Source organism: Candidatus Hydrogenedentota bacterium (assembly GCA_012730045.1).
Lineage (GTDB): Bacteria > Hydrogenedentota > Hydrogenedentia > Hydrogenedentales > CAITNO01 > JAAYBR01.
The window spans coordinates 1-57,671 of record JAAYBR010000143.1 but is presented as its reverse complement, the minus strand read 5'-3'; the positions used below and the strand labels follow the sequence as shown (position 1 = coordinate 57,671).

The 57,671-nt window shown below is 67.6% G+C and carries 50 protein-coding genes, 2 tRNA genes and 1 pseudogene (1 of these 53 running past the window's edge); 26 read left to right on the top strand and 27 right to left on the bottom strand.

The features are described from left to right. Positions 1-2, bottom strand: partial view of a hypothetical protein gene (locus GXY15_15530; protein ID NLV42621.1) — a 2-nt sliver only. It extends 565 nt beyond the left edge of the window; just 2 of its 567 coding nucleotides fall inside the window; its start codon straddles the left edge of the window (only 2 of its three bases are visible, at positions 1-2); the stop codon falls past the left edge of the window. Positions 3-106: 104 nt separating this feature from the next. Further along, positions 107-1,117 (bottom strand): ferrochelatase, encoded by a 1,011-nt coding sequence (gene hemH, locus GXY15_15525; protein NLV42620.1) that lies wholly within the window; start codon positions 1,115-1,117, stop codon positions 107-109. Positions 1,118-1,406: 289 nt separating this feature from the next. Here hemH and GXY15_15520 point away from each other — a divergent pair, with 289 nt between their 5' ends. Both GXY15_15520 and GXY15_15515 read left to right on the top strand, forming a co-directional pair. Then, positions 1,407-2,093, top strand: coding sequence for a hypothetical protein (locus GXY15_15520; GenBank protein NLV42619.1), 687 nt, complete (start codon positions 1,407-1,409; stop codon positions 2,091-2,093). Between the two features lie 43 nt (positions 2,094-2,136). Continuing rightward, positions 2,137-3,117 carry a glycosyltransferase gene (locus GXY15_15515; protein NLV42618.1) on the top strand — a complete coding sequence of 327 codons (981 nt, stop codon included), beginning with the start codon at positions 2,137-2,139 and terminating at the stop codon, positions 3,115-3,117. On the opposite strand, the gene GXY15_15510 is transcribed toward GXY15_15515, so the two are convergent. Beyond that, a complete protein-coding gene (locus GXY15_15510) occupies positions 3,114-4,484 on the bottom strand; it encodes a sodium:alanine symporter family protein (GenBank protein ID NLV42617.1) in 1,371 nt (456 codons plus the stop codon). The two genes, GXY15_15515 and GXY15_15510, sit on opposite strands and share 4 nt — an antisense overlap. A 240-nt stretch (positions 4,485-4,724) precedes the next feature. On the opposite strand from GXY15_15510, the gene GXY15_15505 reads away from it, so the two are divergent. The 8 genes from GXY15_15505 (at position 4,725) to GXY15_15470 (ending at position 13,223) form a co-directional block, all read left to right on the top strand. Further along, on the top strand, positions 4,725-5,354 hold the full coding sequence (locus tag GXY15_15505; protein ID NLV42616.1) for a sigma-70 family RNA polymerase sigma factor: 630 nt from the start codon (positions 4,725-4,727) through the stop codon (positions 5,352-5,354). Next, positions 5,354-6,394, top strand: coding sequence for a hypothetical protein (locus GXY15_15500; GenBank protein NLV42615.1), 1,041 nt, complete (start codon positions 5,354-5,356; stop codon positions 6,392-6,394). The genes GXY15_15505 and GXY15_15500 overlap by 1 nt, the downstream gene beginning before the upstream one ends. Before the next feature lie 71 nt (positions 6,395-6,465). Next, positions 6,466-8,220 carry a type II/IV secretion system protein gene (locus GXY15_15495; GenBank protein NLV42614.1) on the top strand — a complete coding sequence of 585 codons (1,755 nt, stop codon included), beginning with the start codon at positions 6,466-6,468 and terminating at the stop codon, positions 8,218-8,220. After that, positions 8,201-9,415 carry a type II secretion system F family protein gene (locus tag GXY15_15490; GenBank protein NLV42613.1) on the top strand — a complete coding sequence of 405 codons (1,215 nt, stop codon included), beginning with the start codon at positions 8,201-8,203 and terminating at the stop codon, positions 9,413-9,415. The genes GXY15_15495 and GXY15_15490 overlap by 20 nt, the downstream gene beginning before the upstream one ends. An 881-nt stretch (positions 9,416-10,296) precedes the next feature. Continuing rightward, positions 10,297-11,580, top strand: coding sequence for a pectate lyase (locus tag GXY15_15485; protein NLV42612.1), 1,284 nt, complete (start codon positions 10,297-10,299; stop codon positions 11,578-11,580). A 136-nt stretch (positions 11,581-11,716) separates the two neighbouring features. Continuing rightward, positions 11,717-12,550: an SPFH domain-containing protein gene (locus GXY15_15480; protein NLV42611.1), complete on the top strand. Its 834-nt coding sequence runs from the start codon at positions 11,717-11,719 to the stop codon at positions 12,548-12,550. 15 nt (positions 12,551-12,565) lie between these two features. After that, entirely contained in the window at positions 12,566-12,766 is a 201-nt protein-coding gene (locus tag GXY15_15475) for an Arc family DNA-binding protein (GenBank protein ID NLV42610.1), read from the top strand. After that, positions 12,750-13,223, top strand: a complete 474-nt coding sequence (locus tag GXY15_15470; GenBank protein NLV42609.1) for a hypothetical protein — start codon at positions 12,750-12,752, stop codon at positions 13,221-13,223. The genes GXY15_15475 and GXY15_15470 overlap by 17 nt, the downstream gene beginning before the upstream one ends. 25 nt (positions 13,224-13,248) lie before the next feature. Here the strand turns inward: GXY15_15470 and GXY15_15465 are convergent, their stop codons facing one another. The 3 genes from GXY15_15465 to GXY15_15455 form a co-directional block, all read right to left on the bottom strand. Continuing rightward, entirely contained in the window at positions 13,249-14,958 is a 1,710-nt protein-coding gene (locus GXY15_15465; GenBank protein NLV42608.1) for a CehA/McbA family metallohydrolase, read from the bottom strand. Positions 14,959-15,110: 152 nt separating this feature from the next. Further along, positions 15,111-15,689, bottom strand: a complete 579-nt coding sequence (locus tag GXY15_15460; protein ID NLV42607.1) for an HD domain-containing protein — start codon at positions 15,687-15,689, stop codon at positions 15,111-15,113. Continuing rightward, positions 15,686-16,477 (bottom strand): aldolase, encoded by a 792-nt coding sequence (locus GXY15_15455; protein ID NLV42606.1) that lies wholly within the window; start codon positions 16,475-16,477, stop codon positions 15,686-15,688. The genes GXY15_15460 and GXY15_15455 overlap by 4 nt, the downstream gene beginning before the upstream one ends. 898 nt (positions 16,478-17,375) lie before the next feature. Here GXY15_15455 and GXY15_15450 point away from each other — a divergent pair. Then, positions 17,376-18,530 carry a hypothetical protein gene (locus GXY15_15450; GenBank protein ID NLV42605.1) on the top strand — a complete coding sequence of 385 codons (1,155 nt, stop codon included), beginning with the start codon at positions 17,376-17,378 and terminating at the stop codon, positions 18,528-18,530. A gap of 41 nt (positions 18,531-18,571) precedes the next feature. On the opposite strand, the gene GXY15_15445 is transcribed toward GXY15_15450, so the two are convergent. Both GXY15_15445 and GXY15_15440 read right to left on the bottom strand, forming a co-directional pair. Beyond that, positions 18,572-18,648 (bottom strand) — tRNA-Arg (locus tag GXY15_15445). Between the two features lie 571 nt (positions 18,649-19,219). Continuing rightward, on the bottom strand, positions 19,220-20,227 hold the full coding sequence (locus GXY15_15440) for an ROK family protein (GenBank protein NLV42604.1): 1,008 nt from the start codon (positions 20,225-20,227) through the stop codon (positions 19,220-19,222). A 142-nt stretch (positions 20,228-20,369) separates the two neighbouring features. Between GXY15_15440 and GXY15_15435 the strand changes: the two genes are divergently transcribed. After that, positions 20,370-20,445: transfer RNA gene (locus GXY15_15435), tRNA-Ala, on the top strand. 57 nt (positions 20,446-20,502) lie between these two features. Here the strand turns inward: GXY15_15435 and GXY15_15430 are convergent. The 6 genes from GXY15_15430 to GXY15_15405 form a co-directional block, all read right to left on the bottom strand. Continuing rightward, a complete protein-coding gene (locus tag GXY15_15430; protein NLV42603.1) occupies positions 20,503-21,666 on the bottom strand; it encodes a VCBS repeat-containing protein in 1,164 nt (387 codons plus the stop codon). A gap of 26 nt (positions 21,667-21,692) precedes the next feature. Then, positions 21,693-23,798: a hypothetical protein gene (locus GXY15_15425; protein ID NLV42602.1), complete on the bottom strand. Its 2,106-nt coding sequence runs from the start codon at positions 23,796-23,798 to the stop codon at positions 21,693-21,695. 14 nt (positions 23,799-23,812) lie between these two features. Then, entirely contained in the window at positions 23,813-25,105 is a 1,293-nt protein-coding gene (locus GXY15_15420) for a Gfo/Idh/MocA family oxidoreductase (protein NLV42601.1), read from the bottom strand. Positions 25,106-25,162: 57 nt separating this feature from the next. Further along, positions 25,163-26,590 carry an alpha-galactosidase gene (gene melA / locus GXY15_15415; protein NLV42600.1) on the bottom strand — a complete coding sequence of 476 codons (1,428 nt, stop codon included), beginning with the start codon at positions 26,588-26,590 and terminating at the stop codon, positions 25,163-25,165. 116 nt (positions 26,591-26,706) lie between these two features. After that, positions 26,707-27,645 carry an alpha/beta hydrolase gene (locus GXY15_15410; protein NLV42599.1) on the bottom strand — a complete coding sequence of 313 codons (939 nt, stop codon included), beginning with the start codon at positions 27,643-27,645 and terminating at the stop codon, positions 26,707-26,709. Between the two features lie 14 nt (positions 27,646-27,659). Continuing rightward, entirely contained in the window at positions 27,660-29,024 is a 1,365-nt protein-coding gene (locus GXY15_15405; protein ID NLV42598.1) for an alpha/beta hydrolase, read from the bottom strand. A gap of 139 nt (positions 29,025-29,163) precedes the next feature. Here GXY15_15405 and GXY15_15400 point away from each other — a divergent pair, with 139 nt between their 5' ends. The 9 genes from GXY15_15400 to pheA all read left to right on the top strand — a co-directional run bounded on the left by GXY15_15400 (position 29,164) and on the right by pheA (position 38,356). After that, positions 29,164-29,832: a hypothetical protein gene (locus GXY15_15400; GenBank protein NLV42597.1), complete on the top strand. Its 669-nt coding sequence runs from the start codon at positions 29,164-29,166 to the stop codon at positions 29,830-29,832. Positions 29,833-29,872: 40 nt separating this feature from the next. Next, positions 29,873-30,670, top strand: a complete 798-nt coding sequence (locus GXY15_15395) for a hypothetical protein (protein ID NLV42596.1) — start codon at positions 29,873-29,875, stop codon at positions 30,668-30,670. Between the two features lie 254 nt (positions 30,671-30,924). Further along, positions 30,925-32,001, top strand: coding sequence for a DNA integrity scanning protein DisA (disA, locus tag GXY15_15390; GenBank protein ID NLV42595.1), 1,077 nt, complete (start codon positions 30,925-30,927; stop codon positions 31,999-32,001). Positions 32,002-32,004: 3 nt separating this feature from the next. Next, entirely contained in the window at positions 32,005-32,793 is a 789-nt protein-coding gene (locus GXY15_15385) for a dihydroorotate dehydrogenase electron transfer subunit (protein NLV42594.1), read from the top strand. Positions 32,794-32,806: 13 nt separating this feature from the next. Further along, complete coding sequence (locus GXY15_15380; protein ID NLV42593.1) at positions 32,807-33,745, top strand: dihydroorotate dehydrogenase; 939 nt, start codon at positions 32,807-32,809, stop codon at positions 33,743-33,745. A gap of 63 nt (positions 33,746-33,808) precedes the next feature. Next, positions 33,809-34,495: an orotidine-5'-phosphate decarboxylase gene (pyrF, locus tag GXY15_15375; GenBank protein NLV42592.1), complete on the top strand. Its 687-nt coding sequence runs from the start codon at positions 33,809-33,811 to the stop codon at positions 34,493-34,495. Next, entirely contained in the window at positions 34,492-35,073 is a 582-nt protein-coding gene (locus tag GXY15_15370; protein NLV42591.1) for an orotate phosphoribosyltransferase, read from the top strand. Before pyrF ends, GXY15_15370 begins: the two co-directional genes overlap by 4 nt. Positions 35,074-35,112: 39 nt before the next feature. Further along, positions 35,113-37,299, top strand: a complete 2,187-nt coding sequence (locus tag GXY15_15365; protein ID NLV42590.1) for a UvrD-helicase domain-containing protein — start codon at positions 35,113-35,115, stop codon at positions 37,297-37,299. After that, a complete protein-coding gene (pheA, locus tag GXY15_15360) occupies positions 37,286-38,356 on the top strand; it encodes a prephenate dehydratase (GenBank protein NLV42589.1) in 1,071 nt (356 codons plus the stop codon). The genes GXY15_15365 and pheA overlap by 14 nt, the downstream gene beginning before the upstream one ends. A 5-nt stretch (positions 38,357-38,361) precedes the next feature. Here pheA and GXY15_15355 read toward each other — a convergent pair whose 3' ends face one another. The 8 genes and pseudogenes from GXY15_15355 to ffh form a co-directional block, all read right to left on the bottom strand. Then, the gene (locus tag GXY15_15355) at positions 38,362-38,889 is read right to left on the bottom strand and encodes a hypothetical protein (protein NLV42588.1); all 528 of its coding nucleotides are present in this window, start codon (positions 38,887-38,889) and stop codon (positions 38,362-38,364) included. Between the two features lie 149 nt (positions 38,890-39,038). After that, complete coding sequence (gene ispE, locus GXY15_15350; protein ID NLV42587.1) at positions 39,039-39,950, bottom strand: 4-(cytidine 5'-diphospho)-2-C-methyl-D-erythritol kinase; 912 nt, start codon at positions 39,948-39,950, stop codon at positions 39,039-39,041. Positions 39,951-40,008: 58 nt separating this feature from the next. Beyond that, positions 40,009-40,554, bottom strand: a complete 546-nt coding sequence (locus GXY15_15345; protein ID NLV42586.1) for a hypothetical protein — start codon at positions 40,552-40,554, stop codon at positions 40,009-40,011. Positions 40,555-40,660: 106 nt separating this feature from the next. Next, on the bottom strand, positions 40,661-41,020 hold the full coding sequence (gene rplS / locus GXY15_15340) for a 50S ribosomal protein L19 (protein NLV42585.1): 360 nt from the start codon (positions 41,018-41,020) through the stop codon (positions 40,661-40,663). Further along, a complete protein-coding gene (trmD, locus tag GXY15_15335) occupies positions 41,017-41,775 on the bottom strand; it encodes a tRNA (guanosine(37)-N1)-methyltransferase TrmD (GenBank protein NLV42584.1) in 759 nt (252 codons plus the stop codon). The genes rplS and trmD overlap by 4 nt, the downstream gene beginning before the upstream one ends. 26 nt (positions 41,776-41,801) lie before the next feature. Continuing rightward, positions 41,802-42,041: a KH domain-containing protein gene (locus GXY15_15330; GenBank protein NLV42583.1), complete on the bottom strand. Its 240-nt coding sequence runs from the start codon at positions 42,039-42,041 to the stop codon at positions 41,802-41,804. Between the two features lie 221 nt (positions 42,042-42,262). Continuing rightward, positions 42,263-42,514 (bottom strand): annotated as a pseudogene (rpsP, locus tag GXY15_15325) (30S ribosomal protein S16). Between the two features lie 19 nt (positions 42,515-42,533). Beyond that, positions 42,534-43,886 carry a signal recognition particle protein gene (gene ffh / locus GXY15_15320; GenBank protein NLV42582.1) on the bottom strand — a complete coding sequence of 451 codons (1,353 nt, stop codon included), beginning with the start codon at positions 43,884-43,886 and terminating at the stop codon, positions 42,534-42,536. A 328-nt stretch (positions 43,887-44,214) separates the two neighbouring features. On the opposite strand from ffh, the gene aceE reads away from it, so the two are divergent. Both aceE and GXY15_15310 read left to right on the top strand, forming a co-directional pair. Then, on the top strand, positions 44,215-46,881 hold the full coding sequence (gene aceE / locus GXY15_15315; protein ID NLV42581.1) for a pyruvate dehydrogenase (acetyl-transferring), homodimeric type: 2,667 nt from the start codon (positions 44,215-44,217) through the stop codon (positions 46,879-46,881). Between the two features lie 51 nt (positions 46,882-46,932). Next, positions 46,933-48,237, top strand: coding sequence for a branched-chain alpha-keto acid dehydrogenase subunit E2 (locus GXY15_15310; protein ID NLV42580.1), 1,305 nt, complete (start codon positions 46,933-46,935; stop codon positions 48,235-48,237). A gap of 185 nt (positions 48,238-48,422) precedes the next feature. Here GXY15_15310 and GXY15_15305 read toward each other — a convergent pair whose 3' ends face one another. Continuing rightward, positions 48,423-48,719 (bottom strand): hypothetical protein, encoded by a 297-nt coding sequence (locus GXY15_15305; GenBank protein ID NLV42579.1) that lies wholly within the window; start codon positions 48,717-48,719, stop codon positions 48,423-48,425. Between the two features lie 140 nt (positions 48,720-48,859). Continuing rightward, positions 48,860-49,969: a DUF1080 domain-containing protein gene (locus GXY15_15300; GenBank protein NLV42578.1), complete on the bottom strand. Its 1,110-nt coding sequence runs from the start codon at positions 49,967-49,969 to the stop codon at positions 48,860-48,862. Positions 49,970-50,647: 678 nt separating this feature from the next. Here GXY15_15300 and GXY15_15295 point away from each other — a divergent pair. Both GXY15_15295 and GXY15_15290 read left to right on the top strand, forming a co-directional pair. Then, complete coding sequence (locus tag GXY15_15295; protein NLV42577.1) at positions 50,648-51,661, top strand: DUF1573 domain-containing protein; 1,014 nt, start codon at positions 50,648-50,650, stop codon at positions 51,659-51,661. 150 nt (positions 51,662-51,811) lie between these two features. Further along, positions 51,812-53,263 carry a PhoPQ-activated pathogenicity gene (locus tag GXY15_15290; protein NLV42576.1) on the top strand — a complete coding sequence of 484 codons (1,452 nt, stop codon included), beginning with the start codon at positions 51,812-51,814 and terminating at the stop codon, positions 53,261-53,263. A gap of 110 nt (positions 53,264-53,373) precedes the next feature. Here the strand turns inward: GXY15_15290 and GXY15_15285 are convergent, their stop codons facing one another. After that, entirely contained in the window at positions 53,374-53,853 is a 480-nt protein-coding gene (locus tag GXY15_15285; GenBank protein NLV42575.1) for a GntR family transcriptional regulator, read from the bottom strand. A gap of 235 nt (positions 53,854-54,088) precedes the next feature. Here GXY15_15285 and GXY15_15280 point away from each other — a divergent pair, with 235 nt between their 5' ends. Beyond that, positions 54,089-55,822, top strand: a complete 1,734-nt coding sequence (locus GXY15_15280) for a CehA/McbA family metallohydrolase (GenBank protein NLV42574.1) — start codon at positions 54,089-54,091, stop codon at positions 55,820-55,822. A 10-nt stretch (positions 55,823-55,832) separates the two neighbouring features. On the opposite strand, the gene GXY15_15275 is transcribed toward GXY15_15280, so the two are convergent. Then, positions 55,833-56,576, bottom strand: a complete 744-nt coding sequence (locus GXY15_15275; GenBank protein ID NLV42573.1) for an ABC transporter ATP-binding protein — start codon at positions 56,574-56,576, stop codon at positions 55,833-55,835. Continuing rightward, entirely contained in the window at positions 56,573-57,349 is a 777-nt protein-coding gene (locus GXY15_15270) for an ABC transporter permease (GenBank protein ID NLV42572.1), read from the bottom strand. The genes GXY15_15275 and GXY15_15270 overlap by 4 nt, the downstream gene beginning before the upstream one ends. Between the last annotated feature and the right edge of the window lie 322 nt (positions 57,350-57,671).

The following is a 57,671-nucleotide window of genomic DNA, read 5'->3' as shown; positions in this document are numbered from 1 at the left end:
ATAACTGCCTCCGTAAAACGCCGACTAATCCGGGCGCCTTTTCCCGCCAAATTGTAGCACATATCCCCAAAATTAACAACCCGTCTTCGCACAGACCGCTTTTTTTTCAGTTTTTGGCTTTCGGCGGGGGAAGGGCCCGCCGGCATACCGCCTCCACCCAGTCGTCCGAAACGTTCAGGCAGGGCAGCAGCAGCAGTTCCCGGCCCCCGGCCGCCATAAAACACGCCCGTCCCCGCAGCCCCAGTTCCTCCAGCGTTTCCAGGCAGTCGGCGACAAAACAGGGCGCGCAGAGGGCGACCCGCGCGGCTCCCCCGGCCGGGGCGGCGGCAAGCAGGCTCTCCGTGTCCGGGGCCAGCCAGCCGCGCCCAAACCGGGACTGCCACCCCAGACGGCATCGGTCCGTATCCAGCCCAAGCACCCCGACCAGGGCGTCCATGGTGGCCTTGCACTGTCCCACGTAGTCACATTCCGGCCCCGCCGCCGCGTCCCGTGCGGCCTGGGCGAGGGGGAGTCCGTGAAAACTGAAGATCACCCGGTCCGGCGCAAAGTCCCGCAACAGGGGACCATACAGGCGGGCGAGGGGCTCGATGAACCACGGGGCGTCATAAAAGGGGGGGAGCTCCCGGAGAGCGGGCGCATGCGGCGCCCGCGCGGCCGCCGCCCGAACCGCCGCCAGGGCGGCGCCCCGGCTCGCCGTGGCGTGCTGGGGAAAGAGGGGAAGCACAAGCACCTCCCCGACGCCCTCCTGGACAAAGTCCCGCAGGGCGTCGCCGGGGGTCGGGCTGGCGTAGACCGCGGCGTGCCGCACGCACAGGTCCGGACGGCGCGCCGCGATGGCCGCCGCCAGGTTTCGGGTGTGCGCCGTCAGCGGGGCCCCCTGGCCGGTCCAGATGTGCCGGTACAGTTCCAGGCTCTTCCGCGCCCGCAACGGGGCGATGATCCCGTGGACCAGCAGGGCGCGCAGGGGAAAAGGGAGGGAGATCACATGGGGGTCCATGAGAAACCGGCGCAGGTAGCGACGCACCCCCGCGAGGTCGCAGGTGTCCGGGGAGCCCGTCTGCAGCAGCAGCAGCCCCATGCGCCCGCCGGAGCCCGCCTCTCGGTTGTCCGTCTCCATGCCGTATACGGTAGCGGGAACCCGCGCAGAATGCAAAGCGGCGGGGGGGGACCGCAACGGCCTTGGGGAAGCGCCGGCCACCATCGTTTCTCGTGTGCCCCCGCGTGGGCAAGCCCGCGCGGAGAAAGGCGGCAGCAAGCCACCGCACTCCAAGGCGCTGCGCGCTGCGCGGACCCGGGACTGCGGTGATGGGCGGCGTCCTGGTTCGATTTCCTTGGCGGGCCGTTGAAGCCCCCGCCCCGGCAACGCTATACTCCCATCGCAAACCGCAACCCCGGACGGGCGCATCATGCAGGCTGAAGACAGAGTCATCCATTTCTGCGTAGAGTTGATCCACCCCGGCCAGCCCTTCAACCGGGGCGCCCTCCAGAAGCTTTACTTTGAGCTCTCCCAGACCGGCGCCGGATATGACAGCATTGAGGTGAGCGACACGGCCCAGGCGCGCTTCTACTCGCGGCGGGGCCGCGCCCAGTCCGTCCTGCTGTTCCTGCCCGACCGCGCCCTCATCATCGAGGAGTGGGCCGACATTCCCATGGCCGACTTCGAGGAGCGGGTCCGCACCGTCATGCCGCGGCTGGGCGAGGCGCGCGGGATTCCCGGGTTCATGGTGCACGCGGCCACGGTGCGCTCCACCTTCGCCCTCACAGGGGAGGGGGACTGCCGGCGCTTTCTCATTGAGCGTGTGTGCCGCCAGGAGCCCCGCGCCATGGCGGTGTTCAACCGCCCCATCGCCACCGCCGGGCTGCGCTATGTGCTGCCGGAGACGGCGGAGTGCCCGGGAACGCTCTATGTGAACATTGAGACCTTCCGGCACAGCAACAACGAGATTTTCGTCGAGGTGAAGGGGATTTTCGGGAAGCAGCAGGTGGCGCCGGACGCGCCGGAGACCGTCATCGCCAACCTCCGGGTGGTGCGATCCTTCATCACGGGGCACATCTACCCCTACCTGGAGCAGTACGACAGCGCCGGCGAATAGGGCGGGGGAGGGACGGCCCGCGGCTGATTCGCCGGCCATTTCCGTGCTCCTGCCCGTGTGGAACGCGGCGGCCACCCTGCCGGCAGCCGTGGACTCCGTCCGAAACCAGACCTTTCAGGACTGGGAACTGCTCGTTGTGGATGACGGGTCCACGGACGAAAGCCCCGAAATCGCCGGCAAGCTGGCCCGGGAGGACGCCCGAATCCGCACGCTGCACACCCCGCACCGGGGCATTGTGGCGGCGCTGAACACGGCGGCCGAAGCGGCACGCGGCCGCCTGCTGGCCCGGATGGACGCGGACGACCTTTCCCTGCCCCACCGGCTGGAGGCGCAGCGCGCCCTGCTGGAGGCCGACCCCGGCATCGGCCTCTGCGGCGGCGTGGTGCGCATCACGGGGGAACCGGTGGGATCCGGCGCCCGGCGCTACGAGGCCTGGGTGAACGGCCTGCTCACCCACCGGGAAATCGTCCGGGAAATCCTCGTGGAATGCCCCGTGCCGCACCCGACCTTCCTGATGCCCAAAGCCCTCTTCGAGGAGCTGGGCGGATACCGGGACTGCGGCTGGCCCGAGGACTATGACCTGGTCCTCCGCGTCTGGCGGGCCGGACGGCGCTTCGCCAAGCCGTCCGTCCCGGTGCTCGAATGGCGCGACCACGGCCGCCGCCTTTCGAGGACCGACCCCCGCTACGCCGAGGCGGCCTTCCGGCGGTGCAAGCGGCATTATCTGGCGGAAAGCGGGCTTTGGGACGGGCGGCGCTTCTTCCAGTGGGGGGCGGGGGAGGTGGGGAAGCGCTGGCTCCGCGAGTGGGAAACCCTCCGGCCGGAGGCGGTGGTGGACATCAACCCCCGCAAGATCGGCCGCACCATCCACGGCACCCCCGTCATCGCGCCACCAGACCTCCCCCCGCCGGACGGGGTGTTCGTTGTGGCCGCCGTCGGCACCCCCGGCGCCCGGGACGACATCCGGACAAGACTGCTTCCCCGGGGCTATGCCGAGGGGGAGGATTTCCTGTTTCTGGCCTAGGGCTTTTCCTGCGGCGCCTCGTCCGCGCTTTCCATGTCCAGGTTGCCGTCCCAGAGGTACTTCCGCGTCTCCGCCACCACCACGCCGCTGAGCAGCAGCAGGGCGACCAGATTGGGAAGGGCCATGAGGGCGTTGGCGAAATCGGCGAAGGACCAGACCAGCGGCAGATTGACCAGGGCCCCCGCCAGCACCGCCACGGTCCACAGGGCGCGGTAGACAAGCACCGAGCGGGCCCCCGCGAGGTACTCGCAGGCCTTTTCACCGTAGTAGGACCACCCGAGGATGGTGGAGAAGACGAAGGTGGCCATGCCCACCGTCAGAATGACCGGCCCCAGCACCGGCAGGCTGGCAAAGGTCTCGTGGCTCAGTTTCGCCCCCTGAAGGCCCTCCTGCCATTTTCCGGAGTTGACGATGACCAGGCCGGTCATAAGGCAGATGACCACGGTGTCCCAGAAGGTGCCCGAGGCGGAGACCAGGGCCTGCCGGACGGGGTTGCGCGTCTGCGCCGCGGCGGCCACGATGGGCGCGCTGCCCATGCCGGACTCGTTGGAGAACAGCCCGCGCGCGATGCCGAAACGCACCGCCTCCCGCATCCCCGCCCCGAGGAAGCCCCCGGCCGCGGCCTGTCCCGTGAACGCGCTCTTCACAATCAGCGCCACCGTCTCCGGAAGGGTGTCCGCAAACATGACAAGCAGCACGAGGCAGCCGACGATGTAAAACAGGGCCATGAACGGCACCAGGGCCTGGCAGACACGGGCGATGGACTTGATGCCGCCCAGCACCACCACCCCCGTCAGGAGGCTCATGACCAGCCCGCTGGCCCACAGCGGGGCCCCCGTGTTCTCCAGCAGCAGGTGCGACAGGGCGTTGGCCTGCACCATGTTGCCTATGCCGAAGGAGGCGACCACGGTGAACACCGCGAAGAGCACGCCGAGCCACTTCCAGCCCAGCCCCCGCTCCAGGACATACATGGGCCCGCCGGCCATGGCGCCCGAGGGCCCCTTTATCCGGTACTTCACCGACAACAGTGCCTCGGCGTACTTGGTGGAAATGCCGAAAACCCCGGTCAGCCACATCCACAGCACCGCCCCGGGGCCGCCCAGGGAAACCGCCGTGGCCACGCCGACAATGTTGCCGGTGCCCACCGTGGCCGCCAGCGCCGTGGTCAGCGCGCCGAAGGGGCTGATGTCCCCGCCGCCGGCCTCGTCCCGCTTGAGGGACAGACGGACCGCCGTGCCCAGATGGCGCTGGATGAACCGCAGCCGCACGGTAAGAAACAGGTGCGTGCCGAAAAGCAATATCAGCATGGGGGGGCCCCACAAAATGCCGTTCGCCGCATTCAGCGCGTTTTCAATCCACAGCAGCATGGGGGCCCTTTCGATGGGGGGACAGGGGGGGGCGCGTCCCCGGCCGCCCGCACAGGATGTTGTGGCCGCCGGGTTGACCACCCCAAGGGGGCAACAATACCCCGGCGGGCACGGCGCGGTCAACTGGGGCGCGCCCTGCGGAACCGTGTACAATGGCCCCTTGGGCGCGGGAGCCGGGAACCCTTTCGGCCGCCCCGGCCATCTTTCCTGTAAACCTTTTTCGGAGCGCGCTCGTTTAGCATGCAGATGTCCCGCCACAACACGAAGGACTGGTCCGCCACGGACGACACCGCGCTGGCTCTGGCGGCGCGGGCGGGCGACGCGGCCGCCTTCGAGGAGATCGTGCGGCGGTATCAGGGCCGGGTGTACGCGGCGGCCTACCGCGTCACGGGCAACCGCGAGGACGCCCTGGACGCGGCGCAGGACGCGCTGATCAAGGCCCACCGGAAGTTGTCGTCGTGGGAGCCGACGGGCAGTTTTTTGTCGTGGCTCCTGCGGCTCACGACGAACCAGGCGATAGACCATGTCCGCAAGCGGATCCGGCGGCCCCAGGAGGCGCTGGACGAGGCCTTCGTGGGCGACACGGAGCACGCGCCCGTGGAGCCGCATGTGGCCGCGACGGACGAGGCGGTGGCGGCGCGGGAGATTGACGAGCGCGTGCGCGGCGCGTTGCGGGTGCTGTCGCCGATGCAGCGCGACGTGTTTGTCCTCAGACACTTCGAGGGGTTTTCCCTCGTGGAGATAGCGGGGCAGCTGGGCTGCACCGTGGGCAGTGTGAAAGTACACCTGTTTAGGGCGTTGAAGAAATTGCGCACCGAACTCAAAGACATGGCGCCGGACGCTCCGGACGCGCGGGAAGGGGACGAGTGATGCCTCTTTGGACCCGTTTCCCCTGGTCACGCGCGCGCCGCGCGGAGGGCGCCCTGGCCGCGTCCCTGTACGAGACCCTGAGTGGGGAGGACGAGCGCCTCCTGGAAGAAATGCTCCGCGAGGATCCGTCGTTCCGACGGGAGGCTGCGGAGCTCCGCGCCCTGCGCGCCATGAACCTCCTCGAAACCCCGGAGTTCACCGGGGATCTGCTCCCCGCGGTCCGCGCGGGACTGGCGGAAGCCCCCGCCGCGCACCATTCACGGGCGTTCCCGCGCGCGCTGGCCGCGGCGGCGGTGGCCGTGCTGGCCGCCGGGGTGTATTTCGCCGCGGGACCGCTTCCGACCGGACCCGCCCCCACACGGGAGGCGGCGGAGAGCGCCGCCCCGTCCCCGCTGGCAGGCGTGCTGGAACAGGCCCGCGCCTCGCTTCAGCGGCGGGATTTCGCCGGGGCCCGGACCTCGTTGACCGGCGCGCTGGCCGCAGCCCCCGACGATCCCGGGGCGGGCGCCGCCCAGGCCCTCCTGGCCGACATGGAATACGCCCACCTGCAGCGGTACCCGCAGGCCCACGCGGCCTACACCCGTCTGCGCGAGCGCTATCCGGACACCTTCACCACCGACCCCCGCAGCATTGAGCGGTTTAACCTCCTTGACGAGGCGCGGGCGTATGACTACGCGCCGCTGCGCGCCCTGGACTTCGCCCGGGAGCACCGGGAGGAGGCCCTGCCACAGCTGGAGCGCGTCATCGCCCGGTATCCGGGGACCATGCTCGCCGCCGCCGCTGTCAGCCAGATCATCCACCCCTCCGGCGCCGCCGCCGGACAGGACCCCGCCGCCGCCGTCCTGGCCCTGGAGGACGCCCGCAGCCGCTGTGTCGAGCCTGCGGCCGTCGCCCAGCTCAACCTGGCGCTTGGCGGCCTCTACTGCGACGCCTTCCACGACGAGGCGCAGGCGCGCGACCTGTTTCTCCAGGCGGCCTCGGGCGGCAGCCCCGCGGTCAGCACCCAGGCCCAGGCGGCCCTGGCGCGCCTGGAACCCTGAGAGGCCGGCGGGAGGCCGCCGGGGGCTGTGGTATAATCCGCGCCTGAACGACAACCCACGGAGGACGGCCGGTGGCCGCGAGCGGTTTTGAGCAGTTTCTGCTGAGGCAGGAGGTCCTGGACGCGGCGCGTCTGGAGCGCGCCCGGGCCGAGGCCGCGAAAAACGGCCTGAGTCTCCTGGCCGCCGTCGTGCAGATGGGCTACCTCCCCCCCGAAAAGGCCTACGAGGCCCTCGCCCAGTTCTGCGAAATGCGCTTCGTCCTCCCGTCGAAGATCACCATCCCCCCGGAACTGATCAGCAAGGTTCCCGCCCGCTTCGCCACGCACTACGGCTTCGTCCCCGTGCAGGAGCGGGACGGCCTGCTGGTGGTCGCCGTAAGTGACCCGCTGAACGCCCAGCTTCTGGACGACATCCGCCTGGTGCTCAAGCGGCGCATCGAGGCCGTGGTGACCACCCCGCAGGAGATCGCCCGGGTCACCCGCGACCTCTACGGCGTGGGCGCGGACACGATGGAGAAGATGCTCATCAGCGCGGCCGAGGGCGCCGAGGGCGTGGTGAACCTGGAGTCCTCGCAGTCCAGCTCGGACCTCGGCGACGACAGCATAGACGCCTCCATCATCAAGTTCGTGAACGAGCTGATCCTCGAGGCGATCCAGTCGGACACGACGGACATCCACATCGAGCCCTTCGAGGAGGCCCTGCGCGTCCGGTACCGCATTGACGGCATCCTGCACCAGGCCCCGACGCCCCCGAGCATCCGGGGCTTCCACTCGGCCATCGTCTCGCGCATCAAAATCATGGCCAACCTTAACATCGCGGAGAAGCGCCTGCCGCAGGACGGCAAAATCCTCGCCTCCTTCGGCGACAACCACTACGACCTGCGCGTCTCGATCCTGCCCACGCCGCACGGCGAGACGGTGAACATCCGCATCCTGAGCCGCTCGTCCATGGCGATGACGCTGGACCAGCTCGGCTTCCTCGCCGAGGACCTGGAGGTGTTCAACCGGTTCATCACCAAGCCCCACGGCATCATCCTCGTGACGGGCCCCACGGGCAGCGGCAAGACCACGACGCTCTACGCCGCCCTGGCGAAGCTCAACCAGCTCGACCGGAAGATCATCACCATCGAGGACCCCATCGAGTACCAGCTCGCCGGGGTTTCCCAGATGCAGGTGCAGCCGAAAATCGGGTTCGACTTCGCCCTGGGCCTGCGGGCCATGCTCCGCCACGACCCCGACATCATGCTCGTGGGCGAGATCCGCGACTACGAGACCGCCGAAATGGCGATCCGGTCCAGCCTCACGGGCCACCTGGTCCTGAGCACCCTGCACACCAACGACTCCGCCGGGGCCGTCACCCGCCTCGTGGACATGGGCATCGAGCCCTTCCTCATCTCCAGCACCATGATCGCCTCCATCGCCCAGCGCCTGGTCCGCCGCGTCTGCCGCGAGTGCGGCGAGCCCCACGAGCCGGACACGGAGCTGCTCCTCCGCGAGTTCGGGCTGCGGCCCGACCAGCTGGAGGGCGCCGCCTTCCGGCACGGCCGCGGCTGCGACGCCTGCCGCCACACGGGCTTCAGGGGCCGCCTCGCCATCTATGAGATGCTCGCCTTCACCGAGGAGATCAAGCGCATGACCGTGGAGCGGCTCAACGCGCTGGACATCAAGCGGGTCGCCATGCGCAACGGCATGAAGACCCTGCGTTATTCCGGGTGGCAGCGTGTGAAATCGGGGGGCACCACCTTCGAGGAGGTCCTCCGGCTGACCGCAGACACCGAGGACTTCGGACTCGGCACGGACCGAAGCAATGCCCCAGTTCCAGTATGAGGCGAAAAAGGGCCCCGGCGCGCCGGTCACGGGCATGGTCGAGGCCGAGAACCAGCGCGCCGCCATCTCCCGCCTGCGGGACATGGGCTTCTTCCCCCTCCGCGTGGAGGAGTTCCGCGAGAAGCAGGCGAAGGACTCCCTCCGCGACGCCCTGTCCCGCATCCGCCTGAAGGACCGCAACCTCTTCCTGCGCCAGCTCGCCAACCTGTGCGAGTCCGGCATGATGATCACCCGCGCCCTGCGCACCCTGGTCGAGCAGACCGAAAACCCCAAACTGGCCAAGGTCATTGACCAGCTCCGCGACGACGTCCAGAAGGGCAACAGCCTCGCCGACGCCATGGACCGGCACCCCGACCTCTTCCCCGCCATGTACAGCAACCTGGTCCGCGCGGGGGAAACCGGCGGCATGCTGGAGGAGGTGCTCTGGCGCATCTGCGCCTTCGGCGAGCAGGAGGAGGAGCTGCGCGGCAAGGCCACCTCCGCCATGATCTACCCGGCCTTCCTGCTGTCCATCGGCTCCATCGCCATCTTCATCCTCGTCTCCTTCGTGTTCCCCAAGTTTGTCACCATTTTCGAGGAGTTCAACGCCGAACTTCCCCTGCCCACCCGCATGGTCATGGGCTTCTGCGACTTCATGGGCACCTGGTGGTGGGCCGTCCTGATCGTCCTCTTCGTCCTGGGCACCGCCGTGGTGCGCCATGTCCGCACCGACACCGGCCGGCGGCAGATGGACACCTTCCTTCTGCGCGTTCCCGTCATCCGAACCGTCATCGTCAAGTACGAGATGGCCAAGTTCGCCCGCACCCTCGGCACCCTCATGGACAACGGCGTCCCCATCCTCACGTCCATCAAGATCACCGCCGACACCATGACCAACCGCCTCATCCGCGACGAGGTCAGCCAGATCCACATCGGCATCACCGAGGGCGAAAGCCTCAGCGAGTGCCTCCGCAAGCGCCTGTTCTTCACCCCCATGGTCGTGAGCATGTTCGCCGTCGGCGAGGAGAGCGGCCGCGTGGGCGCCGTCGCCAAGCGCGTCGCCGACGCCTACGACATCGAGGTGGACCGCGCCGTCAAGGCCATGGCCGCCCTCTTCGAGCCCCTCCTCATCGTGGTCATGGGCGTCGTCGTCGGCTTCCTCGTCATCGCCATGCTCCTGCCCATGCTCACCCTCAGCTCCACCATTGGGGCCTAGGCCAAAACCCGGAACTCGCGGCGCCGGGGGTTGGCGGCCAACCGAATCCCATGGAGACGGCACGGGCAGGGAAGCGCGCGGGGGGTGTCTTGCCTGTCCATGACGTCCAGCCCCCCGCGGCCCCGGATCCGCACAGCGCGCAGCGCCTTGGAGTGCGGTGGCTTGCTGCCGCCTTTCTTCGCGTGGGCCTGCCCGCGCGGGAGCCCGCGAAGAACGACCGTGGCCGCGCGTTTCCCCAAGGCCGGCGGGCACTCCCCGCCGCAATTTCGGCCGCCCCGTTGGGGCATGCCTGTTCTGCGCGGGCTGTTCTGACACCGTCCTCCGTCCTCCGGAAAACACGCGCGGACAAAAAAAGAGGAACGTGGACGGGAGGGGGAGGACAGGCAGGAACTTCGTCCACGTTCCATAGACAGGAAAGGGCTTTGGGCTATCTTGCTTTCGCGTCTGCTGGAACAACGCCGCCCGCGCCCCGGGGGTTGACACGCGCCGGGAAGGCGGTTCAGACTGGCGGAAAATGCGGCCGGCGCAAGGACAGGCCGGCGCAAGGAGCGCGCCCCATGCACCGGTTTTCCTCTTGTTTCCCGGCGGTTTTCTCCCTTCTGCTGGCCGCCGGAACCTGCGCGGCCCAGGAGCCCCTTCCGGCGGACGGAAGAACCTTCGTGATCACCGACGGAACGGCGGGGGAGACCGTCACCTCGGGACGATGGGCCCTTTCTGGAACGCTCGCGGTTTCCTTTTCCGGACGCATTGAGCCGCACGAGAACACCTCCGTTGCCGTGTTCGGAGAGGGCGTGGAATCCGTGACCGGACGCTTTGACCGCATCGTGCTGCCCGGGGGATGGCTCTGCGACACGGCCTACCAGGACCACGCGCCGTTTCTCGTGCTGTCCCGTTTCCGTCCGGACCGCGTCCCGGCGTTTCCGGGGGCCGAGGGTTTCGGCAAGTACACGATCGGCGGGCGCGGCGGAAGGGTATTTGAGGTGACCCATCTGGGCGACAGCGGCCCCGGCAGTTTCCGGGAGGCCTGCGAGGCGGAGGGGCCGCGGACCGTCGTCTTCCGTGTCTCGGGAAACATCGCCCTGGCGTCCCAGATCAAGATCAGGAACCCCTTTCTGACCATTGCGGGCCAGACCGCCCCGGGCGACGGCATCTGCGTGAAGGACTACCAGGTCAGTTTCAACACCCAGCATCTGATTGTGCGGTATATGCGGTTCCGTCCGGGCGACGAGACCAAGAAGGAGCAGGACGCTTTCGGCGGGGAGGGGGACCATCTCCTGGTGGACCACTGCTCCGTGAGCTGGGGGGTGGACGAGACGCTCTCCATCAACAAGGGGGCCAACGCCACGGTGCAGTGGTGCATGGTGACCGAAAGCCTCACCGACTCGATACACAAGAAGGGGAAGCACGGCTACGGCGGCCTGTGGGGCGGCCCGGGCGGCTCGTGGCACCACAACCTCCTCGCGCACCACTCCAGCCGGAACCCCCGCGCCTCGGGCAACGAGGCGTCCGGGCTCATGGACATGCGCAACAACGTCATCTACAACTGGGGGTTCAACAGCGCCTACGGCGGCGAGATGTGGCCGCGCAACTGGATCAACAACTACTACAAACACGGCCCCGCCACGGACAGGGAGGTGCGCGGACGCATCTTCCTCCAGAAGGACCCGCGCGGAAAGATGTACTGCGACGGCAACTTCGTCTGGGGCTTCCCGAAGATCACCCGCGACAACTGGAACGGCGGCGTCCATTTCGCCCCCGACGGCGAAGCCACCGAGGCAACCCTCCGCGTCACCACCCCCTACGTCGTGGCCCCCGTGGAAACACAGTCTGCGGAGGACGCCTTCGAGGCGGTGCTGCGGCAGGCGGGGTGCTCCCTGCGGCGGGACGCCGTGGACACCCGCATCGTCCACGAGGTGCGCACCGGCACCGCGAAATTCGGGGAGACCTACGAGGGCGGGGGAAAGGGAATCATAGACTCCCAGGCCGCTGTCGGCGGCTGGCCCGAACTGAACAGCCTTCCCGCGCCCCCGGACACCGACCACGACGGCATGCCGGACGACTGGGAGCGCACCCACGGCCTCGACCCCGCCAACCCCGCCGACGGCGCGGAGACCGGCCCGGACGGATACACCCGTCTGGAGGAGTATCTGAACTCGCTGGCCTGAGGGGGGATCCGGCAACCCGCGGTGAAAAACAGGGGTTGACTTCTGTCTCCGGAGATGATATCATAATGATATGGTTTTGAAAGGAGACCAGGACATGGTTACCAGGGATGTGCCGCGGACTGTCGCCAACGGGTGGATGATGCTCTTTCTCCTCTTCACAACAGGCGTCCTGATCGCCTCGGGAATCGTCTGGGGGGCCGCCAACGAGGCCGTGCCGGTCGTTGTCGTGCTCGCCCTTCTCGGCACGGTATGGGTGGTCTGTGCGGGGGGCTTCTTCACCCTCCAGCCGAACGAGGCCGCCGCGCTCATCCTGTTCGGGAAATACATGGGCACGGTGCGCGAGAGCGGGTTCCACTGGGCGAACCCGTTTTACCTCAAGCGCAAGGTGTCCCTGCGCCGCCGCAACCTGAACGGGGCGACGATCAAGGTGAACGACCTGCGCGGGAACCCGATCGAGATCGCGGCGGTCATGGTGTGGCGGGTGGCAGACGCGGCCAAGGCCATTTTCGACGTGGACCATTTTGAGAACTACGTCGCCGTCCAGAGCGAGGCGGCGCTGCGGCACATGGCGATGGCCTACCCCTACGACGACTTCCACGCCACGGAGGAGATTTCGCTGCGCGGCAGCACGGACGAGGTCTCGAAAGCGCTCCAGCAGGAGGTGCAGGAGCGGGTGGCCCCGGCGGGGGTGGTGGTGGAGGAGAGCCGGCTCGCCCATCTGGCCTACGCGCCGGAGATCGCGGGGGCCATGCTCCAGCGCCAGCAGGCGGAGGCCGTGGTGGCGGCGCGCGCCCGCATCGTGGAGGGCGCCGTGGGCATGGTGGAGATGGCGCTGGACAAACTGGAGGAGTCAAAGCGTTTTCCGCTGGACGACGAGCGGAAGGCAGCGATGGTCAGCAACCTTCTGGTGGTGCTGTGCAGCCACGAGTCCACCCGGCCCGTGGTGAACGCGGGCACGCTGTACCAGTAGGACGGGGGCGTCAACGTGGCCGAGAAAAAGTCCTTCCTGCTGCGGCTGCCGCCGGAGCTGCTCGAAGACCTGAACCGCTGGGCCGCGGACGAACTCCGCAGCCTCAACGGCCAGATCGAGTATCTGCTCCGCGACGCCGTGCGAAAGCGCGGGAGGGAGCGGAAGAGGACCGAACCGGAGGCAAAGGAGCCTGAGGAAGATGGCGGACGATTATGAAGGCCGGGCGGCGTTCACGGGGGACCGGGACGCGGCACTGGCGCGCGCGGGGCGGCTGCTGGCCGACGCGGGGTATCAGGCGCTCCCGCCGACGGGAAACCAGGTGTTCTTTGAGAATCCCGTGTCCTTCTGGAAGACCAACAAGCAGCCCCTGCTCATGGTCTCGCGGGGAAGTGTCACGGTCATCGGCCAGGAGCTCGTTCTGAACGCCGAGTTCGGGAACCTGCGCTCCGTCCTGAAGTTCCTGCTTGTCGTCATCGGCGTGATCGCCGTGGTGCAAACGGTCGCGCTTTCGGTGGTCTTCATCACAGTCAACAAACGGCCAGAGCTGCTGTGGGTCTGCGCGCTCACCATTCTCCCGCTGCCGGTGGTTTTTCCCGTTGTGCGCAAAACCCAGGCCTGGGCGACCTCGCGGGCGCTGGAGGCGCTGCTCGCCAAAATGGCCGGGGCGGACTGAACGGGCCCGGCGATGCGCAACCGAACTACCTCATGAATCCCGGAAGGGGACGGCGGCGCAGCCAGACCAGCAGCACAAGGGCCGTCACGCAGACGGCAAGGCTTCCCCAGCCGCCCCGGGCGGCGGCGTTTGCGGACAGGGTGCCGCAGGCGGGGGTGCGGGGTTCGTCCTCCGGGCCGTCCTCAAACCAGATCGGCGCGGAAACGGCCTCATCGTTGCGGCCGTTGCGGTCGCCGTCGTCGGTCTGCGTCACGATCACATAGTAGTAGTCGTTCCCCGCGCCGTCGGGGTCCTCAAACACCACGTCCACCGCGTTCCCGGACACGGCCGCGTCCTGCGCCAATTCGCCGTTGCGGAAGAGACGGACCCGCTCGAACCCGTCGCCGCCGCGGTCGCCGAGGCTCACGGTGAAAACCCGGGGCAGCCCTTTCAGCCGGGACCCCATCGGATGCCCGGAGGACCGGAAATCCAGCAGCAGGTTCTTGTCCTCCGTGCTGTAGAAGCGCCGCGCCAGACAGGCCTCCGCAATGCCGTCCCGGGTCAGCTCCCGCGCCTGCACGCCCATCCGGAAGTCGTTGCGCAGCCCCCAGGCCCGGCTGTGGTTGTCCTGACCGCCCCCCGGGGAAATCCGCCAGCCTTTCTGAAGGGCGAGGTCAAAGAAGGGCGTGTCGCTTTCCCAGCTTCCCGCGTAATAGTACTGGTCAAATCCATAGCTCCTGTTCCAGAGCTCCATGCCGACAAGGTTGGGCACGCCGGCGGGAGACAGCCGGAAACGGCGGAACTCCCGGCCTGTGTGGTCAAAGTCGCCCGGATGGTTGAAGAGGGCAAACGAATCCGCCTGCCTGGAGATCCACCGGTAGAAGCTTCCCAGCCCGTATGTGCTCACCGCGTTGATGAAGCCGTCGCTGTTCACCACGGTGATGTGGCCAAGCAGGGGATTGGACCACTCGAAGCCCCACAGGGCCGCAAACTGATGGGGCTGGTAGGCCGCATTCGCGGCATCGCGAAGGGTGTCCCACTTGTCGTCCCAGGGCCAGAGAATCAGGTACTCGGCATGGTCGGCCAGGGAGTAGAAATCCAATTCCGCCAGGTCGCGCGCCGTCCGGTACGCCTGGTACGGATCCCCCTCGGCGTCCAGGGACAGCTCGCTGTGGTCGTGGAAGTACCCGAAATAGGTGGGATAGTCCGCCGGATCGGCGGGGGTGGTCTGGGGAGCCACAGGAACGGCGGGAGCAGCGCCGCTTTTGGCCCCGTCCAGCGCATCCATTTCCGCAAACAACTCCTCCAGCGGAGTGGCGGCGAGCGCCGCCGCCACGGCGGCCGCGTCCGAAGAAGGCTGGAACTCTTTCTCCCCGGAACGTTGCAGAAACCGGCGGCACTGGTCCCACGTCGGACCGGGCTGGTCTTCCCGCAGCACCAGCGAAAGCACCTCCTCCGGCGTGGCGGAAAACGCCTCGGCGGTCTCCCGGATCATGAAGAACTCGACAGGGGAGGGCGCGCGGCCATGCGCCCGGAGGAACAGCGCGACGGTCAATTCCCTGTAGTCGAGACGCTTGGCGGGGGAGGACGTCTCCACGACGGCCACAAACCCGGCAATGCCGCTTTGGATGGCTGCCGCGTCCTGGGGAGGGGCCGCCGCGGCCTCTGCGCCCCCCCCTCCGGCCGCAACAACCGCCGCAACCGCAAGGAAACACCGAAGCCCCCGCGAGAATATCCGGGAATCCGCGTAAGTCATGGAATCCTTTCCCAGGTCCGCGTTCAACAACGCCCCCTGTGCCCGCGCCAACCTGTTTGGCGGTCGCTCTTTAGGACTGTTGGGAACCCGTCTCAGTTTCCGCATGGGTACAGGTACACCTCAGCCGGATCGCCCTATTCCCGTCCCTGCGCTCAGGAAACGGCCCCGTGCCGGGCGAGCAGTTCCTCCACCGGTTCCCCGATTTCCCCCTCCACCCAGCGCATGAACCCCCGGGCGCGCTCCTGAGCCCGGTCGAGCCGCCCGGAGAAGAAAGGATTCTCCGCGTTCCGCTGCTTGAGGGATTCAAACCGTTGACGCAGCGTGGTGGGCCGGGTGTGTTCGACCAGGAAATCCACCAGGGTGACAATCCTCTCCTCCAGTCCCTCGGGAAGGTGGGCCCGTTCCGACAGGCCGAATTGCGCGGCTTCGGCGGCTTCCAGGCCAAAAAGGATGTGGGAAGCGCACAGCGCGGCCTCCCGGGCGTGCCCCAGTCCGGACAGCAGCTTGTGGCCCTCGACACCGTGCCCCACCGGGTCGTGCGTGACCGAGCGGCCAATGTCATGGAGCAGCGCGGCGCGCCACAGAAAATCATGGTCCACGGGATGGCGGCGCGCCAGCGCGCGCCCCAGCACGGCCGCGTGCTCCGCCACGGCGCGGCAGTGGCACACCCACGCGCCGCCGCGCCCGTGCGCCTCCAGCAGTGCCAGCGCCGTGTCCCGCGTCAGGGTCACCGGTCAATCTCCAGGGCCGCCTTGAGCGTGGCAATGGCCTCCGCGATGTCGGGGAAGCCCCAGACATTGCGCCCGACGGTGCTGCCCGCCGCGCCGCTGCGCACCACGTCCCGCATCATGGCGGCGGCGTCCTCCAACGTCTCGCACTTCGGCCCGCCGGCGGTCACCACCGGGATCGGCGTGACCGAAACGATGTCGGCGAACGATGCGGCGTCGCCGGTGTAGGGAATCTTCACCACGTCCGCGCCCATCTCCAGCCCCACGCGCGCCGCATAGGCGATGTCCTCGGCCCGGTCGCTGATGACCGAAGCGCCGTCCCTCACAACAATGGGGTAGATGTGCGGGATGACCGGCAGGCCGAAGCGCTCCGCCTCGCGGACCGTCTGCGCCAGCCGCTTGAGAAACGCAAACTCGCCGGGGTCCTTGACAAACAGGGCGACCGCGATGGCGTCCGCGCCCAGGGCCGCCGCCTCCTCCACCTCCGCATGGTCGGCGAACCCGTCCTGGCCGGCCCGGGGGGCCATCTGCTGGATGATCAGCGGAATCCGGCCCGCCAGCTCCTTCGTGACGCAGCGCATGGCCACGCCCTTGTTCAGCGTGATGGCGCTCGGCCGCGCCTCGATGATCCGGCGCACCGTGTCCCCGATGCGGCGCAGCCCCTCCGGCATGCCGATGGAATAGTTGATCAGGTGGTCCGCCGCCACCGACAGGATGCGCCCCGACGGATGGCTGAAAATGCGGTTCAGGCGGATCTGCTTGCCCAGTGCGGCCATGGGAACTCCGTTCATGTGTCTGGTTGCGGTCCTGACAGCGGACCGGGAGCGCCCATTCTTGCAGGAAGTACGCCGTGAGTCAAGCCGGGGAGCAGGGCAATCCCGCACTAAAATGCCTCTCGAGAAGCGCCTGCGAGCGGCATGGACGTCCCTTGGTTATGTGATTCTGTCTTTGTTGTCCCAACGGGGCATCCGCACATAGCCCAGGCAGGCCGCCGCCCATCACCGTAGCCCCGGGTCCGTACAGCGCGCAGCGCCTTGGAGTGCGGTAGCTTGCTGCCGCCTTCCTTCGCGCGGGCTTGCCCGCGCGGGGGCACACGAAAGACGGCGATGGCCGCGCGTTTTCCCAAGGCCTGCGCGGCGCTCCCCGCCTTAATTTCGGCTGCCCCGTTGGGGCATGATTCCTTCTGTCCGGGCACCCCAGGGCAGGCCGGGCCCTTCGGGCGGCGGCCTGGCCTGGGCTAAATTCGGCAACGCTTTCAGCGTTGAAGAGGTCGCACAACGGACAATGGCCGGACTCCATCCAGAAAGAGCCTGCGGATTTTAGTGCGATTGCCCTGAGCCGGGGAGGGAGAGCCCGAATCGCCGGATGAGAAACGGTCGTGAACGTGTTCGAGGGAACGCACACCTTGGGGATCCGCGCTGAAAGTGTCGGCGGTGCGAAGGGAGCGTGTTCATCCATGAGGTGTGGAGACCCTGAGGTCTTCCGACAAGAGATTGCCGCGGCGGCCCGGGGCGGCCGCCTCGCAACGACGCACGTTTTCCTGTCGTTGCGAGCGAAGCGCGGCAATCTCGTTCCCGCCACGGATTCGGTTCCCGCGATGTCTTATCCGGCGATCGGGAGGGGCCGGCGCGTTGCGTGCCTTTGCCGCATCGGGTATGCTCTCCCCGGGTTCCGGAAAGGAGCAAAGGCATGAACCACGGCAGGCTGGGGAGGCGCGGTTTTCTCCGGGGAATGGCGACTGCCGCCGCGTTGGGCGCGGCGGGAGGCATGGCCGCGGCCGCGGAGCCGTCCGCGCCGCGGCCCATGAAGGTCATCCTGTGGTGCTGGGACGCGCGGATGACCTGGGACGACGAGCCGGAGGCGGTCAGCCGGAAGATGGCGGCCTCGGAGCAGGCCTTCCCCTACGGCAAGCGCCCCGAATCGTTTCTGACAGGCTTCAAACGCCTCGTGGACTACGCCGCGCGGATTGGCGTCCACGCGGTTATTGTCTGGGGGTTTCTCCGCGACGCCCACGGCGGGGTGAAGGCGGCCAAGGAGCTGGCGGCCTACGCCCGGGACCATGGCGTGGCGATTCTTCCAGGGGTGGGCCTGTGCGCCTACGGCGGCTACTACTATGAGGGGGACCACCCGTTCAACCTCGCCACCTATCTCCGGAAACACCCCGAGCGGGCCAGCACCGCCTTCGAGGACGGCGGCGGCCGCGAGGTGGCCCCCGTGCTCGACCCGTCCCTCGCGGAGAACCAGGCGTGGTGGCGGGACGGGCTGGAGTGGATGCTGGAAACCTTCGCCATTGGCGGCGTGAACTACGAGATGGGCGACTTCATTGTCAACCCGTCAGAAAGCGCGGTCCGCGCGCGGGCGGGGCTGGGCTTCGAGACCAACGGAAACCTGATGGACTGCGTGGTGGCCACGCGCGGCCTGCTGCGCCACGCCCTCGCCGCCAAGCCGGACGGCCTCTTCATCAACAGCACCTACCGCGGATACCACCGGATCGCGTCCTTCCCCGCCATGCCCTACGTGGACGCCGTGCCCCCGGGGACCGTCTGGCAGTACACCCTCGACGAGATGGTGCGGAAACCCGGATTCCCCGAAGAGTTCGCCGGGGCGCCGGAACACCGCCGCTACGGCTACCTCCACTGGTTCAACACCTCCACCCGAACAGTGGACCGGGATTACGCGGCGGACATTGCGCGGGTATACCCCGGGGCGGCGCGCCTGGGCTTCGAGTTCATCGGCACCTACGGCGAGCTGGGGATCAACGGGAACCCCGCCGCCGACCGCAACTACCGCGCCCAGACCGCCTGGGCGCAAAATCCGGCCCTGGCGCTGGAGGATTTCGCGTAGGGGAGGGGAGGACGCGGGGAGAACCGCCCGGTTAAAAGAAATGGCGCGCCCAACAGGACTCGAACCTGTGGCCTCTTGCTCCGGAGGCAAGCGCTCTATCCAACTGAGCTATGGGCGCGAACGCGAAAAGTGTAGCACAGGCCGTTTGGCAGTGTCCATTCTCCCGCCAGGGCAATCGCACCAAAAGGCCTCTCGAGAAACGCCTGCGACCGGCATGAACGCTCCCCGGGCCCGTGATGTGGTGTTTGTTGTCCCAACGGGATACCCGCATATTGTCCAAGCAGGCCGCCGCCCATTACCGCAGCCCCGGGTCCGCGCGGCGCGCGGCGCCTTGGAGTGCGGCAGTCTGGTGCCGACTTTCGTCGCGCGGGCTTGCCCGCGCGGGGGCACACGAAAAGCGACTGGGACCGCGCGTTTCCCCAAGGCCGGCGCGGTCCCCCCGCCGCGATTTTCGACCGTGCAACGGTGGGAGAGCACGCCGGGCACCCTGAAACTGCACGCGCGCCCCCCGGCCGCGCTCTCAAAAACGCGGGAGGAGCTTGCCGCAGAATAGGGCATGTTCACAGTTGACATGCCGTGCCCGGCATCTTCCCGACAACGCCCCATCCCACCCCTGATGCGCTCTGGCCACAGCACGCCCGTCATTGTCCATGACGAGGTGCCTGCCTTCTCCACCGAAACACCCCCCCCTACCGCGCGCGGGCCTTCCGCTTTGCCGGGGCGGCCTTGAGCCGCGTGGCGGCCATGTGGGCCGCGCCCATGACCGTGGCGTTGTCGCCCAGGGCGGCGGGGAGGATGCGGACGTTCTTGCGGAGGAAGGGCATGGCATGGTCGGCCACGCCGCGCCTGATCTCCTTGATGAAAAGGTCGGGCATGGCGGTGACGAGCCCGCCGCCGACCACCACCACCTCGGGGCTGAGGATGTTGATCAGGTTCCCGGCGGCGATGCCGATGTGGTAGGCGGCGCGCCGCACGACGTCCTCCACCTTTTTCTCGCCGGCGGCGACGGCCTCGGCGATGACGCCGCTGCGGATGGCCGCCAGGTCGGCGCCGCACTTTTCAAGGATGAAGGGGGCGTCCTCGCGGATCGCCAGCGCCGCGATCTCCTTGGAGATGGCGATGCGGGAGGCGACGGCCTCCAGGCATCCGCGCTTGCCGCAGCCGCAGAAGGGGCCGCCGACCTCGACGGTCATGTGGCCGATTTCGCCCGCCGCGCCGGAGAACCCGTGGAGCATCTTCCCGTCCACGATGATGCCCCCGCCGATGCCCGTTCCGGGGAAGATGCCGACCACGTGGCGGCACCCGCTGATCTCGCCGAAACACCACTCGCCGTAGGTGCCCACGTTGACGTCGTTGTCCACCGCGACCGGCACCCCGAACTTCTTCTTCAGCACGTCGGCCAGGGGAAAATCCTTCCAGCCGAGGTTCGGCGTGTCTATGATCACCCCCGTGTCCGGATCAAGCGGGCCGGGGGAGCCGACGCCGATGCCGCTGATTTTGGGGCCGCCCGCCGCCTCGATGGCCGTCTCAATGATCTTGATAATCCGGTCCTCGGCGCGCTCGCGGGACTTCGCCTTGCTCTTCTTGCGGCACACGCCCAGGATGTTGAAATCGCTGTCGAACACGGCGGCCATCATCTTCGTGCCGCCGATGTCCATGCCCACCACATGCTGGCCGGGCTTGAGAATCTTTTTCATGCCGTCGTCTCCCGGAGTTTCGCCGGCGAAACGTAACTGATGAACGGGGGTTTCGTCAAGTCCCAGGCCCCGCTTTTCCGGTTTTTCCGCGGAGCGAAACTTGCGCGCCCGCGCCGGAAGTTGCTAAGATACGCGGACCGCTGGGGCAGTAGCTCAGTTGGGAGAGCGCCGCGTTCGCAATGCGGAGGTCTGGGGTTCGATCCCCCACTGCTCCACCAGTGGAAAAACACAAGCCGCGCGTTCCGTTTGGGAACGCGCGGCTTTTTTCGTTGGGGTTACTTGGCGGGCGGGACGGGGGCGGGACCCTGGTTTAGGAAGAGGTGGAGGCCTTCCTTGCCGGGGGCGAGGATGTCCTTCCAGCCGTTCTTGTCCACGTCCTCGACCCAGAAGTAGATGCCCGCGCCGCTGTGCTTGTCGGGGGTGCCGTAGTCCACCGTGACCCGCTCAAAGGCGCCGCCGTTGATGCGGTAGTAGTAGAGGCCGACGGGGTCGTTCGCCCCCGGATCGTGGCCGTTGTGGGCGTGGTAGCGCTTTCCGGTCACGAGGTCGGGCTTGCCGTCGTTGTCCATGTCATGGAGCTGGAGGTCGTGGAACTGCGAACGGCGCGTCTCAATGTCGTGCTTGGTCCAGGTCCGCTTGCCGTCGGCCTTGCCCTGCTCCAGCCAGTAGAGACCGTAGTTGTGCGACTCGCCGATGATGAGGTCGGCCAGCCCGTCGCCGTTCACATCGTGCACGAGCATGGGAATGCTGGCCATGGGGGCCTCGAACTCCGGATGCCACACCCAGGCGTTCATGTCGTAGGTGTTTTCCGGGTTCTCGAACCAGCCGCCGGCGAAGACCAGGTCGGGCCGGCCGTCGCCGTTGATGTCGCCCGCGCCCGCGCCGTGGCCGCCGCCGCCCTTCACCGCGATGGTGAACTGCTCAAAGCCGCCGGCACCCTTGCCCTGGGCGTCTTTCTTGAGCTTGAAGATGTGCACGGGATTCGTCACGGGCATGACCTCGGGCACGCCGTCGCCGTCGAGGTCGCAGAAGAGGGCGCGCTCGACATTCCCCACCTCGGCCACGAGGTGGGTGGTCCACTCGGTCTCCTGGCCCTTGGGATTCTCCCGCCAGGACAGGTTCAAGCCCCACCAGCCGCCAGTGACGATGTCCAGGTAGCCGTCGCCGTTAACGTCCATGGGATAGTTCGAGAAGTCGTCGTAATAGGTGTCCTGGTACATGGGCTCGCAGGCCTTGACGGCGCGGTCGAACCCGGGGCCGGGATACCAGAACCCGCCGGAGAAGAGGTCGAGGACGCCGTCGTTGTCCACGTCGAAGATGGCGGCGGACTCATAGGTGCCGGTGCCGATCCGGCGGCCCTCAAAAACCGGGGGTTCCGCCCCGAAGGACAGGCCGGACACCAGCAGGGCCCCGGCAAAGAGCGGTGAAAATGCGCGCATGATGTTTTCTCCAGATGCGTTTGGGTTCATTCCACGGTGAAGGCGGGCACGGTGCCGTCGGGACGGGTCAGGCGCAGGCCGAAGTTCCAGCCGCCCATGCGCTGGGAGATCATGACCAGCACGGCGTTCTTCCCGGCCTTGAGCTTGACGGGGGCCACGTCGCTGTCGGGGGCATAGCCGCGGTCCACGTCGTTCTCGTGCACCACCTCGCCGTTGACCCATATCTTGAGGCCGTCATCCGAGCCGCCGCGGAGGGTGGCGTCCATGTCCGCGTCCACCACGACAACACAGTGGGCGAAGGCGACGGCGCTGTCCCGCATTTCCAGGGGTGCGGTGAGGTCCATCTGCCCGGCGAGATGTCCGGTTTCGAGGGGCTTCCACTGCTGCCCCTTGTCGTAGGCGGCGGAAAGGTCCACGTTCGGCTCGTTGATGAAGGTCTTGGCGAAGCCCTCGGCGGGGGTCCAGTCGAAGGGGCCGACAACCCTCCATTTCCCGATGGCGCCGAGCTGTCCGGCGTAGCGCCCGGGATCGGGCATGCGCCCGAGGGCGTCAATCACCTGGCCGGCCGTGGCGGGGTCGCCCATCTTGGTCATGAGGGTGTCCAGAATCTTCTGCCCCTCCTCCTTCTTCCCCGCGTCCATGGCCGCCATGGCCACACCGATCATGCCCGCGACGGGCATGGATTCGGCGTCGCCGGAGGCGAGCATGTCCATGACAATGTCAAAGGCCTCGGGCACGGGATACCGGCGGACGCCCTCCAGGGCGGCGGCCTTGAGGTCCGGGTCGGCGGTGGTGCGGTAGAGGGCAAGGTAGGCACGGCCCGCCGCCTCGGGCTGGTTGTGGTCGCGCAGGTCGTTGGCCAGCCGGCGCACCTGGTCCTCCAGGGGCGGGCGCTCCGCCTCGGGGGCGTCCAGCAGCGCCTTCGCCAACACGGGGGCGGCCTCCGGCGCGCCGGAGCGCACCAGCCCCTCCAGCGCGGCGGCGCGCATCGCCGGGTCGGCATTCTGCGCCTGCTCCACCAGCAGGGGGGTGAGCACCGGGTCGCGGCGGGCGCCGAAGTTCAGCAGCAGGGCGGCCCCGGCGTCCGGCGGGAGCGAGGCCCACACATCCAGCAGGCCCAGGTTCGCGGCGCGGCCCTGCAGACTGCACAGGGCGCCCAGGGCGGGAGAGGCGGTCTGGGAGGCGTTCGGGTCGTTCAGGACCGCGGCCAGTTCGGGGATGACCGAATCATCGCCGAAGCGGCCCAGCCCCGCGATGGCGCCGCCCTTAAGGACCGTGTCGGGCGCCTCCGCCAGCACGGTGCGGTAGCGGGCCATGGCCTCCTCCCAGCGGCCCCCCGCGCGGGCCGCCGTGTCGGCATAGCGGAGGCAGGCGTCCCACGCCTCAAACTGCGCGGTCGCGTCGGTCGCGCGCGCGGAGGCGAGCACCATCGGCCAGAATTCCGGCCGGCCGGTTTCCGCGAGGATGCGGGCGGCGGCGGCGCGGACCTTCGGCCAGGGGCTTTCCAGCAGTTTGGCGGCGAACCACGCGTCCGACCCGAGTTTCGGCTGCCGGTTGAACAGCGAGCACAGCAGGGCGTACTGGAAATCGGCGTTGGCGGTCTCCGCGGCGGCCAGGGCCATCGCCTGGAGGGCCTTCATCGTGCCCGCCTCGTGCAGGGCGGCCTTGGCGCGGTCACGCAGGTCGGCATTCTCCAGCAGCGCGGCAACGGGGGCGACGTCCGTCTCCTCGTCCAGCACCAGCGGAAGGATGGCCAGGGCGCGCTCGATCAGCGGCCTGGGCCGGTCCGGGGCGATGCAGGGCAGCAGGGCGTCCAGCACGGCCCTGCGCGGGGGCTGGGGCGTCTCGCCGCCCATCAGCACGGCGGGCGGCTGCTGGGCCACGTCCTTGATGACCATGGCGGCGGTCCGCCAGACGTGGTCGCGCTCGTCGCCCAGCAGGGCGACCAGTCCCGGCAGCGCCGCCGTGCCGTGCCGGGGGAGCAGCTGCCGGGCCAGGGACTGCGCCGGGCCATTGTCCCCGGCGATGTCCTTCAGCAGCGCGTCCAGCGTGGGCGCGGGCTGGCCGGGCTCCGCGGCGAAAACGGCGGCGCAGGCCGCCAGCAGAAGCAGAAGAAGGGGAAGGTGTTTCATGGGGGTGTCTCCGCTCACAGGTGCCACGGCGCGCGGTAGTCCCGCGTGAGGTGCCTGTTGGCCTGCTCGTCGTTGAGGAAGGTTTCCGTTTCGCCGTCCCAGTGCAGTTTCTTTCCCACCTTGAGGGATATGCCCGCGAGCAGGACGGCGGTGGTGGTGCGGAAGGCCTGCTCGATGTCCGCGGCGGGCCGCTGGCGCGTCTTGATGCACTCGAAGAAGTTGTCGTGATGCGGGGGGTAGGCCCAGCTCTTCTCGGGCTCGCCCACCCACTCCTTGATTCCGACGCCCTCGGGCTCCACCACGAAACTGCCCCGGTCCACGAACAGCCTGCCCTGCGTGCCGGAGAACGTGATGCCGTACCCCTTGTTCGCGTTGGCGTTGCTGTGGCGCTGCTCCCAGGTCACCGTGCACCCGGGATACTCCAGGATCGCCTCAATGGTGTTGTAGTTGTCCTGCCCGGCGTTCCCGAGATAGCTGCCGCCCAGGGCCTGCACGCTCAGCGGCCGGTCCTGGCGGATGCCCCACTGGACGATGTCCATCAGGTGGACGCCCCAGTTGGTGAGCTGGCCGCCGCGCGCGTAGTCGTGCCAGCCCATCCAGCTCATGCGCTCGGGGGACCAGGGCACCCAGGGTGCGGGCCCCAGCCACCTGTCCCAGTCAAACCCCTTGGGCGGCTCGGCGGGCGTGTCCCCCGTCTGCCACTCGTTCACGCCGACCCAGGCGCCCGCGTGGGTGATCGTGCCCAGGCGGCCGCTCTGGACGATGTCAATGGCCTTCTGGAACACGGGCATGGAGCGCTGCTGCGTGCCCACCTGCACCACGCGCCCGTAGCGGCGGGCGGCCTCCACCATGGCGCGCCCCTCCCGCACGGTCGGACAGACGGGTTTCTCGACGTAAACGTCCTTGCCCGCCTGGCACGCCAGAATCGTGAGCAGGGGGTGCCAGTGGTCCGGCGTGACGACAAAGACGGCGTCTATGTCCTGCCGGTCCAGCACCTGCTGGAAGTCCTGATAACCGTCCGGCCGCCGGCCGGACAGCTTCTCGACGTTGTCCAGCACGGGCATGTAGCGGCCCTTGGCCGCGTCGCACAGGGCCACCAGGTCGCAGTTCGGGTTGCTGATCAGCGCCTCGATGTGGCGCGACCCCATGCCGCCCGTGCCGATGACGGCGACGCGGACCTTCTCACTCGGCGGGACCCTGCGGGCCGCCTGTGTGGCGCGGGCGGTCCGGGGAAGGAGGCTTCCCGCCGCCGCGCCCGCCGCCCCGGCCAGAAAGGCGCGGCGGCTCACGCTGCTTTTTTTCACCATGTTCCTGACTCCCAAACGTTGGCCCCGGGGCCTTTGGCGGCCGCCGGGAAAGTGGTTTTACGAGGACGCCTTCCGGGCCAGCTCCCCGAAGCGGTGCACCACGGCGAGGGCCGGGTCCAGCGGCACAGAGGCGTGGGCCGTTCCGGGGGGCGTGTCAATGTGCGGCGTGGGCCGGAGGGCCTTGCCCGCGAACTGCGGCAGCCACTGCTTTTCGGCCTCCAGCATGTCGGCGACCATGTCGCGCACCTGCTTGAGGGTGAGGCAGGCCGAGGTGAGCGGGTCGAGGGCGCAGGCCGCCACGACCAGTTCCGGGTCGCCGGAGACGGCCGCCTCGACCGACAGCCCCTGCACGTTCACGTTCGTGAGGTTGAGGGCCGCGCACTGGGAGGGCAGCGCCCCCACGAAGGTGGGGTGCAGGCCCATCTTGTCGGCGAACACCGGCACCTCCACGCAGCAGCCCATCGGCAGGTTCGTGATGTATCCCTCGTTGCGGACGTTGCCCTGGAACTTGAAGGGGATGCCCGTCGTGAGCGCCTCCAGAATGTACGAGCAGTACTCCACGCTGCGCCCGTCGAGGACGGCGGACTCGTCCGCCAACATGTCCACGCTCTCCAACTGGTCTGCGATGAGGCGGCACCACTTGAAATACGCGCCCGTCTCGCCGCCAAAAGACGGCTCATCGCAGTAGCGGCCCATGCCCTCCGCGCTGGTGCGGAACCACGGCACGTATTCCGACAGGTGCCCCGTGCTCTCCGTCATGAAATAGCCGAAATGCCGCATCACCTCGATGCGCACCTTTTCGTTGATGTAGTACTCCGGTTTCTCGCACAGCTCCTTGAAGCGCGGGTAGAGGTCCCGCCCCTTGTGCGACATCTTCAGGAACCAGCCCATGTGGTTGATGCCCGCCGAGAGGTAGTCTATCTCCTGCTTCGGCACGCCCAGATAGCCCGCGATGAGGTCCAGCGTGGTCTGCACGCCGTGGCACAGCCCGACATACTGGAGGCCCGGAACGGTCCCCAGCCCCCAGCACACCGCCGCCATGGGGTTCACATAGTTGAGCATCACCGCGTTCGGGCAGAGTTCCTTCATGTCCGCCGCGATGGAGAGCATCTCGGGAATGGTGCGCAGGGCGCGGAAGATGCCGCCCGGCCCCAGCGTGTCGCCGATGCACTGGTCCACCCCGTGCTTCAGGGGGACTGTGTAGTCCGCCTCAAAGGCCTCCACGCCGCCGATCTGGAGCATGGCGATGACGAAGTCCGCGTCCTTCAGCGCCTCGCGGCGGTCCGTGGTGATCATCGCCGTGGCCTTCAGGCTGTTCTCCGCGATGACCCGGTCCGCGTACGCCTTGAGCCGCTCCAGCTTGGTCGTCGTGCGGCTCATGAAGCGGAACTCGCTGTCCCGCAGCGCGGGGGTGGCGCAGATGTCCTTGAAGAGGGTTTTGGCGAAGACAATGCTTCCGGCTCCGATCATGGCAATCTTCGGCATGGTGGGTCTCCTGGGGTTCTGCGGCCGCGATTCCGGCGGCCGGGGGTTTCCCGGCATTATAGAGCATGGAGGCGGAAAACGGGAACCAACCGCGAAGGGCTTGTTGCCCGCTGAAATTACCCGGCCCGCTGACGCAGCAGAAACCCGCGCAGGGTCTCCTTGAACTGCCGGTCCACCGGGGTGGTCAGATGGTTCGGGCCTTTCAACTCCACATACTCCACGGCGCCCATGATCTCGCCCAGCTCCTTGCCGAGATAGTACAGGCCGTCGTTGTCGCCGATGACGCACAGGGTGGGGACCTGGTTGCGCTCGATCTCCTCCCGCGCCACCGTCAGGTCGGGAAAGCTCTTTTTCATGGCCTTGATGGGCGTCTTGTCGCCGACCACGAAATCCCCGATGGCGCTGCGCAGCCGGTGGACGAGGGGCTTGGGCGGTTTGGGCGCGGGCCGGGCGGAGTCCCCGGAGGCGCCGTCCGCCGGGGGGGCGGCGGGTGCGGAACGTTTTTCGCGCACCGGCACAGGCTTCTCATAGGGCGCAGGAATGTCATCCAGCTCCTTGACCAGCGAGGACCAGCCCGCGGCGCAAACCGCCGCGCTGCGCACCCGCTCGGGGTGCGTCGTGACCAGTTTCAGGACCAGAAACCCGCCGAGGGAATACCCGGCCACATGCGCGTTCTCCAGCCCCAGATGGTCCATCAGCCGGGTGATGTCCCCGATCATCTCCATGCCGTACCGGGCGGGGTCCGTCGGTTTTCCCGACAGCCCGTGTCCCCGCAGGTCCATGGTGATCACCCGGAAATCCCGGGACAGCGCCCGAACCACCCCCGGCTTGCGCCAGTTGAGGTCGGCGTTCGCCGCCACCCCGTGGATCAGGATCACCGGCTCGCCGGCCCCCTCGTCGGTGTAGTAAATCGGCACGCCGTTCGAGTCGAACACGTTTCCGGGGGTCCGGTGGAGGAACCACCCCAGCGCGCCGGCCGTGCCGGCGGCCAACAGGACAACCAGCGCGACAAGCGCCCCCAGGACCCGCTTCACCACGCGCCATTTCTTTGCCATTGTCTCGCTCCTTGTCAGGTGACGGGAAACCAGTACGCGAACACATAGGCTGCGAGCATCCCGGCCGCCAGCGCCCCGGCGCGCGGATCGCCGGTCATCCGCACCACCGCCGCCTGGGCCAGGGAGACCATCCCCAGGATGAAGGCCAGGATGAAGAGCATCATGCCGCCAAACGCCGCCCCCGGCACAAGGAGATACAAGACAAGCCCCCCAAGCACCCAGGGGAACATGCGCGTGAGGGCGGCCACGAGAAAAAGCCTCACCCCCCGGTTGGGCGTGGCACGGTTAAGCAGCCACAGGTCCGGCAGGGCCAAACCGGAGAACACGCATCCCAATCCCAGCCACTTCACCGTGCGGCTGGGATGAAAGGGGAGGGAGGTGAAGAAATGCCGGTCGAAAACCAGCGAGAGGACCAGCACAAAGACGGCGCAGAAGGCGGCCGCGCGCAGCAGCGCGGTCAGGGGAGGGGAGACGCGCACCAGCCCCGACGGGTTCCCGCATCCGAACAGGCGTGCAGCGGGGCGGTAGGGCGAGAACCGCATCCCGAAGCCGAAGGGCGCGCGCGTCTCGGCGGCCTTCGCGCGCGCGGCGCAGCCTGCGGCAACGGCGGCCAGCAGGAAGGCCGCCAGCAGGCCCAGGGGCGCCGCGAGCAACCCGGCGAAATGCCGGACGGCGGAGAAGGAGAGGGGGCGCTCCACGGCGAGGGCCGCGGTCATCCACTCCACCATGCCCCACCCCAGGGTAAAATCCCACGGTTCCAGGGCATGGTTGCTCCGGGGGGAAATCAGCACATCGGCCTGTGTGCCCGCCTTCTGCCGCGCCTGCTCGGCGGAGAACAGCTCCTCGAACCTTCCGGCGGCGATCAGGGTCTTGGGCTTGGGGATCCGCCGGGGCAGGGCGCCCAGGGCAACAAAGGCGCCCACGCCGTGCGCGTCCTCCGCAAAGGCGTCCGTCCCCGCGAACCCGCCCATGGAATGGCCGACATACCCCAGCGGCAGGCCGGGAAAACGCTCCTGTGCCCAGGCGCACCACGCGTGAATCTGTTCCGGATTGGCCCCCCAGTCGAAGGGCTCCCGCGAGCGGCCGTGTCCCCAGAAATCCACCGCCGCCACCGCGTACCCGTTCGCCGAGAAGAGTCTCGCCAGCGCCGCCATGCAGCCCCGGTTCTCCGTCACGCCATGCCCGAGAATGACGACCGCGGCGGGTTCCCGGGGCAGCCACAGGGTGCCGCCGCAGACGCGGCCGCCCGGTCCGGCGATGGTGACCGTCTCGCGCGCCACGCCCTCCGGAAGCGTGAGGCGCAGAAGCGCGAGGGCCCCTGCAAGGCAAAGTGCGCCGACGGCGAGCGCCGCGATCCGCCCCCTGGGGGTTTGACTCATGGGCATCGGTCTCCTGTGGCCGGGGAACGCCCCATTATGCCCAAGCAGGGGGGACGCCTTGCATTTTTTCCGCCAGATTGTCAGAATGGGGGTGCGTCGGGCCGGATTCCGGTCCGCCCCCACCAAGGAGGAAACTGCCATGCGCGCCTGCGCCGTTGCCCTGGCCGTCGGATGCGTCCTGCTAACGGCGGGATGCAAGAACCAGCGGTCCACTTTCTATGACGTCAGCGAGATTTCGGTGTTTTTCGAGGTGGTCACCACCCCGGAGAAGACGGTCGCCAAGGCCACCTTCAGCGTGAGCGGCGGCGATGTCTTCCTCTTCCTGGGCGGGCGGGACGAGATTCTGGTGAACGAGGTCCCCCTGGTCCGCCAGGAGGAGGAGTCGTATGACTACTACTCCGCGGAGATCCCCGCGGCGGAGGGGTACACCTTTGTCTTCAAGCGGCGGGACGCCTCCTATGAGGCAAACGTCTTCGCGCCGCTGGCCCTGGAGGTGACCGAGCCCGCCCCGGACGCACGGCTTTCCCGCGCGGCGGGGTTCAATGTCTCCTGGACCGGACATCAGAACGACAAGGTCACGGTTGAGGTGAACGGCGAGGGAATCGTCCCCTTCAGCCGCGCGGAACTGGACACCGGCCTCTGCGTGATCGGGCCGGGCGCGGTGGAGGCGGCGGATCCTGCGGCCGGCGAGCTGCCGGCCGTGCTCGCCGTCACCCGGAGCAACTGGAGCGAGGCTCTCCCCCCGGAAATGGCCGGGCAGGTGGTCGCGCGGATGCGGGCTGAAGTCCCCGTCGTCTCGGTGCCCTGATCCCGTTGCGCCGCGCGCGGCGCGTTCAAAGGGGTGGTGTGTGAAACGGTTTTTGCCGCCGCTGGTCCTGCTGTTGCTGGTCCCGGGCACCCTCTGGACGCCGGGGGATGTGGTTCCAGTCTCCCCGTCAGGCGTGGTGCGGGTGGTAAACAGGGGCTCCAGCAAGGGCGTCCGGTACCTCATAGTACAAGTGCCGCTGGACACGGCGGACCTGGCGCTCCACTGGAAACGGGAGGACGGCACGCCGTTGTGCCATTTCCACGCGTTGCGGGACTACCTGTCCGGACAGGGCCGTTTTTTGATCTTCGCCGCGAACGCGGGCATCTATGCGCGGGACTACACGCCCCTCGGTCTGCATGTCGAGAACGGCAGGGAGATGGAGCCCCTCAACCGGAAACAGGGCGGGGGCAATTTCTTCCTGAAGCCCAACGGCGTCTTCTTCATGAAGGACCGCAAGGGGCGGGTCATGGAGACGGAGGCCTACGCCGCCCTCAAAATAAAGCCCGACCTGGCGGTGCAGTCGGGGCCGCTGCTCCTGTCCAACGGCGAGATTCACCCGCGGTTCCTCCCGGACTCCGACAGCCTGTACGTCCGCAGCGGCGTGGGCATGCGCTCGGAGACGGAGGCGGTGTTCGTGCTGTCTCTCAGCCCGGTCAACTTCAACGACTTCGCGCTCTTCTTCCGCGATGAGCTGAAATGCCGCGACGCGCTGTATCTGGACGGCGCGCTCTCGGCCTTCTACACGCCCGAGATGGACCGCACGGGCCCCGGCGGCCTGTATGTCGGCATGCTGTCCGTCACCGTCCCCGATTCCTCCGGGAAAGACGTTCAGAAATAGCGGCGAACATGCCGGTTCACCCGCGGGATGCGGCAGACTTGGGGCGTTCTGACACGAGATTGCCTCACTTCGTTCGCAATGACGTGTGTCTCCGCGTCATTGCGAACGAAGTGAAGCAATCTCGTGCCCGCCGCCGCTCCGGCGCGCGCCCATTTTATCCGGCGACCCGGGCCGTTTCCGCGCTCTTGGAACGCCGCCGCCTTCTGTTTTATACTTTGCGGGCGACAGAATCCCGCCACCATGGAGAACAGACCGTGCCGAAGAAGATCAAGACGGAAGAAGAGGCGCTCCACGAGGCGATACGGATGGTGGCGCCGGGCACGCCGATCCGCGAGGCCATCGCGTACATCCTGCAGGCGGGCACGGGGGCGATGCTCTGTTTCGGCGAGGTGAACCGGCTGGCCCGCCTCTCCGAGGGCGGGGTCGAGCTGAGCGTGGAAATGCGGCCCCAGCTCCTCTACGAGCTGAGCAAGATGGACGGCGCGATCATCCTCAACGAGAAGGCCACGCGCATCTACTACGCCAACCGCTTCATGAAACCCAACGCGCGCATCCCCTCGGAGGAGACCGGCACGCGCCACCGCGTGGCCCAGCGCATCGCCAGCCAGGCGAAATGCACCGTCGTGACGGTGTCCCAGCGGCGCGCCAGCGTGACCGTCTTCTGCCACGGCCGCAAATACCAGATGCCCACGGTGCAGGTCACAGTGAACAAGGCCATCCAGGGCATCCAGACCGTGGAGCGGTACGTGCAGAGCCTCCAGCAGGCCCTGCAGGAGCTGACGATGCACGAGATGGGGGACTGGGTGAACCTCCCCGACGTCTGCCGCGTGCTCCAGCGCTGTGAAATGGTGGAGCGCACCTGCCGGCGCGAGGTGCTTCCGGCCATCGAGGAGCTCGGCGAGGAGGGCCGCCTGTTCGCCCTCCAGGTGACGGAACTGCTGAAGCCCGTCGAGGAGGCGCGGCTCGTGGTGAAGGACTACGCCCGCGACCGCTCCGCCGAGTCGGTGGTGGACCGCATCCGCGCCCTGAGCGACACGGACCTCCTGAGCTCCGCCGCCGTCAGCCAGGCGCTGGGCTTCGGCGCGGGCGCGCGCGGGCTGGAAATGGTCCTCGTGCCGCGCGGCTACCGAGTCCTCAGCATGATGAGCCGCCTTTCCGACGCCATCGTCAAGAATCTCGTGGAGCGTTTCGGCACCCTCAGCGCCCTCATGCGCGCCTCCAAGGAGCAGCTGGTCGAGGTGGAGGGGGTCGGCGAGGTCATGGCGGAGCGCCTGCGCAGCGGCCTGGAGTTTCTGCGCACCCAGCTCAACATGGACAACAGGAAGCAATAGCCCATGCCCCACGTCGTGGACTGCGAGATCATGGCGCACCAGGAGGTCGCCGCCGGCCATTACCGGATGGCGCTGCACTGCCCGGAAATCGCGGCGGAGGCCCTGCCGGGGCAGTTCTGCATGATCGAGGTGCGCCCGGGGTACCATCCCTTCCTGCGGCGCCCCATGTCCGTCGAGCGGATTTTCCGCGACGGCATCTCCATCCTCTACAAGGTGGAGGGCGAGGGTACCCGGCTCCTTTCGGGATACCGGACCGGCCAGTCGCTGAACGTGCAGGGCCCTCTGGGCAAGCCGTTCCCCCTGCCCGGGGAGGGGAAGCGCCCCATCCTGGTGGGCGGCGGCATCGGGGTGGCCCCCCTGCCGGGGCTTGCCGAGCGCCTCATGCGCGAGGCGGGCTGCACCCCGGAAATCGTCCTGGCCGCCCGCACGGACCGGCTCCTCCTGTGCAGCAAAGACTTTGCCCAGATGGGTTGCCGCGTGACCCTGGCCACCGACGACGGCTCGGCGGGCATGAAGGGCTTCGCCTCGGACGCCCTGCGCACGCTGAAACCGGGGCCGGACACGGTGGTGTACTGCTGCGGCCCCATGCCCATGATGCGGGCCGTGCACGACGTCTGCGCGGAGCTGGGCGCCCTCTGCTACGCCTCCCTGGAGGCGCTCATGGCCTGCGGCGACGGCGTGTGCATGGGCTGCGTCGTGGAGGCCAACGTGGAGATCGAGGCGGAGCGCATGGTGCGCGTCTGCTCCGACGGCCCCGTGTTTGACTCGCGCATCATCAACTGGTCCGCCTGAGGGAAACGGTGAAATGTCCGCAGCAAGCGTGAACATGCAGGTGAGCGTCGGCGGCCTGGCCATGAAGAACCCCGTGACCGTGGGGTCGGGCACCTTCGGCTACGGGCAGGAGTACGACCGCTACTTTGACGTGTCGCGCCTGGGCGCGGTCACGGTGAAGAGCCTCAGCCTCCAGCCCCGCGCGGGCAACCGCCCGCCCCGCCTCGTGGAGACGCCCGCGGGCATGCTGAACGCCATCGGCCTGCAGAACGTGGGCATCGAGGCCTACCTGCGCGACAAGCTGCCCTTTCTCCGGGAGAAGGGCTGCACTATCATCGGAAACATCTACGGGTACTCCCCCGACGAATACGCGCAGCTCGCCGAAATCCTGGAGCGGGAGGAGGGGGCGGACGCCATTGAGGCCAACCTCTCCTGCCCGAACGTCCACGACGCCAAGACGCGGGGGTGCAAACTGGTGTCCCAGTCGCCGGAGCGCGTTGCGGAGTACACCCGCGCGGTCAAGGCGGCCACCAAGCTGCCTGTTTTCGTCAAGCTGTCCCCCAACGTGATGGACATCACGGAGCCCGCCCTCGCGGCGGAGGAGGCGGGGGCCGACGGCCTCGCGCTCATCAACACGCTGCTCGGCATGGGGATTGACCCGGAAACCCGGCGGCCGATCCTCAGCAACATCGTGGGCGGCCTGAGCGGCCCGGCGATCCGGCCCGTCGCGGTCAAGATGGTGTGGGACGCCGCGCGCGCCGTGCGCATCCCCATCATCGGCATGGGCGGCATCTGCACGGCGGAGGACGCCGTCCAGTTCCTGCTCGCCGGGGCATCCGCCGTCGCTGTGGGCTGCGCGTCCTTCCGGCGGCCCGACACGGCCCTCCGCGTGGTGGAGGGGCTGGAGGCCTACTGCGCCCGCCAGGGCGTCGCCGACGTCTCCGCCCTCGTCGGCGCGATGAAGGTGGACTGACCCCCGCCTTTCCCTGTAAAGTATGCCGCCTAGAGACGTTTTCCCCCCAGGAGAGGTGTTTTCATGAACCCAGAACTCATTGTTGTGCTGGACGTGGACACGCGCGAGGAGGCGCTGGACACCGTCCGCCGCTGCGGCCGATGCCGATGGTTCAAGATCGGGTCGCAGCTCTTCACCCGCTGCGGCCCCTCCATCGTCGGGGAGGTGCGCGCCCTCGGCAAAGAGGTCATGCTGGACCTCAAGTACCACGACATCCCGAACACCGTCGCCAGCGCCGCCCGCGCCGGCGCCGCCACGGGCGCGGGGCTCATGACCCTGCACGCCCTCGGCGGCCGCAAGATGGTGGCCGCCGCCCGCGAGGCCGTGGAGGGGACCGGAACGCGCCTGCTGGCCGTCACCATCCTCACCAGCCACAGCGACGGCGCGCTGCGGGACGATCTGGGCCTTGCCGAGACGGCGGCCCAGGCCGTGCCCCGGCTCGCGCGGACCGCGCTGGACGCCGGGGCGCACGGCATCGTGTGCTCGCCCCAGGAGATCGCCCTGGTCCGCGCCGCGGCGGGGCCGGACGCCCTCATCGTGACGCCCGGGGTGCGCCCCGCCGGGGCCGCCCTGGACGACCAGCAGCGCGTGATGACGCCCGGTGAGGCCGTGCGCGCCGGGGCCAACATGATTGTGGTGGGACGGCCCATCCTGCGCGCCCCCGATCCCGCCGAAGCCGTGGACAGCATTCTCAAGGAGATTTCCACATGACGCCCGAAGAGGTGATTGACGTTTTCCGCAAGACCGGCGCCCTGCTGGAGGGCCACTTCATCTACACCAGCGGCCGCCACGGCCGGCAGTTCCTTCAGGCCGCGCGCGTCATGCAGCACCCGGACCATGTGGCGCGCCTGTGCGCCGCCATGGCCGGCAAGTTCCGCGGAGACGCCGTGGACCTCGTGGTTGGCCCGGCCACCGGCGGCATCGTGCTGGCCTATGAGACGGCGAAGTCCCTGGGCTGCCGCTGCGCCTATTCGGAAAAGGACGGGCAGGGGGGCATGGCCGTCAAGCGCGGCTTCACCGTCGCCCCCGGCAGCCGCGTGCTCGTCGTGGAGGACATCGTGACGACCGGCGGGTCCATCCTCAAAACCGTGGAGCATCTGCGCGCGCGCGGCGCGGACATCGCCGGCATCTCCGTCCTGATTGACCGCAGCGCGGGCGAGGCCCGTTTTGACTGCCCCTACCGCCCCCTTGCGGAGCTGCCCATGGTGAGCTATCCGCCGGACCAGGTCCCCGACGACCTGAAGGCGCTGCCCCTGGTGGAGCCCGACGACATCATCCTGCGCGGCTGACCCCAAAAGCGCGCCCCAACACCGGAAAGAACGGAAACGGTGAGCACGGTTTCTCTTAACGACCCCCAGCTTGCGGCGGTGCGGGCCCCCGACGGCCCCGTGCTGGTGCTGGCGGGCGCGGGCAGCGGCAAGACCCGCGTCATCATCGAGCGCATGGCCTGGCTCGCGGAGGAGCGCGGCGTCCCGCCGCACCAGCTTCTCGCCCTGACCTTCACCAACAAGGCCGCCGCGGAGATGCGGGCGCGCCTGGAGCAGCGCCTCGGCGCGGGCAACGCGGGCGCCTTCCTGGGCACCTTCCACTCTTTCGCGCTCTTTGTCCTGCGCCGGGAAATGGAGCACCTCGGGCGGTCGCGCAATTTCACCATCTTCGACGACGGCGACCAGCTTTCCCTCATGAAGCGCCTCGTAAGGGAGCTGCCCCCCGGGTTTACCCCCGTGCTTCCGAGGACGGTCCTTTCCTGGATCTCGCGGTTCAAGCAGAAGGTGGAGATGCCGAAGGACGAAAACGACACCCCCGACCCGGCGCACGCGAAGTCCTTCCTGCGCCTGTGGGACGCCTACCACGACGCGCTGCAGGCCGCGTCGGCGGTGGATTTCGACGACATGCTTTCGCTGCTGGTGCGGCTGCTGGAGGACCACCCCGGGGTACGGGAGAAGTACCAGCGGCGCTACCGCCATGTGCTGATTGACGAGTACCAGGACACCAACCGGGCGCAGTACATGATCGCCCGCCGCCTCGGCGAGGGGCACGGAAACATCTTCGCCGTGGGCGACGAGGACCAGAGCATCTACTCCTGGCGCGGCGCCGACATCAACAACATCCTGGACTTCGCCAAGGATTTCCCGCAGGCGATGGTCCACCGGCTGGAGCTGAACTACCGCAGCACCCGGAACATCCTCGACGCCGCGAACCGCGTGGTGGCAAACAACATCAACCGCCTGGGCAAGACCCTCCGCACGCCCAACGAGGCGGGGGAGAAGGTCCGGCATAGGTGGACAGAGAGCGGCTCTGACGAGGCTGAGTTCGTCGTTAAAGACATCAGAAGAAACAGCTTTGCTCCAGAGTCTGTTGCCATCTTTTACCGTACCAACGCGCAGTCGCGCTTGTTCGAGGAACAACTCAGACTCGGCAACTTGAACTATGTGATTGTGGGCGGAATCAAGTTTTACAGCCGAAAGGAGGTCAAGGACCTGCTGGCCTACCTGCGCCTGCTGGTCAACCCCCGGGACGACGAGTCCCTGCGCAGGATCATCAACGTGCCCGCGCGCGGCGTCGGTGCCACCACCCAGGAGCGCCTCTTTGAGTACGCGGCCCTACGGCGCATGCCCATTTTCGACGTGCTAAGGGAGATCGAACTGGACGAGACGCTCCCCCAGCGCGCCCGCCATTCTGTGGCGCAGTTGGTGGCGCTGGTGGACGAGCTGTCCCTCCGGGCAAAGGACGCGCCCGTGGCGGAGCTGCTGGAGGATGTCATCGAACGGGTCAACTACCGGGGCTTCATCCAGCAGAGCGACGAGAAGGAGATGCGTGACCGCCTCTCGATTGTGGACGAATTCGTCTCCGCCTGCGTGGAGCACGACAAACAGTCGGGCACCCCGCTGGCAGACTTCCTTGCGGACATGGCGCTCTCTTCCGACGTGGACAATTGGGACACCTCCGCCCCGGCGATCACACTCATGACCTGCCACTGCGCCAAGGGCCTGGAATTTGAGAATGTCTATGTGACCGGGCTGGAGGAGGGGCTCTTCCCGGTGCTGCGCGGCGAGGAGGACGACGGGGACATCGAGGAGGAGCGGCGGCTCTGCTACGTCGCCATGACCCGCGCACGAAAAACGCTTACCCTCACATCCGCTGAAGAGCGCACGATCTACGGACGACCCGATAAGAATCGTGAGGTGTCCAGGTTTGTCAACGAGATCGGATGGGAGAGAATACATTCTCTCATCGATAAAGAGAGGAAACAGGGGGAGGAGATAGCGCCCGGCGCCCCCCGGCGGACGAGGCACGGGGAAAGCGCGGAGGGCCCGGACAGCGCCCCCGCGCCGCTCAAGAACGGCACGCGGGTGCGCCATGCCACCTTTGGGTCCGGCACCGTGATTCACGTTTCCTCCACAGGCGGCAAAATAAAGGCCCGGGTCCGTTTTGACACGGGGAAGGTCGCCCTGCTTATGATTGGGCTGGCTCCGCTGGAGATTCTGGAAGGAAAACACCGTGACCCTCGATGAACTGCGCAAACAGATTGACGAGCTGGACGAGAGGATTGTGGAGTGCCTGAACCTGCGGGCGAAGGCGGCCATGGCCATCGGCGAGCTCAAGCGCCGGAGCGACGCGCCCATCTATGTCCCCGAGCGGGAGAAGGCCGTTTTCCACCGCCTCGCGGAGAAGAACAGGGGGCCCCTGGACAACAAAGCGCTTTCGGCGGTTTACCGCGAGGTCATGAGCGCCATCCGCGCCCTGGAAAAGCCCACCAGTGTGGCCTTCCTCGGCCCGCGCGACACCTTCAGCCACATGGCCGCCCTGCGTATCTTCGGCGCGGAGGCGGAGTACCACCCGCTGCCCTCGTTTCTGGACGTTTTCACGGAGGTGGAGCGCGAGCGCATTGACTACGGCATCGTCCCCGTGGAGAGCTCCATGGGCGGGTCGGTCAGCGACACCCTGGACCGCTTCATCACCTCGGAACTGAAGATCGTGAACGAGGTGCTCCTGCACATCACGCAAAACCTGCTCTCGAAGTCCCCCCTGGAGGAGGTCCGGCGCGTCTATTCAAAGGACAACGCCATCCTCCAGTGCCGGAACTGGCTCCGGGCCAACCTGCCGCGCGCCGAGCTCATCGAGGTGAGCAGCACGGCCGAGGCCGCCCGCCGCGCCGCCGAGGAGCCGGGCACCGCCGCCATCGCCAGCCGCCTCGCCGCGGCCACCTACTCGCTCGACATCCTCATGGAGCGCATCGAGGACGCGCCGCACAACTTCACCCGCTTCGTCGTCGTCGGACGCCAGATGGTCGCCCGGACCGGGGACGACAAGACCTCGATCCTCGTGTGGGTGAAGGACAAGCCCGGCGCGCTCTACAACCTGCTGCTCCCTTTCTGCCACCGGGGGATCAACCTGACCCGCATCGAGTCGCGCCCCTCCCAGCAGAAGGCGTGGGAATACGTGTTCTTCATTGACCTCCTGGGCCACATCGAGGACCAGGTGGTGAAGGAGACGCTGGAGGAGGCCGCGGAGCCCGCGCGCAACCTCAAGATTCTCGGATCCTTCCCGCGCGCGGAGCTGATTGACTGACGCGGTCAGCCCTTGCCGGCGTCGCACCCGCAGCCGCAGCCGTCGGCGGACGCCCGGCGTTCCTTCGCCAGGGCCGCCAGCTCCTCCGCCGTGAACCCGCCCGCCAGCGTCACCGCGCAGGCGTCAACCCACTTGTTAAGCAGCTCCAACCCCAGCCCCAGGGCGTACCAGTAGGGGATAAAAGTCAGGGTGATCTGGCCGTGCAGGTTCAGGGGCAGGTCGCTGTAATCCCAGATGTGGATGCCGAAGGCAACGAAAACGCGGCCGGAAACATACTCCACCAGGAAGATGCCGAGCATGTAAACCACGGCCCGGAGAAGCAGGGGCAGGCGCATCCTCTTCATCCCCCCGGCCATCGGACCGACCATCAGGCCGAGAATCCCGTAGTCCAGCATCATCCACGGCGAGGAGTGCCCGCTGAAGTTGATGTTGCCCTTCAGCAGCGCGCCCAGCGCCGTGAAGAACAACTCCATCAGCAGCCCAAGCAGGGCAAACAGCACAACACGGATAATTACTCTGCGTTTCTGGCACATGGGAATACCTCCTGGGCGTCCGGGTGAAACGTCCGCCGTCCGGCGCACCCTTCGCGCCAGCCGCCGGCAGACACCTCCCGCTTGTGTAGAGACCACCGGACAGGGGGAAAGGTTTCCACCGCCCCCAACCGCCGGGCAGAGGCCCCGCGCTACGCGGTGGTTTCCGGCGAGAAACGGCAACGATGCGCGGTCACTTCGGGAAAGGACCGCTTCAGCGCGGCAACCGCCTCTTCCACGGGGTCCGTTTCCTGAAACAGGCCGAAGAGCACGGAGCCGCTGCCGCTCATGGCCGCCGCGCGCGCACCGCAGGCCAGCAGGGTCTCCTTGATCGCCGCCAGCACGGGGTGGTCGTGGAACACGGGCCGTTCCAGCCGGTTGAACACCAGTTCCCCCAGCCGTCCCCCGGCTGCCAGGGTCACCGCCTGCCGGAAACGGGAAGTCCACCTCTCGCCTTCCGGCGGCGGGCCGCATTTCTCCAGCAGGGGATGGGTGTACGCCCGCGCGGCGCGGACGGGGATGCCGGGGTCCGCAAGGACACACTGCCAGCCGCCCGGAAGAGGGGGGAGGGGAGTAAGGCATTCGCCCCGGCCTGTCGCCGCGGCCAGGCCGCCCGCCAGGCAGTAGGGCACGTCCGACCCCAGCTCCAAAGCCGGCGCGGCCAGCTCCCCGTGGGAAAGGCCAAGCCCCCACAGGCGGTTCAGACCGCGCAGCACCGCCGCCGCATCAGCGGACCCTCCGGCCAGCCCGGCCGCGACGGGGATGCGCTTCTCCAGCGAGATGTGCGCCCCCGCGCCGCAGCCGGTGTGGCGGCGCAGAAGGACCGCGGCCCGCAGGGCCAGGTTGTCCTCCGGCGCGCAGAGTCCGGGCAGGGAACAGTCCAGGGTGAGCTGCCCGTCCCCGCGCGGTTCCAACGTGACTTCGTCGGCCAGATCCAGGGACTGGAACAGCGTCTCTATGTCGTGGAACCCGTCCTCGCGGCGGCGCACCACGTCGAGATAGAGATTGACCTTTGCGCGTGCGGGCTCAACCACCCGTCCGCGGCCGTCGGCGCGGTCCGGCATCCGGCGTCTCCGTGCTGTGTCGCCGCCGGAGCCTGCCGGCCCCGGCGGGGGAAGCCGCCTACTTCTCCTCGTCGTCCCCTTCGTCCTCTTCATCGCCCTCTTCTTCATCCTCGTCGAACTCTTCGCCGTCCTCGCCCAGCATCTCGGCCATCAGGTCGTCGTAGTCCTGGATGGTGTCCTCCATCATGTCCACGCAGTAGTCGAAAACGCCGAGGAAGGCCTCGACGGAGTCGGCGACGCACACGGACGAGGCGATGACGATGCCCTCGTCGGCCTCGCCGTCGTTCTCGGGATCGGGGGAGTTGGGGGTGACGAAGAGGGTGGCGCCCTGCTCGTGCGCGTTGATGATGTTGGCCGCGGAAATGCACGCGTCAATGACATCCGCCTCGACACACTCCACGATGGCGTTCACGGCAAAGCGGCCGGGGGTGTCCGCAGGCACGTGCACGAAGACCAGGGTGTCCTGGCGCGCGTCCTTGTAGGCCACGACCGTCTGCGCCTCCTCATCGTCGTAGCGCGCCTTGTACCCCTTCTTTTCAAGGAAGGCCACCGTCTTCACGAGGTTGTGGTTCACCTGTTTCTGTCCTTCGGTCTTGTCTGCCATGGCTGGGACTCCTTGTGGTTGGTTCTGCGTCCGCCGCCGGCGGCGAAAGAAACGGGCACAGTTGCACACTGTGCCCGTCACGGGTCCGTAAAATCAAACGCGGGGGTCAGGCGTTGCGCTGCTTCGCCTTCACGCGCGCGGCCTTGCCGACGCGGTCGCGCAGGTAATACAGCTTGGCGCGGCGGACGCGGCCCTCGCGGATCACCTCGACCTTTTCCACGCGCGGGGAGTGCAGCGGGAAGACGCGCTCGACGCCCTCGCCGAAGGCCACGCGGCGCACGGTGAAGGTGGCGTCCGCGCTCTCGGCGCGGTTCCGGCCGATCACCACGCCCTCGTAGACCTGGATGCGCTCCTTCTCGCCCTCGACGATGCGGAAGTGGACGCGGACGGTGTCGCCCACGTTGAACTTGGGCAGTTTGTCCGCGTCTTTCCCGTTCTGCCGGGTGTATTCATCAACGATGTTCACTGTGACTTCTCCTTGTCCGTGTTCGGCCGCCCGCGCTCCGATTCAATCTCGGCGAGCAGGTCCATGTCCTCGCTTGTCAGGTTTTCCAGCAAATCCGGCCTGCGCGTCCGCGTGGCGCGCAGGGCCTCCTTACGTCTCCAGCGGCCGATGGCCGCGTGGTTGCCGCCCAGCAGGAGCTCCGGCACGCGCATCCCCCGGAATTCCGGCGGACGCGTGTACTGCGGCGGCCCGAGGACGCCGTGGTAGAAGGAGTCCGTGTCCACGGACTCCCATTTTCCCACGACCCCGGGAATCATCCGGCTGACCGCCTCCACCAGCACCAGCGCCGGCAGTTCGCCGCCGCTGAGCACATAGTCGCCGATGGAGACCTCGTCGGTCACCAGGGCCTGCGAAACCCGCTCGTCCACACCCTCATACCGGGCGCAGAGGATCACCAGGTCCGGCTCCGCCGCCAGTTCCCGCACAAGGTCCTGGTCGAGCCTGCGGCCCCGGGGCGACATCAGCACGATCCGCCGCAGGGAGTTCCTGTCTCTTAAACTTTCCACAGCCGCAAACAGCGGGCCGCACTGCATGACCATGCCCGCGCCGCCGCCGTAGGGCTCGTCGTCCACCGTCCGGTGCCGCCCGCCCGCGAAATCCCGCGGATTGGTCACCGCAACAGTGAGCAGCCCGTCTTCAACGGCCCGCCCGAGGAGGCTGGTCCGCAACGGCGTCTCCAGCAGCTCCGGGAACAGGGTGAGGATGTCTATCCTCATGGCGCGCCTTTCCGGGACAAAAACGGTCACTCGGCCACTTCAACCCGCACGGCCTTCTCGGAGCCGCCCGCGGCGGTGCTCACCAGGGTGCGCAGCGCCTTGATCGTGCGTCCGTTCCGGCCGATCACGCGGCCCACGTCCTCCTGGTTCATGGTGAGCCGGATGACGCCGCCGTCCTCCTCCTCCACCGTCTCCAGTCGAAGCTCGTCCTCGTGGTGCACCAGGCGCCGCACCACAAAATCCACCAGTTCCGCCGCCGGAATCATTCGGCTGCCTGCTCTTCAGAGGCCGCCGCTTCGGGCGCCGCGTCGGCCGCCGGAGCCTCTTCGGCCGCCTCGGGGGCCTCGGCCGGGGCTTCCGCCTCTTCAACCGGCGCCGCCGCGGGCTCCGGCTTCTCGACAACCGGGGCGGGGGGGGTGTAGCCCTTGTCCTCGACCACCGCGCCGACAGCCTGCGCCGTCTCGGTCTCGGGCGTGGTGCCGTCGCCGAAATGCTTCATGACGCCCAGCTTGCTGAAGATCGCGCGGACCGTGTCCGAGGGCTGCGCGCCCTGGCGCAGCCACTCCAGGGCGCGGACCGCGTTCACCTCGCTGACCGGCGCCGGCCGGGCGGCGGGGTGGTACACGCCGAGAATCTCGACCTCGCGCCCCCGCGTGCGGGTCCGGGAATCCTGGACCACGATGCGGTAATACGGCTTCTTCTTGCGCCCGCCGCGCTTCAAACGGATAACGGTTGCCATTGCTGTCCTCTCTGCCGGCTTAGCGCCCCGGCATGGGTGGGAGGGGTCCGCGAAGGCCGCGTCCTTTGCCGCCGCCCTTCGGGCCCCTCATCATCTGCTTCATCATGTCGCGCATCTTCTGAAAGTCCTTCAGAAGCGCGTTCACTTCCTGCACCGTGGTGCCGCTGCCCTCGGCGATGCGCCGGCGGCGGCTGCCGTTGATAATGACCGGGGTGCGGCGCTCTTTCCGCGTCATGGAAAGAATGATCGCCTCGGTGTACTTCAGCTCGTCCTCGGCGCCGTCCAGATCGTCCGGCATCATCTTGCCGAGCCCGGGGATCTTCTTGATGATGTCGCCGAAGGCCCCGAGCTTTTTCACCTGCTGCATCTGCGCCAGAAAGTCCTCCAGGTTCCAGTCGCCCTTGCGGGCCTTCTTCTGGAAGTCCAGCGCCTGCTTCTGGTCCACCACCTGCTGCGCCTTCTCCACCAGCGAGACCACGTCGCCCATGCCCAGGATCTGGTCGGCCATGCGCCCGGGGTGGAAGGGCTCCAAAGCGTCCAGCTTCTCGCCCGTGCCCACAAACTTCACCGGCCGCCCGGTCACCTCGATGATGCTGATCGCCGCGCCGCCCCGCGCGTCGCCGTCCATCTGCGTCAGGACCACGCCCGTCAGGGGCACCGCGTCGTTGAACTGCTTCGCCGAGCGCACCGCGTCCTGGCCGGTCATGGCGCTCGCGACGAAGAGGATCTCCTGCGGGGCCATCTGCGCCGCGATGCGCCGGACCTCGCCCATCATCTCCTCGTCCACATGCAGGCGCCCCGCCGTGTCCAGAATCAGCACGTCGCAGCCGCGCAGCGAGGCCTCGCCCCGGGCCATCAGGCAGATGTCCACCGGGTTGGCCTTCACGCCGAGGCTGAAAGACTCCACGCCGGCCTGTCCGGCCACAATCTCCAGCTGCTCAATGGCGGCGGGGCGGTACACGTCCGCGCCCACCAGCAGCGGCTTGCGCCCCTGGCGCTTGAGCATCACCGCCAGCTTGCCCGCCGTCGTCGTCTTGCCCTGGCCCTGAAGGCCCACCATCATGATCACCGTCGGCGGCTTCGCCGCGAAGGCCAGGGGCGCGTTCTGCGCCCCCATCAGCTTCACCAGCTCGTCATGGACGATCTTGACGATCATCTGGCCGGGATGGATGCTGTCCAGCACCTTCTCGCCCACCGCCGCCGTCTGCACGTCCGCAATGAACTTCTGGACGACCTTGTAGTGGACGTCCGCCTCGAGCAGCGCCTGGCGGATCTGCTGAAGCGCATCTTTCATGTTCGCTTCAGTCAGGCGACCCTGGCCGCGAATCATCTTGAATGCCGATTCCAGCCGTTTTGTCAGGCTTTCAAACATTGTCTTCCCGTTGCTCGCTTGCCGTGGAAAATCCCGAAAAGACAGCCGCAATGGGCCGTCCAGCGCGGAGACAGGACTCCCCCGCACGGAAGCAGAACTATACCAAACGGCCGGAAGGGAATGCAACCGCGCGCCCGCCCCTGTTCCGGTCGGAAGTGCCCGAATCATGGCGGATTACGGGGACGGCACCGCCCGCCCCCCCGCGGCTTCCGTTGGAAGGTTTTCCCCTTCAGCAATGTTGTATACTATTGATTCCCCAGTTAACCCTGCGGGAATTGCGGAGTGCCGGCGCGGTCACGCGCCTGTTTCTAACCCCCGGGGAATGGTCATGGTGGATAAGTACTTGCCCGAAGACACGATAAGCGACTGGGTGGAGGCGCTGGAGAGCCTGGTGGAGGACCAGGGAACCGGGGCGGCGGCGGAACTCCTGTCGTTGTTGTGCGCGGAGGCGGGCTCCCTGGGCGTCCCCGACAACTTTACGGCCAACACCCCCTACCAGAACACCATCCCGCCGGCACAGCAGCCCCCCTATCCGGGGGACCGGGAACTGGAACGCATCGTGAAGTCGGTCATCCGGTGGAACGCCATGGCCATGGTGGTGCGCGCCAACCGGCTGTCCGACGGCATCGGCGGGCATATTTCGACCTACGCCTCCGCCGCCACGCTGTACGAGGTGGGCTTCAACCACTTTTTCCGGGGGCGCACCCCGGATTCAGGCGGCGACCAAATCTATTTCCAGGGCCACGCCACCCCCGGCATCTACGCCCGCGCCTTTCTGGAGGGGCGCCTTTCCTCCCAGCAACTGGTGAATTTCCGCCGGGAACTGGCGAAAGGCGGGGGGCTTTCCTCCTATCCCCACCCCTGGCTGATGCCGGATTTCTGGAACCACCCCACGGTGAGCATGGGCCTCGGCCCCATCATGGCCATCTACCAGGCGCGGTTCAACCGCTACCTGGAGCACCGAGGCCTGAAACCCGCCAATGGGGGGCACGTGTGGGCCTTCCTGGGGGACGGGGAGACGGATGAGCCGGAAACGCTTGGCGCCATTACGCTTGCATCCCGGGAACGGCTGGACAACCTGATATTCGTGATCAACTGCAACCTCCAGCGGCTCGACGGGCCCGTGCGGGGAAACGGCCAGATCATCCAGGAGCTGGAGGCCGTCTTCCGGGGGGCCGGGTGGAATGTGATCAAGGTGCTCTGGGGCAGCGAGTGGGACCCGATTTTCGCCAAGGACACCGAAGGCATTCTGGCGCGCGCCCTGGGCACGCTGGTGGACGGGGAATACCAGAAGTTCAGCGTGGAGTCGGGGGACTACATCCGCCGCAGGCTCCTGGCGCACGAACCGAAACTGGAGCCCCTCCTGGCCCTGCTCACGGACCAGCAGCTCCGCAAGATCAAGCGCGGCGGACACGACCCCCTGAAGGTCCACGCCGCCTACCACCGCGCCGTGAACCACACCGGCTCGCCGACCGTCATCCTCGCCAAGACCGTGAAGGGCTACGGCCTGGGGGAAAGCGGCGAGGGGAAGAACATCACCCACCAGCAGAAGAAGCTCAACGAGGAGGAGTTGTGGGAGTTCCGCGGCCGCTTTGGCATCCCCATTTCGGACGAGGAAATCGCCTACGCCCCGTTCTACGCCCCGCCGGACGACAGCCCCGCCATCCAGTATCTCCGCGGGCGCCGCGCCGCCCTGGGCGGCCCCATTCCCCGGCGCGATGTCGTGAAGCTTCCGTTTGAAGCGCCCCCGGACGCGGCCTTCGACGAGTTCCTCCACGGGAACGACCGCCCCGTCTCGACGACCATGGCCTTTGTGCGCATCCTGCTGAATCTCCTGCGCGATGAGAAGATCGGCAAATCCATCGTGCCCATCGTGCCCGACGAGGCGCGCACCTTCGGCATGGACGGGCTCTTCCGGCAGTTCGGCATCTACGCCTCCAAGGGCCAGCTTTACGAGCCCGTGGACTCCGAGAACCTCCTGTATTATAAGGAGGCGCAGGACGGCCAGATCCTGGAGGAGGGCATCACCGAGGCCGGGGCCATGTCCTCGTTCATCGCGGCCGGCACCGCCTACGCCTCGCACCACATCCCCATGATCCCGTTCTTCGTCTACTACTCCATGTTCGGCATGCAGCGCATCGGCGACCTGGTCTGGGCGGCGGGCGACATGCGGGCCAGGGGGTTCATGATCGGCGGCACCGCCGGACGCACCACCCTCGCGGGCGAGGGGCTCCAGCACCAGGACGGCCACAGCCACCTGCTGGCCATGCCCGTGCCCAACCTCAAATGCTATGACCCCGCCTTCGCCTTCGAGCTGGCAGTGATCATCCAGGAGGGCGTCCGGCGGATGTATGTGGAAGGCGAGGACATCTTCTACTACATCACCGTGGGGAACGAGAATTACGCCATGCCCCCGATGCCCGCCGGAAAAGGGGTGCGCGAGGGCATTCTGCGCGGCATGTACCGGTTCCGCCCCGCGCCGGAGGGAAAAAACCTCCGCCACCGCGCCCAGCTCCTCGGCAGCGGCGCCATTCTGAACGAGGCGCTCAAGGCGCAGGCTCTGCTCGCAGAGACCTTTGGCGTGGCCGCCGACGTCTGGAGCGTCACCAGCTACAAGGAACTGCGCAACGACGGCATGGCCGCCGACCGGTGGAACCTGCTCCACCCCGGCGCAAAGCCCAAGAAGCCCTGGGTGACGCGTCTGCTGGAGAAGGAGGAGGGGCCGGTGGTGGCCGCGTCGGACTATGTGAAAATGCTGCCCGACAGCATCAGCCGCTGGGTGCCCGGCGGGCTCGTGAGCCTCGGCACCGACGGCTTCGGCCGGAGCGAGTCGCGCGAGGCGCTGCGGGACTTCTTCGAGGTGGACCACCGCTTCATCACGCTTGCCGCGCTGCGCGCCCTGGCGGAGCGCGGCGAAATTGGGTTCGACGCGGTGAAGGCCGCCATGAAACTCCTCAAGATTTCGCCGAACAAGCCGGACCCGCTGACGCAGTGATCCCGGGCGCGCCCCGGACGACGCCAACCTGGAAGCACAAGGAGTTGACCGATGATTAAGGAATTCAAGCTCCCCGAACTGGGCGAAAATGTGGCCTCCGGGACCCTGGGGAAGCTGCTGGTGAAGGTGGGTGACGTGGTCGCCGAAGGGCAGAATGTCCTGGAGATCGAAACCGACAAGGCCGTGGCGGAAATCCCCTCGGGCGTGTCGGGAAAGATCACCGAAATCCGGGTGAAGGAGGGGGCGGCGATCCGGCCCGGCGAGGTCGTCTTCCTGGTGGAGACGGCCGCCGCACCGACCGCAGCCGCGCAGGCACCCGAGCCCGCCGCCGCCCCGGCGGCGGTTGAGGCGCCCAAGCCCGCAGCGCCGACGGCGGCCCCCGCACAGCCCGCGCCCCCGCCCGCGCAGCCCGTTGCCGGAGCCGTGCCGCGTCCGGGACTGGTCCGCGCCGCGCCGTCCGTGCGCGCCAAGGCGCGCGAGCTCGGCGTTGACCTGAACGAGGTGCCCACGGCCGATCCGTCGGGCCGCGTCACGCTGCAGGAAGTGCTGGCCTTCGCCCGGGGAGGCGCGGCCCCGGCTGCCGCCGCACCGGCGGCCGAGGAGGAGGCCCCCGCGAAGCCCGCGCCCGCCGCGGCGTCCGCCCCCGCGGTTTCGGGCGGCACCACCGTGGAGCCGTTCAGCGCCATCCGCCGCAAGACAGCGGAGCACATGACCGAGTGCTGGACCACGATCCCCCACGTGACGCATTTTGACAAGGCGGACGTGACGGGACTGGAGGAACTGCGGAAGAAATACGGGAAGCGAGTGGAGGCGGCGGGGGGCAGGCTGACCATCACCAGCTTCGTGCTGAAGGCCCTGCCCGAAGTGCTGAAGCGCTTCCCGAAATTCAACGCATCCCTGGACATGGCGGGCCAGCAGGCGGTCTACAAGCACTTCTACAACATCGGCGTCGCCGTGGACACGCCCAACGGCCTGCTGGTGCCTGTCATCAAGGACGCCGACAGGAAGAGCATTGTGGAGATGTCCGTGGAGCTGGGCGAACTTGCCGCAAAGGCCCGGGAAAGGAAACTCGCCCTGGAGAACATGCAGGGCGGCACCTTCACGGTCACCAATCTGGGCGGGCTGGGCGGCCACGCCTTCACCCCCATCATCAACGCCCCCGAGACGGCCATCCTCGGCATGTCCCGCGCCGTGATGGAGCCGGTATGGGCCGGCGGACAGTTCGTGCCGCGGCTCATGCTGCCCTTCAGTCTCTCCTACGACCACCGCCTCATAGACGGCGCCGACGCCGCCCGCTTCCTCCGCCGCCTCATCGAAGTGCTGGAACAGCCTTGGGTGCTGTTTCTGGAGGCGTAGGGGAAGGACAGCGCCCAGGCAGCGCCTTGCAGGGGCGGATAATCATTCGCCTCTGCCTGCTTCTTTTCAGGAATGTCCGCCGTCCGCGAAGGACTCGCGGGGGGGCTTAAAAAGGGATTGCCTGGCCCGCCAGTCGGGGAGACTGACGGACCAGGCTCGGTCAAGGGGGAGGGGGAGGTCAAACTCTATTTGATGGCCCGCTGAAACCAGCTGGCCAGTTCGTTGTCGTTCAACTTTGTCTCCACCGTCACCTGCGTCAACCGTTCTAGTAAACGCTCGGCCAGGGAGTCATATTCCCCGGGGTCCGAGAGAAATTCTCCGAGCACGATCCGGGCCGTTTCCACGCCCGCCGCCTCCACCGCGCCGTCCACCACCCACAGCAGTTCAAAGAAGTCGAGGGGCTTTCCGCCGCCGCACAGGAGGGTCTCGTAGAAGTCCCTCACGAGCCTCACTGACTGTTCCCTGTGGTCCGCTGTCTTCATCTTGCCGGCCCTTCTCCGCTTTCAGCAGAACAAACGCGCGCGGGGGCGGGTTTATTCACGCCGGGGCGGAAAAATCCGGCAAAGAAAACGGGCGGGAACCCGGAGAGTTCCCGCCCGTGCGGTCCGCTGTCTTGCCGGGGTCAGTTCCCCGGATACGCCTGAAGGTTGATGTTCTTGAAACTCAGGTCCGTCGTCGGGTCGTGGCCCTGCAGGGTGATGGCCCCGGCCTGGTCCACATAGCCGTTCTTGCCGTCGCCCTCGGCGCTGACGGGGCGCATGTCGTAATAGTCGCTGACCTGGATGCCGTTGATCCACACGGCGAAGTGGTTGCCGTTGGCGACCACGGTCTTGCTGAACCACTCGCGGTCCGTGGAGACGACCTTGCGCGCCTGGTTGACGCCGTAGACGCCGCCGGTGCCGAAGTCCACCGGCCTGGTGCGGTCCTCCTTCACCCACTCATTGCGCACCTGGGACTCGTAGCCCTTCCAGAAGACGCCCTTGGGGCTGCGGAAGAACACGCCGCTGTTCAGGTGGTCGCCGTTGGAGAAGATGTCGAGCTGGAGCAGGAAGTTCTTGTAGAAACCGTCGGTCTCGATCTGGCCGTTGCCGTTCTTGATGTTCAGCGCGCCGTCCACGACGGAGAACACCGACTGGTGGTCGGGGAGAATGCTCCAGCCGTCGAGGTTCTGGCCGTTGAAGATCGGGTTAAGGCCGAGGGGGCGCAGTTTGACGTCGGTGACCGTGATCTTCGGGGACTGGTTCACGCTGTGGTAGCGCTGGTGCTGGATCTCGATGCACCCCACGGGGCGCTTGGCGGTGAGGGTGGTCTTCTCGCCGCCGACCTCGGCCTCGACCGTCTCGCCGCGCGCCACGATGCGCACCGGGATGAACTCGGCCTTGCCTGCGGGGATGGAGACCGCCGCGCCGCCGGTCTCGGAGAAATGCCCGTCCAGCGAGGTGCGCACCGCTATGCCGGCGGAGCCCTTGCCCGCGACCTTGATGTTGAGGGTCAGCTCGAAATCGCCGAAGGCCGACGTGGTGGCCAGAAAGCCCGTCTCGCCCTTCAGGCACTCAATGGCGCCGTCTTTCACCGCCCACTCGGCGTTGCCGAAGACATTCCAGCCATACAGCGTCTCCCCGTCGAAAAGGTTGATCCACTGACCCTCGGCGATGGCCTGGGCCTGCGCGCCCCCGGACAGCAGCAGCCCGGCGGCCAGCACGGCCGCAACCGCAAGTTTCCTGTTCAACATTGCACACTCCTTGATTTGTCGTTGTTTTCCGAACCGGCGGCGGACACCGCGCACGGCCTTCCACTGTACGAGAAAACCGGGCGGCGCGGCAATTTTTTCCGGCGCGCCGCCCGGGACCTGTCAGCGTTTTACGCGGTGCGCGCGTTTTCTGGGGGGAAAATGTGGCCTTGCACGGTTTATTTTCCCCCGTGAACGTGGTAGTATTTCAGTCCGTTGTATCCACCTTTCCGGGAAACCGGCAAAACGTTTGAGAGGACATGTCCCATGAGAAACACCCTGTTCTTGGCGCTATGCTGCCTGGTTATCGCCTCTTTGGCCTCCCTCCCAGGATGCGGGGGAAGCACCCCCCAGGACCCCGTGAAGCAGGCGCCCGCCGCCACCCCGGCGGAGGAGGGCGCGCCCGCCGCCCCGGCACCCGTGCCGGCGATAAAGGAAGCCCCCGCCGCGCCCCCTGCCGAGACCACCGTGGCGCAGGCCCCCCCCGCAGCGCCAACCGCCCCCGCGGCTCCCGAGCCCGCTCCGGCTCCCGCAGTTGCTCCGGCTCCCGCGGCCGCCCCGGCGCCCGCGGCTGCCCCGGCGCCGGCGGCCGCCCCGGCGGTCGCCCCGCCCCCCCCCGCGCCGGACGACGGCCCACGGATCGTGTGTGACGAGCCGGTCTTTGACTTCGGAGAGACGGACGTGGAGAAGATCGAACACGCGTTTGTGCTGAAAAACGCGGGCAACGCCACGCTGAACATCACGGGGGTGAAGCCCGCCTGCGGATGCACCACCGCGAAGATGGAGACGCAGACCCTGGAGCCGGGACAGGAGGTCAAGCTGGAGACCACCCTTTCCATCAAGGGGCGGCAGGGCGCGCAGAACAAGACCATCGGCGTCCAGTCAAACGACCCCCTGAACCCCGTCCTTCAGCTGGCCCTGAAGGGGTCGGTGATTCCGAAAATCGCCGTCACCCCGGAACTCATTAACCTCGGCAGGGTCATGGACGACGAGCCCCGTTCCGCCTCCTTCACCGTGAAGTCGAACAAGGCGGACCTGGCGTTCAAGATTCAGTCCGTCGAAATCACCGGGTTTGAGTCCCCCGCCGGCCCGCTGATGGACTTCACCATCTCGGAGACGGAGCCGGGACGGGCCTACAAGGTGGACGTTTTCAGCAAGGGCGCGCTGCCCCCGGCCATGTACAACGGCCGCATCACCGTCCGCACCGACTGCATTGACCGGGCCGTCCTCTTCCTCCCGCTGACCTGCCAGGTCATTGGCGCGGTCACGATCGCCCCCCAGACAATCAGCCTCCGCGCGATGGAGGAGCCGGGCGCGACAGACACGCAGCACATCACCGTCAAGGCGGGCCGCGTCAAGGAGTTCAAGCTGCTTGAGGTGATCCCGCCCGTGGAGGGCATCGGCGTGGAGATCACGCCCCGGGATGACGGATACCAGGTCAAACTGTCCAACATGCCCCGCAAGATGGAATTGGACGGAAAGGCCTTCACCCTCAAGATTGACAACCCCGAAACGCCCGAGGTGACGCTCCCCATCAAGGTGTACAACCTGACCGGTTTTGGAAGAAAGCCGAACACGGGCCAGACTCCGGCCGTCCAGACGCCCGCCACGCCGCCCCCGGCCCCGGTTGCCCTGCCGGATGCTGCCCGCCAAGTGGTTGAAGCCCCCGCAGCCGCGGCGCCCGCACAGCCCTGATCCTGAACTTGGACAGCCCTTCTCCGCCCCGGCGGCCGCCTTGCGCCGCCGGGGCGGTTTCCTGTCTAATCCCTGAAACCTCACTGCGGTTCGGGGTGTCGTATGAACGCGGGGGGGGCCGCCGCGAAACCGACAAAAGGAGACTCCGCAATGCCTTCCCGCCGAAACTTGGGGCTTTCAGCGCTTCTGGCTTCGCTCTGCCTGCTAACGGCCCTCCCGTGCGCTTCCGCTGCCGACACCCTGCGGGCCGGGAACACCCGCACCGCCCTGGATGACTACGTGGCCGCCCCGGACGACACCTATGCCTGGTCGCTGGTGGGCACCACCGAGGGGAGCGACTACACGGGCTACGTTCTTGAGATGACGTCGCAGACCTGGCGAAGCCCCGACGAGGTGGACAAGCCAGTCTGGAAGCACTGGCTGGAGATCGTCGTTCCCGCCAAGGTCACGACGCCCACGGCGCTCATGGTCATCTCCGGGGGCAGCAGCCGCAGCGAGGCCCCCAAGGGGGCGGACGCCAACCTCCGCCGCGCCGTGCGCGCCACGGGGGCGGTGTGCGCCCAGATCCGGAACATCCCCAACCAGCCGCTGGTCTTCGCCGACGACGGCAAACGCCGCAGCGAGGACGCCATCATCGCCCACAACTGGGACAAATACCTGCGCACCGGCGACGCCACCTGGCTGACCCGCCTCCCCATGACCAAGGCGGTGGTCCGCGCCATGGACACGGTGCAGGCCTTCTGCGCGGGGGACCAGGGGGGGAAGATCACGGTCGAGAATTTCGTTGTTGCGGGCGCGTCAAAGCGGGGATGGACCACCTGGACCACCGCGGCGGTGGACAACCGGGTCATCGCCGCCATGCCCATGGTGATTGACTTGCTGAACCTGGCGCCGTCCTTCAAACACCACTACGAGGTCTACGGTTTCTGGGCCCCCGCGATCAACGACTACACCGACATGCGGATCATGAAATGGCTGGAGTCCCCCGAGTTCGCCGCCATGCTGGCCATTGTGGACCCCTACAGCTACCGCGACCGCCTCACCATGCCCAAGTACCTCATGAACGGCGCCGGCGACCAGTTCTTCCTCCACGACTCCTGGAAATTCTATCTCCACGACCTCCAGGGCCCCACCTACCTCCGCTACTCCCCCAATTCCGGGCACGGCCTCGAGAACGGCGACCCCGCCGGGGCGCTGATCGCGTTCATGCGCCACATCGTGGACAAGGCGCCCTTCCCCGAATACGCCTGGTCTTTCCCGGACGACAACACCATCCGGGCCACGGCCTCGCCCGCGCCCAAGGCGGTGAAACTGTGGCAGGCCACCAACCCCGCAGCCCGGGATTTCCGCGTGGACGCCTTCGGGCGGAAATGGGCCGCGACGGACCTTTCCCCGGAAGCCGACGGGGCCTGGGTGGGCCGGGTGGAGACGCCCCCCGCGGGGAACACGGCCTTCCTCGTGGAGTTCACCTTCGCGGGAAGGGGGAAGGAGGACTTCATCGTCACCACCCCGGTCCGCGTGGTGCCCGACACAACGGCGCACACGCTCACCGCCCAGCCCGAAATCTGGAAAGACGGCTTCCTGCACCGGCAGGGGAAATAGCCCGCCCTCCGCAAGCCGAAAAGCAGACGCCGCAACCATCCGGTTGCGGCGTTTGCCATTTCTTTCCACGCGCGAACCCGTCCCGCAGGTCCGCCCCAGTCATGCGGCTGTCAGCGGCGGGACTTCTTGTTCACATACTGCATGAGCGCCTGCGGCACGGGGCCGTAGGGGTTGGTCTTCAGCTTGACGGCCTTCTCGACGATCTCAACGATTTCCTTGTCGTCGAAGCCGGCGGCCTTCGCCTCGCAGACCACCTCGTTCAGGCGCACCACAATGCGGCGGCGGCAGTCCTCGCGGCACTTGTCCTCGATGCTGGAGGCGACAAACACCCCCATGCCGCGACGGGTGTACAGCAGCCCCATGACCACCAGGTCACGGTAGGCCTTGGACACGGTGTTGGTGTTGACGTTGAGCCGCTCCGCAAGCTCCCGGACCGCGGGAAGCTGGTCGCCCGGCTTCAGCTTGCCCGATGAGATGGCGAACTGCACATGGTTTTCGATCTGGACATAGACGGCAACGCTGCTCTGCAGGTCAACCGTCGAGAGCATGTCCAGCAGCTCCGCGTCCGTTTTGTGTTTCGGTCTGGTCACGGTATCCTTCTCCCTGTTGTGTTCGTCCAACAACGCTCCTGAGATTCACTCAGATATATGAACTCCACCGCGCGCTCCTCCCGCGGCAGCCTTCGCGGACAAGTTGACCATGCCCCCGCTTGCTTCTGCTCACAAAAATTATACACTATTGTACAGGTTGAAACAACCGAAACGTATGCTTTAGTTTACACCCCCAGGGCAGGCCGGTGGGCCCGCGCCGCAGGAAGGAACCGATATGAAGCGTTGCCTGGCAGGCTTTTGTGCCGTGCTGCTGTTTGCCGGATGCGCCGGAAACGGAGGGGAGAGCGCCCCGGAAACCGCCGTCACCCCCCCGCCCGAAAAGGCCGCCCCGGCGGACGCCGCGCCGGACACACGGCCCCGGGGAACCCTGGCGGTCCGGCTGACCAATGTGGTCAATGCCGCCCTGGACGGCCGGGTGGACCTGCTCAGCTTGGACGGGGGGGCGAAAACCGTGCTGGAGGTCTCCGGCGGCGCGGCCTCGGGAACGGCACCCGTCGGCGACAGCCGGGCCTATGTCCATGTGTTCCAGGAAGGGGTGCCGGTGCTGGTGGAGGTGACGGACGTGAAGATTGCGGAGGCGCGGGAGGCGAGCCTGGAGGTGAACCTGCTGGAGGGCGCCAGCGGCGCCGTGCCCCTGCGGGCCTTCGACACCGACGGGGACCTGGCCATTGACCGGGTGGAGCTTGCCTGCGGCACGGACCCCTACAATGCCGCCAGCATCCCCGGACGCCGCGAACTGAAATGGGACCTGGCCCCCCGCCGCACGGGGGCCCAGTGGTACCGGGGCGAACTGCACGCCTACTCCGCCCACGGGATGGGCAAAGAGTCCGTGGCCCAGGTCATCGCCCGGGCGGAGCGCGAAGGCTGCGACTTCCTCGCCATCGCCGACCGCAACACCCTGGCGGCGGCGGAGGATCCCGCCTTCCGTTCCGACAAGATGACCCTGATCCCGGCCATGGAGTGGGGCCGGGACGACACGGGGGTCGCCCTGGTGTACGGGCCCCTCACCGTCCCCGATCTCCCGTCCAACTCCGCCGCCGCCCAGGCGGAATGCATCCGCGTCCAGGCCCAGGGCGGCATCTGGTCCGTCGCGCACCCCTGTTTCCCCACAAAATCCTGGCAGTGGGGACTGAGCTATGTGAACGCCGTGGAGGCCTGGTTCCGCGACTGGCGCGGCACGCCCCCCATGGCCCCCAGCGAACTCCGCGAGGATATCAAGGTCCGCAAGGACGGCAAACTGGTCCATTCCATCGCCGCCGCCGCCTCGGCCGTCGGTCTGGGGGACATGTCGGCGAACGCCCAGAACGCGCTGTTCTGGGACTACGAGCTGACGCGCGGCCTGATGGGCTGCGTCATCGGCGGCTCCGGATCGGGCAGCAAGAGCGTCCCCCTCGCCCGGCCGGTCACCTATATCCACGCCCGGGAACTCTCGCTCCCCGGTCTTCTCGAGGGGCTCCGGCTGGGCCGGACCTATGTCTCCTGCGACATGAACGGGCCGCAGCTCGGCTTTTCCGCGGACGTCCTCGGCGACGGAAAAGTGGACGTCGGCATCGGCGGCGTGGTGCCCCTCAATGTGGACATTGTCTTCGACGCCGCCGTGATCAACGGCCTCGGCAAGAAGCTCCAGGTGCTGGAGAACGGCCGCCCCATCCGCACCGTGCCCATCAACGACGACAATATCGCCATCCGGTTCCGCCGCCATCCCACCACCTACTGCACCTACCGCCTCCGCGTGATCGGGCCGGCGGACCCCAAAAAGAAGGGGTTCGGCCCCATCGAGGTCTATGCCCTGTCCAGCCCCATCTACGCCCAGGACATCACGCAGGAACTCCTCTGGCGCAACCCGGACCTGAACCCCGAAAAGACCTGGGTCCGCGTCCAGTCGGACAACGTGCAGGAGGTGGAGCTGAACGAGAACGCCCCGGTGATGGAGGCGCCCGCCTGGTAGGCGCGGGCGGTCAGACGCCTTCGGCCGGCGGGGCCGCGGGCCGTTCCCCCGTCTTCAGGAACCGGTCGTAGGCCGCCAGCACGGTCTCCGCGTCGCCCTCCGTCTGCACCACGCGGTCCTCGATCCACACCGCGCGGTTGCACAGCTCGCGGATCAGCGGCGCGCTGTGCGAGACAAACACGATCGTCGTGTCGTGCGCGCGCATGCGCTCTTTCATCACCGCCACGGACTTCTGCTGGAAATCCGCGTCCCCCACGCCGATCACCTCGTCAATCAGCACCACGTCCGGCTGCACCTGGAAAGCCACCGCGAAGCCCAGCCGCGCCTTCATCCCCGAGGAGTACGAGGACACCGGCTGGTCTATGAACTCGTCCAGCTCGGCGAACCGGATGATCTCGTCCATCTTCGACTCGATCTCCTCCCGGCTCATCCCCTGGAACATGCCGCCCAGAATGGCGTTCTCGCGCCCCGAGAGGTAGGGGAGAAACCCCAGGTTCAGCGAAAGGAGGGAGGTGCTCACCCCCCGGTTCTCCAGGGTGCCGCAGTCGGGGCTCATCACCCCCGCCAGCAGCCGCAGCAGCGTGCTCTTCCCCACACCGTTCTTTCCGATCACCCCCAGCGAGTCGCCCTCGTACAGGTCGAACGACACGTCCCGAAGCGCCCAGAACTTCCTGCGGCGGAACAGGCTCTGCCGCAGCCAGTAGGACACGCCCACGTTCCGCAGGCGGATCACGGGTTCTCTGGAGGCGCTCATCGGGCGATCCTCTTGGCGAAGAGCGGGTCCAGACGGCGGATCACCAGCGCGCCGAGGAGCGCCGCGAGCGCCGACACCCCGCACACCGCCGCCATCACGGGCCACGACGGCCACTCCCCGCGCATCAGCACCGCCCGCACCGCCCCGATCACATGCACCATGGGGTTGAACCCCAGGACAAGCTGAAGTTTCGGGCTGAGCCGCTCGATGTCGAAGAACACCCCGGACATGTAGAACATGATCCGCAGCACCTGCGTGACCAGCTTGTACATGTCCGGCACAAAGGGCACCAGCGCCGCCAGGGGCAGCGCGAAGGCCAGCACCAGCCCCACCTGGACCACAAGCAGCACCGGGAACACCACCCAGGAAAGGGAGGGGGTGTGGCCGTACAGAAGCAGGACGATGAAAAGCAGCACCAGGGAAAAGGCGTACTCCATTAGGCAGGTTGCCACGGAGATGAACGGGAAAATGACCTTGGGGAAGGCCATCTGCCGGATCATGGCGACATTCCCCAGGATGGAGCTGGAGGCGCGCACCACCGTGGCCTCGAAAAAGCGCCACGTCACCAGCCCCACCAGCAAAAACGGCACGAAATCCGGGCCGCCCTGGCTGAAGATCACCCCAAACACCAGGTAGTACACGGCAAGGTTGATCAGCGGGTCCAGCACCCACCACGCCACCCCCAGATAGGTGCGCTCCGCCTCGGCCCGGAAATCGGCCCAGGCCTTGTGCAGCACCAGATTCTTGTAGTGGCGGAAGCCCATCACAACCATTGCGGCGTGTCCGTTCAGGAAAGGTTCAAACCCTGATTGTAGTGGATGCGGCCGCCCCCGGACAACCGCGCGGGGACGTCGCCATGGTAAGCAGGTCGGCGGGGACGCCCGTAAGGTAGACGCGGCATCTTGCCGCGTTCTTGAGGCCGTCCGTTGACCCGAAGAACGCGGCAAGATGCCGCGTCTACGTCTTCCCCCGTCATCGCGAGCCCCTGACCGCCGTGAGGCGGGAATTCGCATAAGAAAGTTGGCTCCCTGCATGATGATGTCGCGGGTCCCACAGAGTGGCCGGAGCTCGAATGGTGTCAGCGTACCCGTTCGC

Excerpts from the sequence above, each read along its gene's own strand:
- GXY15_15300 (NLV42578.1), bottom strand. The coding sequence starts at position 49,969 with ATGTTGAACAGGAAACTTGCGGTTGCGGCCGTGCTGGCCGCCGGGCTG.
- GXY15_15430 (NLV42603.1), bottom strand. The coding sequence starts at position 21,666 with ATGCGCGCATTTTCACCGCTCTTTGCCGGGGCCCTGCTGGTGTCCGGC.
- ffh (NLV42582.1), bottom strand. The coding sequence starts at position 43,886 with ATGTTTGAAAGCCTGACAAAACGGCTGGAATCGGCATTCAAGATGATT.
- GXY15_15290 (NLV42576.1), top strand. The coding sequence starts at position 51,812 with ATGCCTTCCCGCCGAAACTTGGGGCTTTCAGCGCTTCTGGCTTCGCTC.
- GXY15_15500 (NLV42615.1), top strand. The coding sequence starts at position 5,354 with ATGCCTCTTTGGACCCGTTTCCCCTGGTCACGCGCGCGCCGCGCGGAG.
- GXY15_15270 (NLV42572.1), bottom strand. The coding sequence starts at position 57,349 with ATGGTTGTGATGGGCTTCCGCCACTACAAGAATCTGGTGCTGCACAAG.
- GXY15_15370 (NLV42591.1), top strand. The coding sequence starts at position 34,492 with ATGACGCCCGAAGAGGTGATTGACGTTTTCCGCAAGACCGGCGCCCTG.
- GXY15_15410 (NLV42599.1), bottom strand. The coding sequence starts at position 27,645 with ATGGCAAAGAAATGGCGCGTGGTGAAGCGGGTCCTGGGGGCGCTTGTC.
- ispE (NLV42587.1), bottom strand. The coding sequence starts at position 39,950 with ATGCCGGACCGCGCCGACGGCCGCGGACGGGTGGTTGAGCCCGCACGC.
- GXY15_15400 (NLV42597.1), top strand. The coding sequence starts at position 29,164 with ATGCGCGCCTGCGCCGTTGCCCTGGCCGTCGGATGCGTCCTGCTAACG.
- GXY15_15355 (NLV42588.1), bottom strand. The coding sequence starts at position 38,889 with ATGTGCCAGAAACGCAGAGTAATTATCCGTGTTGTGCTGTTTGCCCTG.
- GXY15_15345 (NLV42586.1), bottom strand. The coding sequence starts at position 40,554 with ATGGCAGACAAGACCGAAGGACAGAAACAGGTGAACCACAACCTCGTG.
- GXY15_15405 (NLV42598.1), bottom strand. The coding sequence starts at position 29,024 with ATGAGTCAAACCCCCAGGGGGCGGATCGCGGCGCTCGCCGTCGGCGCA.
- GXY15_15470 (NLV42609.1), top strand. The coding sequence starts at position 12,750 with ATGGCGGACGATTATGAAGGCCGGGCGGCGTTCACGGGGGACCGGGAC.
- GXY15_15465 (NLV42608.1), bottom strand. The coding sequence starts at position 14,958 with ATGACTTACGCGGATTCCCGGATATTCTCGCGGGGGCTTCGGTGTTTC.
- GXY15_15385 (NLV42594.1), top strand. The coding sequence starts at position 32,005 with ATGCCCCACGTCGTGGACTGCGAGATCATGGCGCACCAGGAGGTCGCC.
- pyrF (NLV42592.1), top strand. The coding sequence starts at position 33,809 with ATGAACCCAGAACTCATTGTTGTGCTGGACGTGGACACGCGCGAGGAG.
- GXY15_15510 (NLV42617.1), bottom strand. The coding sequence starts at position 4,484 with ATGCTGCTGTGGATTGAAAACGCGCTGAATGCGGCGAACGGCATTTTG.
- GXY15_15440 (NLV42604.1), bottom strand. The coding sequence starts at position 20,227 with ATGAAAAAGATTCTCAAGCCCGGCCAGCATGTGGTGGGCATGGACATC.
- GXY15_15425 (NLV42602.1), bottom strand. The coding sequence starts at position 23,798 with ATGAAACACCTTCCCCTTCTTCTGCTTCTGCTGGCGGCCTGCGCCGCC.
- GXY15_15330 (NLV42583.1), bottom strand. The coding sequence starts at position 42,041 with ATGATTCCGGCGGCGGAACTGGTGGATTTTGTGGTGCGGCGCCTGGTG.
- GXY15_15310 (NLV42580.1), top strand. The coding sequence starts at position 46,933 with ATGATTAAGGAATTCAAGCTCCCCGAACTGGGCGAAAATGTGGCCTCC.
- melA (NLV42600.1), bottom strand. The coding sequence starts at position 26,590 with ATGCCGAAGATTGCCATGATCGGAGCCGGAAGCATTGTCTTCGCCAAA.
- GXY15_15520 (NLV42619.1), top strand. The coding sequence starts at position 1,407 with ATGCAGGCTGAAGACAGAGTCATCCATTTCTGCGTAGAGTTGATCCAC.
- GXY15_15450 (NLV42605.1), top strand. The coding sequence starts at position 17,376 with ATGAACCACGGCAGGCTGGGGAGGCGCGGTTTTCTCCGGGGAATGGCG.
- GXY15_15380 (NLV42593.1), top strand. The coding sequence starts at position 32,807 with ATGTCCGCAGCAAGCGTGAACATGCAGGTGAGCGTCGGCGGCCTGGCC.
- GXY15_15280 (NLV42574.1), top strand. The coding sequence starts at position 54,089 with ATGAAGCGTTGCCTGGCAGGCTTTTGTGCCGTGCTGCTGTTTGCCGGA.
- GXY15_15305 (NLV42579.1), bottom strand. The coding sequence starts at position 48,719 with ATGAAGACAGCGGACCACAGGGAACAGTCAGTGAGGCTCGTGAGGGAC.
- GXY15_15420 (NLV42601.1), bottom strand. The coding sequence starts at position 25,105 with ATGGTGAAAAAAAGCAGCGTGAGCCGCCGCGCCTTTCTGGCCGGGGCG.
- GXY15_15480 (NLV42611.1), top strand. The coding sequence starts at position 11,717 with ATGATGCTCTTTCTCCTCTTCACAACAGGCGTCCTGATCGCCTCGGGA.
- GXY15_15455 (NLV42606.1), bottom strand. The coding sequence starts at position 16,477 with ATGAACGGAGTTCCCATGGCCGCACTGGGCAAGCAGATCCGCCTGAAC.
- hemH (NLV42620.1), bottom strand. The coding sequence starts at position 1,117 with ATGGAGACGGACAACCGAGAGGCGGGCTCCGGCGGGCGCATGGGGCTG.
- GXY15_15490 (NLV42613.1), top strand. The coding sequence starts at position 8,201 with ATGCCCCAGTTCCAGTATGAGGCGAAAAAGGGCCCCGGCGCGCCGGTC.
- aceE (NLV42581.1), top strand. The coding sequence starts at position 44,215 with ATGGTGGATAAGTACTTGCCCGAAGACACGATAAGCGACTGGGTGGAG.
- trmD (NLV42584.1), bottom strand. The coding sequence starts at position 41,775 with ATGAGGATAGACATCCTCACCCTGTTCCCGGAGCTGCTGGAGACGCCG.
- GXY15_15275 (NLV42573.1), bottom strand. The coding sequence starts at position 56,576 with ATGAGCGCCTCCAGAGAACCCGTGATCCGCCTGCGGAACGTGGGCGTG.
- GXY15_15505 (NLV42616.1), top strand. The coding sequence starts at position 4,725 with ATGCAGATGTCCCGCCACAACACGAAGGACTGGTCCGCCACGGACGAC.